The 56,870-nt window shown below is 55.9% G+C and carries 58 protein-coding genes (1 of these 58 running past the window's edge); 23 read left to right on the top strand and 35 right to left on the bottom strand.

Annotated features, from left to right (window positions below; translation table 11 throughout):
• Positions 1-70 precede the first annotated feature (70 nt).
• The 5 genes from AC2FFF_RS03755 to fabD form a co-directional block, all read right to left on the bottom strand.
• Entirely contained in the window at positions 71-814 is a 744-nt protein-coding gene (locus AC2FFF_RS03755; RefSeq protein ID WP_496882852.1) for a 1-(5-phosphoribosyl)-5-[(5-phosphoribosylamino)methylideneamino]imidazole-4-carboxamide isomerase, read from the bottom strand.
• Positions 815-934: 120 nt separating this feature from the next.
• Positions 935-1,435 (bottom strand): GNAT family N-acetyltransferase, encoded by a 501-nt coding sequence (locus tag AC2FFF_RS03750; RefSeq protein ID WP_496691339.1) that lies wholly within the window; start codon positions 1,433-1,435, stop codon positions 935-937.
• Positions 1,436-1,612: 177 nt separating this feature from the next.
• Positions 1,613-1,846, bottom strand: a complete 234-nt coding sequence (locus AC2FFF_RS03745) for an acyl carrier protein (protein WP_005982462.1) — start codon at positions 1,844-1,846, stop codon at positions 1,613-1,615.
• A gap of 209 nt (positions 1,847-2,055) precedes the next feature.
• Positions 2,056-2,793, bottom strand: a complete 738-nt coding sequence (fabG, locus tag AC2FFF_RS03740; RefSeq protein WP_496882851.1) for a 3-oxoacyl-[acyl-carrier-protein] reductase — start codon at positions 2,791-2,793, stop codon at positions 2,056-2,058.
• Between the two features lie 27 nt (positions 2,794-2,820).
• Entirely contained in the window at positions 2,821-3,759 is a 939-nt protein-coding gene (gene fabD, locus AC2FFF_RS03735; protein ID WP_496691049.1) for an ACP S-malonyltransferase, read from the bottom strand.
• A 171-nt stretch (positions 3,760-3,930) separates the two neighbouring features.
• Between fabD and AC2FFF_RS03730 the strand changes: the two genes are divergently transcribed.
• On the top strand, positions 3,931-5,157 hold the full coding sequence (locus AC2FFF_RS03730; protein ID WP_496750412.1) for a cytochrome b/b6 domain-containing protein: 1,227 nt from the start codon (positions 3,931-3,933) through the stop codon (positions 5,155-5,157).
• A gap of 58 nt (positions 5,158-5,215) precedes the next feature.
• Here AC2FFF_RS03730 and AC2FFF_RS03725 read toward each other — a convergent pair whose 3' ends face one another.
• Together AC2FFF_RS03725 and AC2FFF_RS03720 are read right to left on the bottom strand one after the other, a co-directional pair.
• Complete coding sequence (locus tag AC2FFF_RS03725; protein ID WP_281971916.1) at positions 5,216-5,788, bottom strand: YceI family protein; 573 nt, start codon at positions 5,786-5,788, stop codon at positions 5,216-5,218.
• 126 nt (positions 5,789-5,914) lie between these two features.
• A complete protein-coding gene (locus AC2FFF_RS03720) occupies positions 5,915-6,433 on the bottom strand; it encodes a hypothetical protein (RefSeq protein WP_142633144.1) in 519 nt (172 codons plus the stop codon).
• 285 nt (positions 6,434-6,718) lie between these two features.
• Between AC2FFF_RS03720 and rpsF the strand changes: the two genes are divergently transcribed.
• From rpsF to AC2FFF_RS03690, 6 genes are all read left to right on the top strand, one after another.
• The gene (gene rpsF / locus AC2FFF_RS03715; RefSeq protein WP_142633142.1) at positions 6,719-7,072 is read left to right on the top strand and encodes a 30S ribosomal protein S6; all 354 of its coding nucleotides are present in this window, start codon (positions 6,719-6,721) and stop codon (positions 7,070-7,072) included.
• Between the two features lie 28 nt (positions 7,073-7,100).
• Positions 7,101-7,328, top strand: a complete 228-nt coding sequence (rpsR, locus tag AC2FFF_RS03710) for a 30S ribosomal protein S18 (protein WP_005608650.1) — start codon at positions 7,101-7,103, stop codon at positions 7,326-7,328.
• Positions 7,329-7,340: 12 nt separating this feature from the next.
• On the top strand, positions 7,341-7,961 hold the full coding sequence (rplI, locus tag AC2FFF_RS03705; RefSeq protein WP_142633139.1) for a 50S ribosomal protein L9: 621 nt from the start codon (positions 7,341-7,343) through the stop codon (positions 7,959-7,961).
• Positions 7,962-8,113: 152 nt separating this feature from the next.
• Positions 8,114-8,590 carry a transglycosylase SLT domain-containing protein gene (locus AC2FFF_RS03700; RefSeq protein WP_271947649.1) on the top strand — a complete coding sequence of 159 codons (477 nt, stop codon included), beginning with the start codon at positions 8,114-8,116 and terminating at the stop codon, positions 8,588-8,590.
• A gap of 191 nt (positions 8,591-8,781) precedes the next feature.
• Entirely contained in the window at positions 8,782-9,483 is a 702-nt protein-coding gene (locus tag AC2FFF_RS03695; protein WP_185956601.1) for a helix-turn-helix transcriptional regulator, read from the top strand.
• A 97-nt stretch (positions 9,484-9,580) separates the two neighbouring features.
• Positions 9,581-10,438, top strand: coding sequence for an acyl-homoserine-lactone synthase (locus AC2FFF_RS03690; RefSeq protein WP_281971914.1), 858 nt, complete (start codon positions 9,581-9,583; stop codon positions 10,436-10,438).
• Between the two features lie 97 nt (positions 10,439-10,535).
• Here AC2FFF_RS03690 and tig read toward each other — a convergent pair whose 3' ends face one another.
• From tig to AC2FFF_RS03675, 3 genes are all read right to left on the bottom strand, one after another.
• Positions 10,536-11,867, bottom strand: coding sequence for a trigger factor (tig, locus tag AC2FFF_RS03685; protein ID WP_271948081.1), 1,332 nt, complete (start codon positions 11,865-11,867; stop codon positions 10,536-10,538).
• Positions 11,868-12,050: 183 nt separating this feature from the next.
• Positions 12,051-13,175, bottom strand: coding sequence for a porin (locus AC2FFF_RS03680; protein ID WP_281971913.1), 1,125 nt, complete (start codon positions 13,173-13,175; stop codon positions 12,051-12,053).
• A 271-nt stretch (positions 13,176-13,446) separates the two neighbouring features.
• Positions 13,447-15,153, bottom strand: coding sequence for an NAD(P)H-hydrate dehydratase (locus AC2FFF_RS03675; RefSeq protein ID WP_281971912.1), 1,707 nt, complete (start codon positions 15,151-15,153; stop codon positions 13,447-13,449).
• Positions 15,154-15,322: 169 nt separating this feature from the next.
• On the opposite strand from AC2FFF_RS03675, the gene AC2FFF_RS03670 reads away from it, so the two are divergent.
• The 5 genes from AC2FFF_RS03670 to AC2FFF_RS03650 all read left to right on the top strand — a co-directional run bounded on the left by AC2FFF_RS03670 (position 15,323) and on the right by AC2FFF_RS03650 (position 19,819).
• Positions 15,323-15,661 carry a P-II family nitrogen regulator gene (locus AC2FFF_RS03670; RefSeq protein WP_142633129.1) on the top strand — a complete coding sequence of 113 codons (339 nt, stop codon included), beginning with the start codon at positions 15,323-15,325 and terminating at the stop codon, positions 15,659-15,661.
• 35 nt (positions 15,662-15,696) lie between these two features.
• Entirely contained in the window at positions 15,697-17,103 is a 1,407-nt protein-coding gene (gene glnA, locus AC2FFF_RS03665; protein WP_142633127.1) for a type I glutamate--ammonia ligase, read from the top strand.
• A gap of 105 nt (positions 17,104-17,208) precedes the next feature.
• Positions 17,209-17,853: an MSMEG_1061 family FMN-dependent PPOX-type flavoprotein gene (locus AC2FFF_RS03660; RefSeq protein ID WP_281971911.1), complete on the top strand. Its 645-nt coding sequence runs from the start codon at positions 17,209-17,211 to the stop codon at positions 17,851-17,853.
• A 65-nt stretch (positions 17,854-17,918) separates the two neighbouring features.
• Positions 17,919-18,707, top strand: a complete 789-nt coding sequence (locus tag AC2FFF_RS03655; protein WP_271947660.1) for a lytic murein transglycosylase — start codon at positions 17,919-17,921, stop codon at positions 18,705-18,707.
• Between the two features lie 197 nt (positions 18,708-18,904).
• Entirely contained in the window at positions 18,905-19,819 is a 915-nt protein-coding gene (locus AC2FFF_RS03650) for a hypothetical protein (protein WP_246097123.1), read from the top strand.
• 37 nt (positions 19,820-19,856) lie between these two features.
• Here the strand turns inward: AC2FFF_RS03650 and AC2FFF_RS03645 are convergent, their stop codons facing one another.
• Entirely contained in the window at positions 19,857-20,600 is a 744-nt protein-coding gene (locus AC2FFF_RS03645; protein ID WP_271947662.1) for a heme-dependent oxidative N-demethylase family protein, read from the bottom strand.
• A gap of 122 nt (positions 20,601-20,722) precedes the next feature.
• Here AC2FFF_RS03645 and dddP point away from each other — a divergent pair, with 122 nt between their 5' ends.
• On the top strand, positions 20,723-22,066 hold the full coding sequence (gene dddP, locus AC2FFF_RS03640; protein WP_281994448.1) for a dimethylsulfonioproprionate lyase DddP: 1,344 nt from the start codon (positions 20,723-20,725) through the stop codon (positions 22,064-22,066).
• 4 nt (positions 22,067-22,070) lie between these two features.
• Here the strand turns inward: dddP and AC2FFF_RS03635 are convergent, their stop codons facing one another.
• On the bottom strand, positions 22,071-22,253 hold the full coding sequence (locus tag AC2FFF_RS03635; RefSeq protein WP_271947667.1) for a hypothetical protein: 183 nt from the start codon (positions 22,251-22,253) through the stop codon (positions 22,071-22,073).
• A 232-nt stretch (positions 22,254-22,485) separates the two neighbouring features.
• Here AC2FFF_RS03635 and AC2FFF_RS03630 point away from each other — a divergent pair, with 232 nt between their 5' ends.
• Complete coding sequence (locus AC2FFF_RS03630) at positions 22,486-23,700, top strand: bifunctional alpha/beta hydrolase/OsmC family protein (protein ID WP_271947669.1); 1,215 nt, start codon at positions 22,486-22,488, stop codon at positions 23,698-23,700.
• 6 nt (positions 23,701-23,706) lie between these two features.
• Here the strand turns inward: AC2FFF_RS03630 and AC2FFF_RS03625 are convergent, their stop codons facing one another.
• The 5 genes from AC2FFF_RS03625 to AC2FFF_RS03605 form a co-directional block, all read right to left on the bottom strand.
• Positions 23,707-24,045: a hypothetical protein gene (locus tag AC2FFF_RS03625; protein WP_271947672.1), complete on the bottom strand. Its 339-nt coding sequence runs from the start codon at positions 24,043-24,045 to the stop codon at positions 23,707-23,709.
• A gap of 10 nt (positions 24,046-24,055) precedes the next feature.
• Positions 24,056-24,613 carry a hypothetical protein gene (locus AC2FFF_RS03620; protein ID WP_281971907.1) on the bottom strand — a complete coding sequence of 186 codons (558 nt, stop codon included), beginning with the start codon at positions 24,611-24,613 and terminating at the stop codon, positions 24,056-24,058.
• Between the two features lie 136 nt (positions 24,614-24,749).
• Positions 24,750-25,337 (bottom strand): biotin transporter BioY, encoded by a 588-nt coding sequence (locus tag AC2FFF_RS03615; RefSeq protein WP_142633110.1) that lies wholly within the window; start codon positions 25,335-25,337, stop codon positions 24,750-24,752.
• Positions 25,338-25,412: 75 nt separating this feature from the next.
• Entirely contained in the window at positions 25,413-25,835 is a 423-nt protein-coding gene (locus tag AC2FFF_RS03610) for a DUF6314 family protein (protein ID WP_281971906.1), read from the bottom strand.
• Positions 25,832-26,164, bottom strand: a complete 333-nt coding sequence (locus AC2FFF_RS03605; protein WP_281971905.1) for a hypothetical protein — start codon at positions 26,162-26,164, stop codon at positions 25,832-25,834. Before AC2FFF_RS03605 ends, AC2FFF_RS03610 begins: the two co-directional genes overlap by 4 nt.
• A gap of 89 nt (positions 26,165-26,253) precedes the next feature.
• On the opposite strand from AC2FFF_RS03605, the gene purB reads away from it, so the two are divergent.
• From purB to AC2FFF_RS03585, 4 genes are all read left to right on the top strand, one after another.
• The gene (purB, locus tag AC2FFF_RS03600) at positions 26,254-27,558 is read left to right on the top strand and encodes an adenylosuccinate lyase (RefSeq protein ID WP_142633106.1); all 1,305 of its coding nucleotides are present in this window, start codon (positions 26,254-26,256) and stop codon (positions 27,556-27,558) included.
• Between the two features lie 182 nt (positions 27,559-27,740).
• Positions 27,741-28,286 (top strand): tetratricopeptide repeat protein, encoded by a 546-nt coding sequence (locus AC2FFF_RS03595; RefSeq protein ID WP_281971903.1) that lies wholly within the window; start codon positions 27,741-27,743, stop codon positions 28,284-28,286.
• Between the two features lie 69 nt (positions 28,287-28,355).
• Positions 28,356-29,447, top strand: a complete 1,092-nt coding sequence (locus AC2FFF_RS03590) for a flagellar motor switch protein FliG (protein ID WP_282021832.1) — start codon at positions 28,356-28,358, stop codon at positions 29,445-29,447.
• 106 nt (positions 29,448-29,553) lie between these two features.
• The gene (locus AC2FFF_RS03585) at positions 29,554-30,477 is read left to right on the top strand and encodes a lysophospholipid acyltransferase family protein (RefSeq protein WP_282021833.1); all 924 of its coding nucleotides are present in this window, start codon (positions 29,554-29,556) and stop codon (positions 30,475-30,477) included.
• On the opposite strand, the gene AC2FFF_RS03580 is transcribed toward AC2FFF_RS03585, so the two are convergent.
• Entirely contained in the window at positions 30,478-31,179 is a 702-nt protein-coding gene (locus tag AC2FFF_RS03580; protein ID WP_496750407.1) for a DUF1223 domain-containing protein, read from the bottom strand.
• A gap of 227 nt (positions 31,180-31,406) precedes the next feature.
• Here AC2FFF_RS03580 and acnA point away from each other — a divergent pair, with 227 nt between their 5' ends.
• The gene (gene acnA, locus AC2FFF_RS03575; protein ID WP_281971900.1) at positions 31,407-34,097 is read left to right on the top strand and encodes an aconitate hydratase AcnA; all 2,691 of its coding nucleotides are present in this window, start codon (positions 31,407-31,409) and stop codon (positions 34,095-34,097) included.
• Positions 34,098-34,296: 199 nt separating this feature from the next.
• Here the strand turns inward: acnA and AC2FFF_RS03570 are convergent, their stop codons facing one another.
• The 10 genes from AC2FFF_RS03570 to yajC form a co-directional block, all read right to left on the bottom strand.
• Positions 34,297-34,836: a DsbE family thiol:disulfide interchange protein gene (locus AC2FFF_RS03570; RefSeq protein WP_142633094.1), complete on the bottom strand. Its 540-nt coding sequence runs from the start codon at positions 34,834-34,836 to the stop codon at positions 34,297-34,299.
• Positions 34,829-34,987 carry a heme exporter protein CcmD gene (gene ccmD / locus AC2FFF_RS03565; RefSeq protein ID WP_281971899.1) on the bottom strand — a complete coding sequence of 53 codons (159 nt, stop codon included), beginning with the start codon at positions 34,985-34,987 and terminating at the stop codon, positions 34,829-34,831. The genes AC2FFF_RS03570 and ccmD overlap by 8 nt, the downstream gene beginning before the upstream one ends.
• Positions 34,984-35,757 carry a heme ABC transporter permease gene (locus tag AC2FFF_RS03560; protein ID WP_281971898.1) on the bottom strand — a complete coding sequence of 258 codons (774 nt, stop codon included), beginning with the start codon at positions 35,755-35,757 and terminating at the stop codon, positions 34,984-34,986. Before AC2FFF_RS03560 ends, ccmD begins: the two co-directional genes overlap by 4 nt.
• 61 nt (positions 35,758-35,818) lie before the next feature.
• Positions 35,819-36,475 (bottom strand): heme exporter protein CcmB, encoded by a 657-nt coding sequence (gene ccmB, locus AC2FFF_RS03555; RefSeq protein ID WP_142633090.1) that lies wholly within the window; start codon positions 36,473-36,475, stop codon positions 35,819-35,821.
• Positions 36,472-37,086, bottom strand: a complete 615-nt coding sequence (ccmA, locus tag AC2FFF_RS03550) for a heme ABC exporter ATP-binding protein CcmA (RefSeq protein ID WP_142633088.1) — start codon at positions 37,084-37,086, stop codon at positions 36,472-36,474. The genes ccmB and ccmA overlap by 4 nt, the downstream gene beginning before the upstream one ends.
• Before the next feature lie 113 nt (positions 37,087-37,199).
• The gene (locus AC2FFF_RS03545) at positions 37,200-37,553 is read right to left on the bottom strand and encodes an Mth938-like domain-containing protein (RefSeq protein WP_281972390.1); all 354 of its coding nucleotides are present in this window, start codon (positions 37,551-37,553) and stop codon (positions 37,200-37,202) included.
• 9 nt (positions 37,554-37,562) lie between these two features.
• Complete coding sequence (locus AC2FFF_RS03540; protein WP_271947703.1) at positions 37,563-38,309, bottom strand: sulfite exporter TauE/SafE family protein; 747 nt, start codon at positions 38,307-38,309, stop codon at positions 37,563-37,565.
• Positions 38,302-39,276 (bottom strand): protein translocase subunit SecF, encoded by a 975-nt coding sequence (secF, locus tag AC2FFF_RS03535; protein ID WP_142633084.1) that lies wholly within the window; start codon positions 39,274-39,276, stop codon positions 38,302-38,304. Before secF ends, AC2FFF_RS03540 begins: the two co-directional genes overlap by 8 nt.
• Before the next feature lies 1 nt (position 39,277).
• Entirely contained in the window at positions 39,278-40,939 is a 1,662-nt protein-coding gene (gene secD / locus AC2FFF_RS03530; RefSeq protein WP_496700552.1) for a protein translocase subunit SecD, read from the bottom strand.
• A 33-nt stretch (positions 40,940-40,972) separates the two neighbouring features.
• Positions 40,973-41,260, bottom strand: a complete 288-nt coding sequence (gene yajC / locus AC2FFF_RS03525) for a preprotein translocase subunit YajC (protein ID WP_142633080.1) — start codon at positions 41,258-41,260, stop codon at positions 40,973-40,975.
• Positions 41,261-41,462: 202 nt separating this feature from the next.
• Between yajC and AC2FFF_RS03520 the strand changes: the two genes are divergently transcribed.
• Together AC2FFF_RS03520 and serS are read left to right on the top strand one after the other, a co-directional pair.
• Positions 41,463-43,124, top strand: coding sequence for a mechanosensitive ion channel family protein (locus AC2FFF_RS03520; protein ID WP_496882850.1), 1,662 nt, complete (start codon positions 41,463-41,465; stop codon positions 43,122-43,124).
• 72 nt (positions 43,125-43,196) lie between these two features.
• Positions 43,197-44,489, top strand: coding sequence for a serine--tRNA ligase (gene serS / locus AC2FFF_RS03515; protein WP_281971895.1), 1,293 nt, complete (start codon positions 43,197-43,199; stop codon positions 44,487-44,489).
• A 57-nt stretch (positions 44,490-44,546) separates the two neighbouring features.
• Here serS and AC2FFF_RS03510 read toward each other — a convergent pair whose 3' ends face one another.
• From AC2FFF_RS03510 to AC2FFF_RS03490, 5 genes are all read right to left on the bottom strand, one after another.
• Positions 44,547-45,086: a helix-hairpin-helix domain-containing protein gene (locus AC2FFF_RS03510; RefSeq protein ID WP_281971894.1), complete on the bottom strand. Its 540-nt coding sequence runs from the start codon at positions 45,084-45,086 to the stop codon at positions 44,547-44,549.
• Positions 45,087-45,125: 39 nt separating this feature from the next.
• Complete coding sequence (locus AC2FFF_RS03505; protein WP_281971893.1) at positions 45,126-46,112, bottom strand: fatty acid desaturase; 987 nt, start codon at positions 46,110-46,112, stop codon at positions 45,126-45,128.
• Between the two features lie 165 nt (positions 46,113-46,277).
• Positions 46,278-47,741, bottom strand: a complete 1,464-nt coding sequence (gene der, locus AC2FFF_RS03500) for a ribosome biogenesis GTPase Der (protein WP_142633070.1) — start codon at positions 47,739-47,741, stop codon at positions 46,278-46,280.
• Between the two features lie 48 nt (positions 47,742-47,789).
• A complete protein-coding gene (locus tag AC2FFF_RS03495; RefSeq protein WP_271947724.1) occupies positions 47,790-49,112 on the bottom strand; it encodes a PQQ-like beta-propeller repeat protein in 1,323 nt (440 codons plus the stop codon).
• Between the two features lie 38 nt (positions 49,113-49,150).
• A complete protein-coding gene (locus AC2FFF_RS03490; RefSeq protein ID WP_142633066.1) occupies positions 49,151-49,822 on the bottom strand; it encodes a hypothetical protein in 672 nt (223 codons plus the stop codon).
• 225 nt (positions 49,823-50,047) lie between these two features.
• Here AC2FFF_RS03490 and AC2FFF_RS03485 point away from each other — a divergent pair, with 225 nt between their 5' ends.
• Together AC2FFF_RS03485 and AC2FFF_RS03480 are read left to right on the top strand one after the other, a co-directional pair.
• Complete coding sequence (locus AC2FFF_RS03485; protein ID WP_281971892.1) at positions 50,048-51,280, top strand: efflux RND transporter periplasmic adaptor subunit; 1,233 nt, start codon at positions 50,048-50,050, stop codon at positions 51,278-51,280.
• Complete coding sequence (locus AC2FFF_RS03480; RefSeq protein ID WP_281971891.1) at positions 51,277-55,056, top strand: efflux RND transporter permease subunit; 3,780 nt, start codon at positions 51,277-51,279, stop codon at positions 55,054-55,056. The genes AC2FFF_RS03485 and AC2FFF_RS03480 overlap by 4 nt, the downstream gene beginning before the upstream one ends.
• Positions 55,057-55,088: 32 nt before the next feature.
• Here AC2FFF_RS03480 and AC2FFF_RS03475 read toward each other — a convergent pair whose 3' ends face one another.
• Positions 55,089-55,493: a DUF2147 domain-containing protein gene (locus tag AC2FFF_RS03475; RefSeq protein ID WP_142633060.1), complete on the bottom strand. Its 405-nt coding sequence runs from the start codon at positions 55,491-55,493 to the stop codon at positions 55,089-55,091.
• Between the two features lie 51 nt (positions 55,494-55,544).
• Positions 55,545-56,870 carry the 3' portion of an ABCB family ABC transporter ATP-binding protein/permease gene (locus AC2FFF_RS03470; RefSeq protein WP_142633058.1) on the bottom strand. 480 nt of this gene lie beyond the right edge of the window, so the window shows 1,326 of its 1,806 coding nt (coding positions 481-1,806); its start codon lies beyond the right edge, outside the window; its stop codon occupies positions 55,545-55,547.

Below are 56,870 nucleotides of genomic sequence, written 5' to 3'. Positions count from 1 at the left end.
TCCTGGCCAGATGAAAGCCCGCCCTTTCACTGGACATGAAAGGGCGGAACCTGTTGTTTTGGAAGAAATCTTACTGAAACGCCGCAACCGGTTCGTGCGCTGTGCTGGCAACATTCAGCGCATCTGAAAGCTCGAGCGTCTTTCTGAACAGCGCGCGGCCAACCAAGGCGCCCGAAATATTCGGGATATAAGCCAACCGCGAGATATCATCTGTCGTGCGGACCACACCGCTTGCGATGATCGGTGTGCGAGATGTCTCTGCCAGCCCCGAGATCAGGCCCAGCTGTGCCTCAACGTCTTCCATGTCGCTATCGATATCAGTGACCAGAATTGCCGCAAACGGCGTTTCTGAAAACGCTTCGATAAAGGCCTCTGGTGTAAACGCACTTTGACTACGCCAACCGTCGGTCATCACTAAGCCTTGCCAAACGTCTACGGCCAGAACGATTTGGTCCGGATAGAGTTTGGCCAATTCTTTCACAAGATTTGGATCCCACGCAGCCATAGTGCCGATAACAATCCGGCCTGCGCCCTTGTCGATCCAGTGCTCGACTTGCTCGCGCGTTCTCATACCACCTGCCAACTGCACAGGGATTTCGGCAGAACGGATGATCTCTTCAACCAACTCCGAATTGGTATCGCGCCCTTCAATCGCGTCAAAATCGGTCAAGTGCATCCACTCGGCTCCAGCATCGGCCCAACTGCGTGCCGTTTCTGCGGGATTCACGTGCCAAATCATGGCCTCATCCAGACGACCCTTGTCCAGTGTGACACAGCGGCCGTTCTGCAGTTCCATCGTAGGGTAAATCCTCATGAGCTTGCTCCTCCGCTCAATCGCAACGTCAATAGAGGATACCATACCCTCAACCCTATCGGCGAGAATTTCCAGTTTCGGCAAACCAAAGGCAATTTGCGGCACGATCAAGGAGAAAGGTTAAGCCAGTTTGGGCGGCCCGTTTCTTTTCAGCAGGTTCACCTGACTTCCCATATAGTCGCGCTCGGCCATGAGCTCATAACCCAGCTTTGCCGCCAGATTCTGCGACGCGTGGTTTTCAGCATCAATCAGGGAAACCAGTGGTCCAGGCATAATTCTGTCAAACCAATCATGTGCGGCCTGTGCCGCTTCAAAACCAAATCCCTGCCCCTGGGCTTCTGGTGCCAATAGCCATCCGGCCTCGGGAAAGCTGTCGAAGTCGTCGCCTAACCCTCGGTTACGATAGAAAAAGCCAGCTTGACCTATCATCTGACGATTCGACTGTCGAAAGACGGCCCATTGGCCAAAACCGGCCATCTGCCAGTGGCCGGCATTCCTCAGAAAGGATTCCCACGCTTCGCCCCGCGATAGTGGTTCCCGGCCAAGATGGCGCACAACACAAGGGTTCCGCCAAATCTCAGCGTAACGACTAAAGTCGTCGGGACGCATAGCGCAAAGCATCAGACGTGCCGTATTTATCATCGGGGTGGATCGTAGCATGCCCTGCCCGCTCAGAATTTCCTGCCTCGCGTAAATGGTTGCGGGTCAATAGCTATCTGGCAAGCGCGAATTCCGGCTGGACAAAAAAAACGGCGCCTCCGTTGCCCGGAAGCGCCGTTTTAGCGGATAAAGAAGGTCTTAAGACGCTTCAGAGATGAATTTGACGGCGTCGCCAAAAGTTTGGATGGTTTCGGCTGCGTCATCAGGAATCTCGATGCCGAACTCTTCTTCGAAGGCCATAACCAGCTCAACAGTGTCCAGGCTGTCTGCACCCAGATCGTCGATGAAGGACGCGTTTTCGGTCACTTTATCTTCTTCAACACCCAAGTGCTCAACAACGATCTTTTTAACGCGATCTGCGACGTCGCTCATGTCTATTCCTCATTTCATTTCAGGGCATAGTGCCCGGTTCTGCCCTTGCCCGCTCAGGCTGGCCTTGATGTGCCCGTTCTGGGCGGTTTAGGTCCCCGATTACCGGGTAAGTAGAAGGTTGACCATCCGGCCAGCCCCTGCATATGTGCGCCGCCTATAACACAGACAACGCCCGAGGCAAACGCTTTCGCGCCCACCTCGATCCGCGCTCACAACATGGCCATACCGCCGTTCACATGCAAGGTGGTTCCGGTAACATATCCGGCTTCGGCACTTGCAAGATACAGCACAGCCGCAGCAATTTCCGAGGGGTCACCCATGCGACCGGCAGGAACCTGCGTCAAAATCCCAGATTTCTGATCCTCGGTCAGTTTGTCGGTCATCGCAGTCGTAATGAAACCGGGTGCCACCGCATTGGCGGTGATTCCACGGCTGGCAACCTCATAGGCCAACGATTTGGTCATGCCCACCATGCCTGCTTTGGATGCAGCATAGTTGGCCTGACCCGGGTTCCCTGTCGCACCCACCACCGATGAGATATTAATGATCCGGCCCCAGCGCGCTTTCATCATGCCCCTCAAAACACCTTTGCACAGCCGGGCAGTAGATGTCAGGTTGACGTCGATCACGCTCTGCCATTCTTCATCGGACATACGCATGAACAGATTGTCTCGCGTGATCCCGGCATTATTCACCAGGATATCAACCGATCCCATTGCCTCAGCAGCCTGCTTCGGAAGGGCTGTCACCGCCTCGGCATCACTCAGGTTGCAGGGCAGAACATGGGCGCGTTCACCCAATTCGTCGGCCAGAGCCTGTAGCGGCTCAACTCGCGTTCCAGACAAAGCCACAGTTGCACCGGCCGCATGCAAACTTCGCGCAACTTCGCCACCGATCCCGCCCGATGCACCGGTGATCAGTGCATTCTTACCTGTCAAATCAAACATTCGGTTTTCCTCTTGATGCTCGGTGTCTTACGATTCGGCCTGTGTCACATTCTGCACGTCATCAGGCGTACCGACAGCTTTACCAACGATCGCACGGTCAATTTTGCGAATCATACCGGACAGAGCTTTGCCCGCCCCGATTTCCCAAGTTTCACTCACGCCTTGCGCAACCATGTACAATACGCTTTCGCGCCAGCGAACCGAACCTGTGACCTGCTCGATCAGCAACCCACGGATCAGATCGGGATCTGTGACAGCCTCGGCCCGCACATTGGCAATCAATGGCACGGCAGGAGCTTTGATTTCGACATTTGCCAGGGCTTCGGCCATGACATCAGCGGCAGGTTGCATCAATGCACAGTGGAAAGGTGCGCTGACGGGCAACATGACCGCGCGCTTGGCGCCTTTTTCTTTGGCGATTTCGGCGGCGCGTTCCACGGCAGCCTTTGCGCCTGATACCACGACTTGTGTGGGATCATTGTCATTGGCAGCCTGACAAACTTGACCCTGCGCAGCTTGGTCTGCAACAGCGCGCACAGCATCAAGATCCAATCCAAGAATAGCGGCCATTGCGCCCTCTCCAACGGGAACCGCACTCTGCATCGCTTGCCCGCGGGTGCGCAAAAGGCGCGCCGTATCAGCGACCGACAATGCCCCTGCCGCAGCGAGCGCGGAGTATTCCCCCAGCGAATGCCCAGCGACAAAACCAGCATCCGCAATCGAAATCCCATTGGCCTCCAGGGCTCGCATCGCAGCCATCGAGGTCGCCATTAGCGCTGGCTGCGCGTTCTGGGTTAGGGTCAGGTCCGCAATATCACCTTCCCAGATCAGATCGCTCAGCTTTTCCCCGAGCGCCTCGTCCACCTCGTCGAATACAGCCTGTGCAGCCGGATAGGCCTCGGCCAGAGCCTTACCCATACCGATAGTCTGGGCACCTTGCCCCGGGAAAACAAATGCGCGTGTCATTGCAACCTCTTGGATGACGTTAGGTTGCCGCGGGGTGTAAACCGACAGACCGCGCGGCACAAGCTTTGCCTGATCTCTGCACTTTGGCACCGGCTCTGTGCATCCCTTGCTATTGTGTCCTAGGCTTGTAGCGGTAGGTTGTTGCATACGATCCACCTTCCGGAGCCTCAGATGCCTTCGTCAAACACCTTCTCAAGCTATGGAAGCGTAACCAAAACTTTTCACTGGCTGACCGCGTTACTTATCTTCACCGCATTCCCTCTGGGGTGGGTCGCCAACGGATTGGCCCATGCGATTTACGATCCTGCAATAGCCACAACCGAAGATGACATTGCACGCGCCGCCAGCCTTTTTTCTCTCCATAAAACCGTCGGGATCACTGTTTTCTTCGTCGCGCTCGCGCGTATCTTGTGGGCGATAACGCAGACCAAACCCGGCCTATTGAACGCCGAGAACAAGCCCGAGGCCTTTGCAGCTGAAACCGTGCATTGGCTGCTTTACGCATCTTTGGTTCTGGCCCCACTGACCGGTTGGACCCATCACGCTGCCGCCGAAGGTTTCGCTCCGATTTTGTGGCCCTTCGGACAGGACCTACCCCTTATACCAAAATCCGAGTTTCTGGCAGAGCTGACCGGAAGCCTGCATTGGCTGTTCGTCTGGACACTGGCCGGGTCAGTCGCGCTGCACGTCACCGGAGCGCTAAAACACCACATTATCGACAAAGACAGCACGCTGCGTCGAATGATGCCGGGCGCCTCGGATGCACCGGAACCGCCAGAGCAAAGCCATTCAATGACGCCCGCATTGGCCTCTTTGGCCATTTGGGGTGCCGTTCTGGTCGGAGGATGGTCAATCGGCGCGTTTGACCACCAATCTACAGCTAGCACAGAGGTCGCAGAACTGACCCAGGTACAGTCCGACTGGAACGTCCAGGAAGGCAATCTAAGCATTACCATCACCCAGCTGGGCAGCCCGGTAACCGGCAGCTTTTCCGATTGGACCGCTGCAATCGCTTTCGAAGATCCGCCCACGCCGGGCTTAGCCGGATCAGCAGATGTCACAATCGCGATAACGTCGCTCAAGCTCGGGACAGTCACAGATCAGGCAATGGGTGCTGATTTCTTCGACAGTGCGCAATTTCCAACCGCTCAATTCAAAGCTGATCTCTTCAAAACTGAGGACGGGTACGAAGCGCGCGGCGCGTTGACCATTCGCGACAAGAGTGTGGACGTAGTGTTGCCATTTACTCTCGACCTTCAGGATGACAGCGCAGCTATTTCAGGACAGCTTGAACTGAACCGGCTGGATTTCGACATCGGCACTTCGCAGTCGACCGAGGATTCGCTGGGTTTTGCTGTTACAGTATCAGTTGATCTTTCAGCAAAACGTGGCAACTAAGAAAATGGGCCGCCGAAGGGTTATTCCGGCGGCCTCGTTTCAACTCGTTGTAATGGTATTAGTCGGCCTTCTGGGCTTCGACTGAAATCTGAAGTTCAACTTCGTCGCTCACGAATGGCGCAAATTGACCAAGGTCGAACTCACTACGTACCAAGGTGGTGGTTGCGTCGAAACCGGCCCAGGGCTTTCCTGCCATAGGATGTTCACCCACCTGGTTCAGCTTGGCATCCAGAACAACCGATTTGGTCACGCCGTTCATAGTCAGATCGCCAGTGATGTTGGCAGTGTTTTCGCCCGTGACTTCGATACCAGTAGAAGTAAAGGTCACCATTTCTCCTTCGGTCACACCAAAGAAATCCTCGGACATAAAGTGGTCTTCACGTGGCTTCCAACCGGTAATCATCTCAACCACTGGCATGGATACTGTAACACTGGATGCAGCCGGGTTTTCCTGATCGAACATGATCTCGCCTTCAAACCCCGAGAACATGCCATGGGTGGTCGAGAAGCCAAGGTGGTTATAGCTGAAAAGAACCTGGCTGTGGCTTGAGTCCAGAACGTATTTTTCGGCGCCGGCAAATGCCGTTGTGGCCGAAACCGCGAGCGCTGCTGCAAGAAGGGTGGATTTCATGATAATCTCCGCAATTTTGTAGATGCAAACCTCTTGGGTTGCTCGACAACGAAAATGTGCTGCCCTAGGGCAGCACACAAGTAATATTATTTCACAATATCTGTTCTTAATTGAACAGAATAAAACTCAGGCGAAAATTGTTACACTTCCGCTAAGTTGACCTTTGAGCGCTCGGCTGACATCCGCCGATTCAAGCGGCAATTTCATCAACAAGCTGCCGTCCACATCGAACAACTCGATCTGGTCTTCAATGAAACGGGCACCACCCAGGCTGTCATAGCTCCGGCGCAAAACTGTCTGCGGGCGGCCATTTTCATTCTTTTGCAATACCCGGACCTCGCGGCGGATCGGGTCAAAATACGCATCAGGACGCGCGTCCAGAACTTCGATGGTCAGAAGGCTGACACCTACCAGAAGGAACATCAGAGAAGCCGCCAATTTGATCGGCCAGACTTCAGCGGCCATTGCCGTGCTGGGCATCAACCACATGGAAAAGGCAGAAACTATCAGTAGCGCACCAGCCACACGGGCCAGAACCATCCGAGCTTTCCAATTTGGTGCAAAGCTAATGAGCACCGGCACTGACTTTTCAAAACTTACGCCTGTGGCGGATTTCTCGAAGGTATTTGTGTTAATCGCGGTCATTTTCAGTACCCTGTTTCTCAGGTTGCCGTTCCAACTTTTGTCAGTCCGGTTAATTTCCGGTATACAAAACAACTTTGAGCCGAAAAGCGTCAGGAATTGGGCAGCGCAGAGGAAATAGCGCGACTTCACAAAGGCATCTGTGGCAGGCCTTGCCCCCAGCGTACAAACGTGTATATCGGGCCATCCTTCGCAAACGATATGAATCGCGCAGCCTCTCGTGGCAGGGTCGCGAAGGACGAAACGGCCCCGCCTATGAAATGCGCCTTGATAGAAACAGGAGTGCACATGCCACTATATGAGCATGTAATGATCGCGCGTCAGGATTTGTCCAACGCGCAGGCAGAAAGCCTCGTCGAACATTTCGGCACCGTTCTGGCTGACAATGGCGGCAACGTCATCGACAGCGAGTACTGGGGCGTCAAGACGATGGCCTACAAGATCAACAAGAACCGCAAGGGTCACTATTCCTTCCTCAAGACCGACGCTCCCGCTGGCGCCGTTCAGGAAATGGAACGCCTGATGCGCCTGCATGACGACGTTATGCGCGTTCTGACCATCAAGGTCGACGAGCACAACGAGGGCCCTTCGGTCCAGATGCAGAAGCGCGACGAGCGCGAAGGCCGCCGCGAGCGCCGTTGATTAACGCCTGAAGAAAGGACACTAAACCATGGCCGCAAAACCATTTTTCCGCCGCCGCAAGGTCTGCCCGTTCTCGGGTGAGAACGCGCCGAAGATCGACTATAAAGACACTCGTCTGCTGCAGCGTTACATCTCTGAGCGTGGCAAGATTGTACCTTCGCGCATCACCGCCGTTTCGGCGAAAAAGCAGCGTGAACTGGCCCGTGCTATCAAGCGCGCCCGCTTCCTCGCCCTGCTGCCCTACGCCGTTAAGTAAGGAGATACTGACATGCAAGTTATCCTGCTGGAACGCGTTGCGAAACTGGGTCAGATGGGCGACGTCGTTGACGTCAAGTCCGGTTATGCCCGCAACTTCCTGTTGCCTCAGGGCAAAGCGCTGAGCGCATCGGACGCCAACATCGCGTCGTTCGAAGCCCAGAAAGCGCAGCTTGAAGCCCGCAACCTGGAATCCAAGAAAGAATCTGAAGCGCTGGCTGAAAAGCTGGACGGACAGCAATTCATCGTGATTCGCTCGGCCTCGGATGCCGGCGCACTGTACGGATCGGTCACCCCGCGTGACGCCGCAGACGCCGCTACCGAAGCAGGTTTCACTGTCGACAAGAAGCAGATTGCCTTGATCGCACCGATCAAGGACCTGGGTCTGCACACAGTCGCAGTTAAACTGCACCCCGAGGTTGAAGTGAAAATCGAAATGAACGTTGCTCGTTCGCAAGAAGAAGCCGAACTACAGGCATCTGGCAAATCGATTCAGGAACTGGCCGCCGAAGAAGAAGCCGCCGCAGAATTCGAAATCGCCGAGCTGTTCGACGATATCGGGTCCGCCGCTTCCGACGACGACGATCTGGTTGCTCAGGATGCTTCGGCCGAAGAAGACGAAGCTAAAGCCTGATCCTCGGGTTTCGAATTGAACAAGAAAGGCCGCACGATCTGTGCGGCCTTTTTTATGCCTCCGCCCGGCGAAATCCAGCTTGGGCCCCGGCCTTTGCTTGCGGTCATCAATAGGTTTCCTATCATCGCATAATAACTATTCGGAGACGATCAATGACATTTCTTCTGCGCCGCAGTGTATTGGCATTATTGTTAATTGCACCCTTTGCGGCGTGCGGAGGGCCCGATACCCCAACCCAGAACACGTTTGATCCTCCGCTCTATCCCAACGAAACACCGGAACTGCGGGCCTCCATAAACAAATGGGCCGACCACTACGAAGTGCCGCGCGAACTGGTGCACAAGCTAGCAATTCGCGAAAGCACCCACCGACCTTGGGCTGTGAATCGGCCCTATTATGGCTTGCTGCAAATCCTGCCAGCCACAGCTCGTTCAATGGGATATACTGGAAACGCCAAAGGCCTTTTGGATGCAGACACAAATCTCGAATTTGCCGGGAAATATCTGCGGGGCGCTTGGCTATTGTCCGACGGCGACCAGCAACGCGCCGTATTCCTTTACGCAAAAGGGTTCTATCCCGAAGCCAAGGCACGTGGGATGCTGGTCGAAACAGGGCTACGTCCGGAATAACCGGATTTACCCCGAAACGAATCATCTGAGACATGCTGTTTCGGACCATTCTGTTGCCATTACATCGCAATATGACTACACAAGGCGAACAATTTGCTTGCACAATGCCCTGTGGTTGACGCAACGTATACCCCTAAGGACAAGTCTGGCATGTCTTGGGGGAGAGATATGCCGCCACAAGGGTTGGACAGGTGAAACTTATAGATTTGGCCGCGGTCGACCACACAGAGAAGTCGGCCGCTGACGTTATAAACGCCGTCTGCGAAGAGCTTGGCTTCGACTATGCGTCTTATGCCACCTTTAACCCTGTGAAAGGTGATGTGCAGGGCTATGCAAACTATCCTGATGAGTGGAAAATCCACTATGGCAGCCAGGGCTTTCATCACTTCGATCCGACGCTTTATCAATCTGTCCTAAGCATTGCACCCGTTGATTGGGGACGCTTTGATCAGGACGAGAAGTTCAACGCGGTGTTCCGTGACGCCCATGATTTTGGCATTAGTTCCAGAGGGTTAACAGTTCCTGTTCGTGGACCTTATGGTGAATGCGGACTGTTAAACGTTACCCGGGACTGTTCGGATTCCGAATGGGATAAGCTAAAGAAACATGTCATGGGTGATCTGCAACTTGCTGCCGTTCAAGCCCACGATACTGTTATGCAATCCGGCTTGCTGGCCAAAGCTCTTTACCTGCCCACGCTGTCCACACGCGAACAGGAAATCCTCCAATGGGTAGCTGATGGAAAGTCGCAACAAGATATCGGTGATATTTTGTCTATTTCACACCGTACCGTCGAAGTTCATATGCGGTCCGGGCGTGAAAAGTTGGGCGCACTGACCACCTCACAGGCTATTGGTCGTGCGATCGGCCTGGGCCTAATTGCCCCTGGTTAATCAAAAAAAAAGCACTTCTACGGGAAATCCCTAATAGTCTGCGCTTATTTCTTGGTTAACCTAATCCCTACGGTAACCAGACTGTAGGGGGATGGAAATGATCATCGTTATTGATGGTATTAATCAACATAAGTTCAAAGATGTCTTGGATGACATGTTCAAACTGCGCGCTCGTGTTTTCGGCGATCGCCTTGGTTGGGAGGTCAATATTGAGGATGGGCGCGAGCGCGACCACTTCGATGATCTGCATCCAGCACATGTAGTCAGCATCGACGACGAGGGGGACGTTGTCGGGTGCATGAGACTACTGCAAACCAAAGGACCGCATATGCTGTCCGATGTTTTCCATTCGATCTTGGATGGAGAACCTCCAATTCGGAGCGCGCAAGTCTGGGAAGCCACCCGGTTCTGTGTCGATACTAAAAAACTGGGCCGAGGGCGCGGTGAAAATTCTGTATCCTATGTGACCAGCGAAGTTATGATTGGCTCTTTCGAATATGCCAAAGCGGCTGGCGTTCTTGACTCGATCGCGGTGATTGATCCAGTTATGAACCGCGTTCTGCAAAGGTCCGGTAACGCGCCTTATGACTACCTCGGCAGTGCTAAGCCCATGGGTAAAGTCGTAGCCATGGCCGCTTTGATGGACTGCTCAGATGAGAGAATTTCCGGAATTCGGGAATATGCGAACATCGCTCACGATGTATTCCTGACTGACGAGCAGGCAATAGATCAGTATGCCAGAAACAAAACACCGGCAGATACAGGTGTGGCGAATTACGACCACCAACCACTAAGCCAGATGGAAAAATACTTTGTCGAACAGATGAATTCGGCAACCACAAAAGCCGAAACCGAAGCTGTATTGAACCTGATCGAAGCAGTTTCGGATCGGTTCACCCCAGAGCAGAAAACTGCTCTGCTAAGGACCCCCCGTGCTTTTGCTCATGAGGCCTGACCCCCTCACCTCATAGCATAAAGCCACCCACACGGAGCCGTCTTTTTCAGACGGCTCCGTTTTTTGTGCCCATAAGAATTCTATGGGCAGAAGAGGATTACTCCTCTTCCAATGCCTCTACGGCTTTCTGCAGGTCGTCTTTGCTGACTTCTTTATCCGCAACCTGGGCCAGCTCGACGATATAGTCGATGACTTTGTCTTCGAAGATCGGCGCGCGCAGTTGCTGCTGCATCTGAGCGTTCTGCTGCACGAACTCAAAGAACTGGCGTTCCTGACCAGGGTATTGGCGCGCCTGGTTCATGATCGCTTGGGTCATCTCGGCATCGGTGACTTCAACTTCGGCCTTCTGGCCCAGCTCGGCCAGCAACAGGCCAAGACGCACGCGGCGTTCGGCCAACTTGTTGTGCTCGTCAGTCGGCTCGATCTCATCGTGGTCGTGGCCTTCCACTTCCGGGTTTTCTTCGTGCCACAGCTGGTGTGCGATCTGCTTGGCCTCGGCATCTACCAGCGACGGTGGCAGATCAAACGAAACCTTCACGTCCAATGCGTCCAGCAGAGCACGCTTCATCACTGCCCGCGAAGCACCGCTATATTCCGCTTCCAGACGTTCTGAAATCTGGCCTTTCAGCGCTTCCAAGTCTTCTGCACCAAATTTGGTGGCCAGCTCATCGTTGATCTCGGCGGCGACGGGTTCTTTCACATCCTTGACGGTGCAAGTAAACACAGCGTCTTTGCCGGCCAGATGCTCGGCACCGTACTCTTCGGGGAAGGTGACGTTTACGTCTTTTTCTTCCTCGGCCTTTACGCCAACCAGCTGCTCTTCGAAACCGGGGATGAAGCTGTTGGAACCCAGAACCAACGGATAGTCTTCAGCGGATCCGCCCTCGAACTCTTCGCCATCAACCTTGCCGACAAAATCGAACACAATCTGGTCGCCGTCCTTGGCTTTCGAGCCTTTGCGGCGGGATTTGAAATCCTGCGCGGTTTCAGCCAGGTTGCCCAGCGCTTCTTCAACGGCCGCGTCATCGGCTTTGACAACCAGCTTTTCCAATTCAACCGATTTCAAGTCGACCTCAGGGATGGCAGGCAGGGCCTCATAAGACATCTCGACATGTACGTCGTCGCCTTCTTTCCAATCCTCATTGGTCATCTTCACCTGAGGCTGAAGTGCCGGACGCTCACCGCTGTCTTCGAAATGCTGGTTCATTGCACCGTCGATGCTTTCTTGCATCGCCTCGCCAAGCAGACGCTGACCAAACTGCTTTTTCAACAGTGCCATCGGTACCTTGCCTTTGCGGAAGCCCTTCATCTCGACTTCAGGCTGTGCTTCGACCAGTTTCTCGTTAACTTTGTCGTCCAGCTCAGCTGCGGATACGACAATGTTATAGCCGCGTTTCAGACCTTCGTTCAGCGTCTCGGTAACCTGCATTATGGTAGTCCCCATAGGATTCGGGGCGCGCAAAACGGCGCGCCGGGCAAATTTGAGGCCTTCTATTTGCCCAGCCGCCCGCGTGCAAGGGGCAAAGCCCGGATCAGCCTTGTTTTGCCGCCGATTTGACCAAAAAAACGCCCCGGACCTGGCCGGAGCGTTCTTGAGGAATTGTTCGCGGGATCAGAACTTCCAGCGCGCACCCAGCACCCAAGCCTCGTTGTCATCGAAACTCGTGGTGTCATCAAAATCATGGTTACGGTATTTCAAGTAGGCATCGGTATTAATACTGTCGATGCGCTGTACCACAGCGATACCCCAGGCCTTAGTACTCGAGCCGTCGATCGAGAAATCAGATCCGTCGAAATAGTCGATGCCGATACCAGTCTTACCCCATGACACCCAATCGTCTTCATACGCAAGCTTCGCATACCAATAATTCGGGTCACTGGCACCGCTGGAAGTGTCATCTCTTGTACCCAAAGCTGCGGTTACGCTGAAACCACTGGGCAGCAGAACCGAGGCGGACCCGATTGTGTCTTTTCTCTCCCCGGATCTGCTATCGTAATCGCGCACGGCGTAGGCGAGGGATGCAGCAATCTCCACCCCGTTGGATAAGGTATTTCCATAGGACACCGACACATCGTAGTAATCATCGTCATCGCTGCTGGACAGGATGTTTTGACCATAGGCTATGGCTGCTGAAAACCCATTGAAATCCGGCGTGTCATAGCGAATGCGCCCGCGCCGTGATCCATCGAAGTTATCAGAGGTGTCACCAACGGTAATGCCGCTGAGCATACCATCAGCCTCACGGAAGAAAAATGCGCCATTCTCATCGTTGGTAAAGGAATAGAGCGCGGTACCAACATAGGACAGATCGGATTCTGCCGCCCCGTCCGAGGCCATGCTGCCCTGCCCGGCAGAGAACTTACCAAAGCCCCCCTTCAGCGCAAAATCGACGTGCCGAATATCTTCACGGTTCCAACCATCGGCATTTGTCCCATCCTGGTTGGCGCTCCCCGTGCTCGGCAGGCCCAGACCGGATTCGAACCGGAAGGTAAACTCATTGCTACCGTAGGGTTGCATCAAAAACAGCCCTACACGGCTGTTGGACAGATCATTGTCCAGCAAACGGGTTTCCGTCTCATCCCCGTCGTCAACCGAGACAATTACGGGGTTAAACTGGCCATACAGCTCAACATAACCGCCGCTGTTGTTGTTATATCTAAGCTCTGCCGCTGCTGGGATGGCCGATGCAGCGGTCAGACAAGTCGCAATCGTGCTTATCGATACTTTCTGGGTCATAGTCATTCACCATAATGGATCCATTTACGGGCACTGCTCGCTTGTGCGCGATTTCTCTATGATCCCCTGTCTCGGGCCCATTCAGCTCGCGCATCTTGTGCGAATATAACCGCAGCTGAAGGGTGTTAATTTGATCTACTTCAAAACGATAGAATATATGTCATCCAAGTCACCCAGACCGCTTGCCGCAATACTGACGCCTGACCTGAATTTCATCATACGCTCATTTTGGGACATCGAATACTGCAGCGGCGGATTTTCGCCGAGGCGATTAAGAACCCACTTCCCGCAAAACCCGTGGCAACTGTTCGGGCAAATCTTCAGCGATCAACCCCGGCCCGAAAGATCGCGCACATTCCACATGCAGCCATGCCGCAGTTTCCGCCGCCTGCAAAGGCGAGAACCGCCGCGCCAGCAACCCGGTGATAAACCCCGCCAACACGTCGCCGGCCCCGGCTGTCGCCAACCAGGGCGCCGCACGTTCATAGACGGCCGAATTCACTGAGCATCGCCCGTTCGAATCCGCAATCACGGTATCGGGCCCCTTGAACAGAACCACGCACCCTGCCCGCCTGGCAGCCTCTCGGGTGGCGTCCACTTTGGAATAGGCCGGACCCTTGATGGGAACCGCTTTCAGTTTTTCCGCAATGTCCGGGAACAACCGTGCAAACTCGCCGCCATGCGGAGTGAGAACACAGTTTTCATGCAGCATCCCAAACAGGGCTGCAGGATCATCCGCAAAAGCCGTCAGTGCGTCAGCATCCAGAACCGTCGCCCGCTCCGCAGCCAACGCAACCGGCACCAGATCGCGCGCACGGTCCAGCCCCAATCCGGGGCCGAGACACAAAGCGTTCAGCCGCTCATCCTCTAGGATTTTCGACAGACCATCCGCGCTCTCGACCCGCTGCAACATGACCGCCGTCACTTGCGCCGAAACCTCCATCTGAGCCGCAGGAGGCACGCCCAGATTCACCAGCCCCGCCCCAATCCGCAGCGCCCCCCGCGCTGCCAGCCGCGCAGCACCGGTTTTGCCGGGGCCTCCGGTCATGATCAAGGCGTGGCCGTGCGAGTATTTGTGCTCAAACGAAGCCTTGCTGAGATTCTGTGGCAATCCACTTTCATCTACCAATCGAGACAGCACTCTCCCCAAACGTCGCTCGCTATGCAGATCAGCCAAAGACATGCGCGAGATCGAACCGAGATCGCTTGGTGAAGACAGCCCAATGTCAACTATGACGGTCTTTCCACAGAACTGGGCCCCTACGTCCAGAAGATGTCCACGCTTTTTGCTATGAAACGTCACTGTTAGGTGGGCGCCAACAATTACACCTTCGTCCCCCAGAATCCTACCGCTATCAGCGCAAAGACCAGACGGAATGTCGACCGAAACGACGCGCGGCCACCACGGATCGGCATCCGCCTCTGAACCTATCTGAAGCTTGGCAAGAGCAGGTTTCAATCCACCAATCGGACGTATTAGCCCTGTTCCAAACAAAGCATCCAATATCAAATCAGGGCCTTGCGAACTTGACGGTCGGGCTGCGTGTTTCTCCAACTTGGAAACTTCACGTTTGGTCGGTGTCGGCAGGGTAAGCTTAGAAACTTCACCCAGCTCCAGCCACCGCTCATAATTCACCCGCGCATCCGGCGGCAGCTTCTCTAGGTCGCCATACAGAAACACCGCGACTTCCCACCCTTGCTCCCGCAAAAGCCTGGCCACGACGAACCCGTCCCCACCGTTGTTTCCTGGCCCACACAAGACAACTGCCCGCAACGGATCCTCTTCATCTGGCCGCGGATACGTCAGGGAACGCGAGGGGCTGGCCCCTCGCTTGTCCAACTCTGGCCACTCCTCGAAAATCGCCTCGACAACACCCTGCCCAGCCCGTTCCATCAGCTCAAGACCGGTCACCTCACCGGACTCAATGGCCGCTTGTTCGATCGCCCGCATCTGTGCTGCAGTCAGTAAGTCTGTCATGCTGAACCCTCGTGCGATTCAATTTTGACTATTTTTTGTGCAAACTGTTCAAAATTTCACCGGCCATCCAATTTCCATGCAACCCGGCATCGCCATTTTCTCATTCACATTGCCGCCCGATCTTAGACGTGGTCAGTGCCATCCTGACAAGAGTTAAAGGGAGCCCGGTATGAAGAAGATCGAAGCGATCATCAAGCCGTTCAAACTGGACGAAGTGAAAGAGGCGCTGCAGGACGTCGGAGTCCAGGGCCTCAGCGTGATCGAGGTCAAGGGGTTTGGCCGTCAGAAAGGTCACACTGAACTTTACCGCGGCGCGGAATATGTGGTCGACTTTCTGCCCAAGGTGAAGGTCGAGGTTGTGCTGGACGACGATCTGGTCGATGCCGCCATCGAAGCCATCGTTTCCGCCGCCAAAACCGACAAGATCGGCGATGGCAAGATCTTTGTCTCACCCGTCGAACAAGCAATTCGCATCCGTACCGGCGAAACCGGTTCGGACGCACTGTAACAAGACCAAATCTTCAATTCAGAGGAATCAAGAGAATGAGCAAGGACGCAGTTCTTCAGCTAATCAAGGACGAAGGCGCCGAATATGTCGACGTCCGCTTCACTGACCCGCGCGGCAAACTGCAGCACGTCACCCTGGTAGCCGATCAGGTAGATGAAGACTTCCTTGAAGAAGGCTTCATGTTCGATGGCTCTTCCATCGCTGGCTGGAAGTCCATCGAAGCCTCGGACATGAAACTGATGGTCGATACCAACAGCGCCTATGTCGATCCGTTTTACGCAGAGAAAACCATCTGCGTGCATTGCTCAGTTGTTGAGCCCGACACCGGCGAAGCTTATGAGCGTGACCCGCGCGGCACCGCCCAGAAAGCCGAAGCCTACTTGAAAGCAACCGGTATCGGCGACGTGGCCTATATGGGTCCTGAAGCCGAGTTCTTCCTGTTCGACGACGTTCGTTTTTCCAACAGCATCAACAAAGTATCTTACGAAGTTGATGCAACTGATGCATCCTGGAACACCGACACCGAATACGAGATGGGCAACATGGGCCACCGCCCGGGGGTTAAGGGCGGTTACTTCCCGGTCAACCCGATCGACGAAGCCCAGGATCTGCGTTCGGAAATGCTGTCGACCATGAAGCGTCTGGGCATGAAGGTCGACAAGCATCACCACGAGGTTGCGTCATGCCAGCACGAGCTGGGCCTGATCTTTGACAGCCTGACCAAACAGGCAGATGAGCTGCAGAAGTTCAAATACATCATCCATAACGTGGCGCATGCCTACGGCAAATCGGCGACCTTCATGCCGAAGCCAATCGCAGGCGACAACGGTACCGGCATGCATGTGAACATGTCGATCTGGAAGGACGGCAAGCCTCTGTTTGCTGGCGACAAGTATGCTGATCTATCGGACGAGGCACTGTTCTTTATCGGTGGTATCCTGAAGCACGCCAAGACACTGAATGCCTTCACCAACCCGGCGACCAACAGCTACAAGCGTCTGATCCCCGGATTTGAAGCCCCCGTCCTGCGTGCTTACTCGGCTCGTAACCGTTCGGGTTGTGTCCGTATTCCATGGACTGAAAGCCCGAAAGCCAAGCGCGTCGAAGCCCGCTTCCCTGATCCGGCCGCAAACCCCTACCTGGCGTTTGCCGCGCTGCTGATGGCTGGTCTGGACGGCATCAAGAACAAGATCGATCCGGGCGAAGCCATGGACAAGAACCTGTACGATCTGCCGGCCGAAGAGCTGGCCGACATCCCGACGGTTTGCGGTTCACTGCGTGAAGCTCTGGAAGCCCTGGCATCGGATCACGACTTCCTGCTGCAGGGCGACGTGTTCACTAAAGACCAGATCGACGGCTACATCGCACTGAAGATGGACGAAGTCGAAACCTACGAACACACGCCGCATCCGGTTGAATACGGCATGTATTACAGCTGCTAATCCAGCATTTTCGACGAAAATTCTATAGGGGCGTCCATCGGGCGCCCCTTGTTTCGTTTGGCCCGATCTTTCACACTTGCCATTACCCCGGTTAGGAGAGATCGCATGTCAGCCGAAACCGCATTCGCCCCGTTCTCGGATTTCGTCACTTCGAAAGAGGAACTGGAACGCATCACCGGCGCGCCCCTTCCCCAGATCATCGCCAAGGAACAAGCCGCGCTGGACGGCATGTGCCGCGACTTTATTGCCAAGTCGACCTTCTGCCTGATCGCCTCTGCCAACCCCGGCGGCTATCTGGATATCTCTCCTCGGGGGGATCCCGAAGGGTTTGTCCGGGTGGTCTCGGATAATCTGATCGCCATTCCCGACCGACCCGGAAACAAGCGGACCGATACGTTTCACAATATTCTCCTGGACCCGCGCGTCAGCGTGATCTTCTTTGTGCCCGGCAAGATGGAGACTCTGCGCATCCGGGGAACCGCACGCATATGTACTGACCCCGATCTGCTGAACAGTCTGGCGGTGAAGGATCACGCCCCTAAGCTGGCCCTTCTGATTCATGTCGAGACCGCTTTCGCACATTGCCCCAAATGCGTCATACGCTCGGATCTGTGGAACCCTGAAAACTGGCCGGATTCGTCTGATCTCCCCAATATGAATGCTATGATGGTCAAGCATGCTAAAATCGACAAAACGCCGGATGAGTGGTTCGAAAGCTTGAAGGGCACCGGGGAACTCGACTTGTATTAACCCCTTTTCGGGCGCGGCTTACCTGCCTAGGCTGCTTATGTCATTTCATTGGATCGGATTACACGATGTTTCGGTTTGCTCTTATTCTGGCATTTTCTCTCCCGGGTTTTGCGGCGGCGGCCCCCTGCGGCAACACCGGGAACGGATTTGAGGCTTGGAAACAGGATTTCGCCAAACAGGCCCGGCGCGCTGGTGTGAAAAAGAAAGGTCTGCAAGCGCTGAGCCAAAGCCAATACGCCACCAGAACCATTGCCGCGGACCGAAACCAAAAGAGCTTTAGGTATTCGCTGGATAAATTCATGCAGATCCGCGGCGCGGATACCATCGTTGCACAAGGCCGCAAACGCAAAGCCAGAAACCCCCAGTTCTATGCGACGCTTGAGCGTCAGTATGGGGTACCAGCAGGCATCCTGATCGCTATCCACGGAATGGAAACAGGATTTGGGAATTTCATGGGCGACAGTCAGGTTGTGTCAGCAATAACTACTTTGGCTTACGATTGTCGCCGATCCGAGTTCTTTGTCCCTCACGCCATTGGAGCACTGAAACTGGTTGATCAAGGCAGCATTACGACCAACACCGTTGGTGCCAAACACGGTGAACTGGGACATACACAGTTTCTGCCAGGCAATGCCTTGGAATACGGTGTTGATGCCACTGGTGACGGTCAGGTCGATTTCTACAACATGACCGATGCGCTGGCCTCGACCGCTAATTTCCTGCGTAAAAAGGGCTGGAAGCCCGGACGCGGATATCAACCGGGCCAACCGAATTTTGCGGTCATTCAACAGTGGAATGCCGCGACGGTGTACCAAGAATCCATCGCAATCATGGCTGCTCGAATCGACGGATGATTGTGTCGGTCTGTCATGTAGGGCGACCGCAATTCAGACACATTGTCGCCACAGACGCTAAATAGCCCTTAAAATGCCTAGGTTTCCAATGCGTAATCAATCTTGCCGATTTCTCATTTTTTTCCATTTCCGCCCAATTCTTTCCCTTATCTGTTGATAATTTGAGTCATCTGACGGAATGCACAAAGGAATGCGCAGTGACTCCGAAGCACAGCTATCACGGCGGCCTGCAGTTCACAGGCAAGACCAATGGCGCGATCGAGCGGTTTGGTGCCATCGTGGCGGCAACCCTGGAAGATTACGGCCATCTTGTTGAGCGCAAAACGATCTTGAACACGACCGAGGCGAGCATCGTCTCAAGTCAGTACCTCGTGCGCCTTACGCTGGATACCCAACTGGCTGAAACAGAAGACCGGTTTGAACGGCGGGACCGTGCGGCCGGTTTGAGAACCGTCTCGAAACCCCGGGTGACCCTGCCCGAAAACCGGTTGACGGTCACAATTACCCCTGTTTCCGCCTTGCTGGACGACAGCGAGATCTCGGAGCTTATGCTTGTTGTGATCCTGTATCGCATGGTTGATATCTGTGCGACTCAGCGCGTGGAATGGCTGTCTCCGAATACAGTCCTGACCATGGAACAATTCATGAGTGCTTTTGACACTCTGGCGCCCGTTAAACAGCGGGACAGAAAACAAATTTTCGAATCCGTTTCCGGGCCGTTTGCAGGTCTTGAATTAACGGAGACAGAAGATCTGGATGAGCCAAGAAACAAAACGCAGACCTCACATGCGCGGCCAATCCAGCTGTCAGACGAGCAGTTGCTTAGCATTGCTTTTCGGACAGAACCGATCGAGCAGAAACCGGATGATCGGACCGACACTCCCCCCCTCGACCACGAGAAACCCAATGATATCCTGCGACTTACCAGTTGGGGACTTACGGGTGCCGTGGCCAGCGTGTCGGTCCCGATCGCGGCCTCGATGGCTGCCGTCAACCTGATCCGAGGTGAAGATTTCCGCCTGAATACTCAGGTACTTGCCTATTCGGTTGCAATATCAGCGCTCAGCACCAGCGGTGCCTTTGCGGGTGTGGCTACTGCTTTAGGCATGTAGACCAATTCCAATAAGACCCTCCTAGGAAGCCCCGCCGTCAGGTGGGGTTTTCTTTTTGGCGCAGGCTTCCAGCCTCAAGAACATAGGTGTGGATCGAAAAAACTACAGCCCGCGTTTTCGGCAGCCGCAACAATGTTTGCCTCTCGCTGCGTAAATAGCGTGCGGCTCCGGGTGAACTGACCTGGCGCGGTTCTGTAGCGCTTCGAGGCTGATGCAGATCGGCATCCTCATACCACAGCGCATTAAACCGCCAGAGCGGCTTATCGGGCTGAATTCCATCAAACAACCGCTGGACACGGCGCGCGATGCTTTCGTCGTAGCTGTTGACCGGTACATGGATGTCGATCAGGGGACGCATGAATTTTTCTGACAGTCGCCAACTGGCTGGAAAACACAAAACCGCGCCAGTCAAAACATGTTCGTCCCCTTGTTTTTGCAAGATACAGATATCCTCCTGCACCAGTCTGCAAAGGGTTTCCATTGGGGCCTGCCGATCAATCTGGACCTTCTGCCCATCGGCTCTCGTGACGAGGTCTGAGCATCCGGGATACGCATATTGCAACACCAGGTCCAAGACTTCTTGTGCGGCTGGTTCGGCTTCGGGCGCCAGCGCAAGAACATCGGCGCGACGCTCTTTCAGCAACGCTTCCCGATACTGCATCTGGGCCGCGAATGCTTCGTCCTGATGCAACCAAGTTTCCATACTGGCGGGCTGAATACCCGGCAGCGGGCGGGGTTTCAAAGGATCATAGGGTGTAGAGGTCTGCAAAATGGTCGTCATGAACCCGACCTAACATCGGCACTTCGACTTGTCGGTCAAAAAGCGACGGATGGCGGTCGCAAATTATCAAGACGCTGAAAGAATGCTTCTTCACGCTCGATAAACAGGCAGGGAGGGCTACTATGAACCGTCACCATAGAGATATCCGCAAGATCGACCCCACCAAAGGCACAGCGCTTGGGGACGGCACGCCCAATGATTTGGACCGGATCGAGATCGGCCCCACACAGCTGGCCTTCGCCGAATGGGAAGCCGCCGGGCTGTCCTTGCCGAACCTTGAGAGGATGCGTGAGTTTAGGTGGAAACGTCTGACCAAGGCCATCGTTGATCGTGGCTATGGTGGCTTGTTGATGTTTGATCCTCTGAACATTCGATACGCCACAGACAGCACCAACATGCAGCTCTGGAACACGCATAACCCCTTCCGCGCGGTGCTGTTATGTGCCGACGGGTATATGGTGATCTGGGATTATAAAAACTCACCTTTTCTAAGCAAATTCAACCCGTTAGTGAAGGAACAACGTTCGGGCGCCGACCTGTTCTATTTCGATCGCGGCGACAAGGTCGATGTTGCGGCGGATGTGCTCTCGAACGAAGTGCGGGCGCTGATTGATGCGCATGGCGGCGGTAACAAGCGGCTGGCTGTGGACAAGATCATGCTGCACGGTTTGCGCGCCCTTGAGGCCCAGGGGTTCGAGATCATGGAAGGCGAGGAAGTCACTGAAAAGTCCCGCGCCGTGAAAGGCCCGGACGAAATTCTGGCGATGCGTTGTGCCAATCACGCCTGCGAGACCGCGGTGGCCGAGATGGAGGCATTTGCCCGCGCCAATGTCGGAGACGGAAGAACCTCGGAAGACGACATTTGGGCCATTCTGCATGCCGAAAACATCCGGCGAGGGGGTGAGTGGATCGAAACCCGCCTGCTGGCGTCAGGCCCGCGCACCAACCCTTGGTTTCAGGAATGTGGTCCCCGGATCACGCAAAAGAATGAAATCATCGCCTTCGATACCGATCTGATCGGGTCTTACGGCATCTGCATCGATATCTCGCGCACCTGGTGGATCGGGGACGAAAAACCCCGCCCGGATATGGTCTATGCCATGCAGCACGCGCATGAGCATATCATGACCAATATGGAGATGCTGAGACCCGGTGTTACGATCCCCGAACTGACCGCCAACAGTCACAGGCTGGATGACAAGTTTCAGGATCAGAAATACGGTTGCCTGATGCACGGCGTTGGCCTGTGTGACGAGTGGCCTCTGGTCGCCTATCCGGACAAGGCCGTTGCAGGTGCCTACGATTACCAACTGGAACCGGGCATGGTTCTGTGCGTCGAAGCCGCGGTTGGCGAGATAGGTGCAGATTTCTCAATCAAACTCGAAGATCAGGTTCTGATCACTGAGGATGGGTATGAAAACCTTTCCACCTATCCCTTTGACCCACAGCTTATGGGGCTGGCCTGACCCCTCAGTTCGGCCAGTTTGACCGTTTGACGTTCCCATGCCAGTCCTCGATTTCCGCGCTGGCAAAAGATGTCGGCTGTGTCCAGTTCTGACCCGCGGCAAAACTGACGACCGCAGTTACGGCGATAGCGATCAGTAAATCTACTCGAAGATTTGTGCCATGTGGCTGAGAAGTGAGATGTACCATTGTTGCCTCCGTGGCTGGTTATGTTCGACAGGCTCAAGATGAAGGTGGCGTTCGCTTTATTAAAGTGAATGTTTGATTGGGAACGCATCACAAAAGTTGATTCAACCTATCGCGCCAGAACTCCGCCGGCACCTGACCCAGTCTCACCTTCCCGTGACGCTTCTTACATTGGGGTTGAGACCCCTCGCTGGCGGCCACAATATTGAGGCACCTCATGACGTAAGGAACTGCCATGCCCACCGAACGCATCACCTTTGCCGGTCACGACGGCCACCAACTGGCTGCACGCCTCGACCTGCCGGACGGGCCTGTCCTTGCTACGGCATTGTTTGCCCATTGCTTTACCTGTTCAAAAGATATCCCGGCCGCGCGCAGGATCGCAGCCCGTCTGGCAGCGATGGGTATCGCGGTATTGCGGTTTGATTTCACAGGCTTGGGTCATTCAGACGGCGAATTTGCAAACACCACTTTCACCTCGAATGTTGAGGATCTGATCGCCGCCTCACGGTATCTGGCTGGACGGAACATGTCCCCGTCTCTGCTGATCGGGCATTCTCTCGGAGGGGCAGCGGTTCTGCGCGCCCGAGCTGGTATTTCGAGTGTTAAGGCCGTTGTTACGCTGGGCGCGCCTGCCGATCCAGGGCATGTCTCGCACCATTTCGACGCCGCACTGTCGGAAATCCAACAAAAGGGATCGGCCGAGGTCACTTTGGGTGGTCGCCCGTTCCGTATTGGCAAAGCGTTCGTCGAAGATATCGCCCAATCCGCGCTAACCCCTGCGATTGCGGATCTGAAGGCCGCGCTGCTGATACTTCATGCGCCACGCGACGAAACGGTTAGTATTGACAATGCAAGCGCGATCTTTCTGGCAGCCAAACATCCCAAAAGCTTTGTGACGCTGGACGACGCTGATCACCTGATTACACGCGCGGCGGATGCGGAATATGCGGCAGATGTAATAGCGGCTTGGGTTACGCGCTATGTGGTGCTGCGCCCGCCTGCCCCACCACCGGGTGCGCCCGAAGGCGTGGTGCGGGTGACTGAGGCCGATCCCAACGGATTCCAGCAAGACATTCAGTCCGGCCCCAAGCATCATGCTGTAGCAGACGAACCGGCCTCATATGGAGGCACCGACCGCGGTATGTCGCCCTATGGCTTTGTGTCATCGGGTCTGGGAGCCTGTACTTCGATGACAATCCGGATGTATGCGCGGCGCAAGGGCTGGCCACTAACAGGCATCACTGTCGATGTTTGCCATAACAAGGTCCACGCACAGGATGCGGGTCTTATTACTGACAACAAGGTCGATTTGTTCCGCCGCAAAATCCGGCTCGAGGGCCCCTTGGATCAGGATCAGCGCGCACGTCTGCTTGAAATCGCCGACAAGTGCCCTGTTCACAGGACACTTGAAGGAACAGCGAAAATCACGACGGAATTGCTGTCCTGATCCGCATCAGCGCCGCCGCGGTGACGGGCGGTGAATAGGCGGCCGGGCAACTGGTGGCCGGGCAACCGGTGGACGTGCGGGGGGCTTGGCGACAGGGGGGCGTGGGCGCGCCGGGGGCTTGGTGACCGGAGGTTTGGGTTTGACCGGAGGCTTACCCTGCGGTGGACGATTTACATCAATGTCCACATCAACGTCGTGATAGTAGTCGTTCCAAAGCATCGAGTCATAGAACGGATCATATCCGTATCCCACACCAACCGTCACGCCGTCGCAGGCAGACAAGGTGATACTGGTCAAACCGAATACCAGCGCGGCGATCGACCGTTTCATCAGCTTACGAGTCATCCAAACCTCCTCACTGAAGCGACCGGAATGACGCGAATACGGCATTCAGCTCGTCCACATAGCCAGGGTCGGCGCCGTCTCTTAATACGGCCACTGCTACAGCCACGCGATCACGCGGCAAATCAATCACTGTGGCCGTGAAATTTATCCCCCGCCGATCACGGGTGCCGGTACCGCGGATAACCCGCGCTGGCAGACCTCCGATCCGGGTTGCGACTGTTTCCGAAACGATCGGATCTTTGACTAGAAACTTGTCGATATCCTGAAGGTATCGCAGGCCACCGTCGATGGATGACACTCCAGATGGCGAGACAAATCCAATCCATACGTTGTCATCCGTTACCGGTTTGATCCCCATGACTCGGGCAACCGCGCGGGGATCGTTCAGCTCGGTGTCATCGACCTCACGCGGGCCGCCAGTACGAACCGACCAAAAATCTGGTACCGCAAAGCTGAACAAGGCGCGCCCTTCATCAGTATAGGTGATCGGTGTTTCGGCTTTTGCACTCCCTGCCCCGGCGCAAACAACCGCGCAGGAAAGGGTTACAGCCCTCAATAGATTAGGCATATCTGAATAACCTGTTGTTTCTATTGCTACAGCTTGAACTGTGTCGACCGGTTTTGTCCAGCCTCTTGTTGGCGCAACAAAAAACCGCGCCGGGATCGCTCCGGGCGCGGTTCATGTCAACCAGGTTGACTGTGGTTTAGGTGCGGGCGTCGCCCACCAGCTTCCACAGGCCGGGGATCAGCAGCGCGGCCAGCGCGAGCTTGATCGCATCACCCACCAGGAATGGTGTCAGGCCCCATGCCAGGATCGGCTGGTCCCAGCCATAGAGCTGACCCAGCCACAGCAGGCCGGGAACATAGATCAGAACGTTGGCCAGTACCAGCGCCAGCGCCATTTTCACGACCGAACGGTCCCAGCCGCGCGCGGCCAGCGTACCCAGCATCAGGGTTGCCAGCACATATCCGACCAGGTAGCCGCCTGTGCCACCCATCATGTAAGTAAGGCCGAATTTTTCAGCTGAAGAGCCCGCGAACACGTCAAAGCCCAGCGCGCCGATCAGCAGATAGCCCATCATGGTTACCAGACCCAGCCGTGCGCCATAGGCGGTGCCGATGGTCAGAACCGCAAATGTACCCATGGTGATTGGAACCGGCCACATCGGCACTTTGATCTTGGCGGCGACGGCCAAGGCAACGATGCCCAAAGCAACCAAAACCACCTGTTTGACGCGCAGCGCCGTCCCTTCACGTGGGCCAAATGCATTGGCCAATACGTTCGCATTCATGTTGTTTCTCCCTAAACGGATCGAGATTCTGCAACAGGAATGCCCTGTCAGCGCCGCATCTGCAAGATGATTACGCTACCGCAGCATGTATTCCGTATTCATTTCGTATGATTTCCGGGGGCCGGACACGGTCCAACGGACCCTCCAGCAGGGCCAGCCTGAGAAATCATAGACTGCGTCATAGCTGTCTGGCGAGCAATTATGATGGTCCGCAGCCTGCGTCACACCCAGCCTGAGCGTGTGAAAATAGCGCCCGTCATCAAAATGCACCGCAACGCTTTCGCCCTTGTCGTGCCACAGGTAGCGGCGCGTTCCCATCATTTCGGGCTGGCCCGGAATGCGCAGAGTTACCGTCTCGTCATAGATCAGACCGTCTTTGGACCTGGTGAATCGCGCAGAGCCATCGGCCAAAACCACCTGCCCGGCCCGCGCATCCCGAATGGTGCGTGACAGGCTCCAGCCTCCTTCGAAGTCGGTCAGTTCGTTTGGAAAGGTCATTCGGGATAATACCCGTCTGTGATCTCGCCTGCGTCGTCAATAAATCGAATGATGACACCGCTTTGCAGAACATCATAACACGCCCAGATATCCGAAGGCGGCCAAACCGAGCAATACTGATCGCCCTGCACGGCCCACTTTCCGGTGCTGGGACGACCCGAAAAATAATGGGTCACCCCGCTTTGGTCGAATGTTTGCCAGATGCCGTCGCCATAAGTTAGTTTTTTGCCCGACAAGGCTTCGGCAATTTCATCACCCGTCAGCGGCCAGAACTCTGTCGCTGCCGCAACACCAGGCCAAAGGGATAAAATCAGGGCAAACCGTCTCATCACCGCACTCGCGCCTTGTTCCGTAGGGCGGCTGGGTTTAAACCGCGCCGCAACGACCTCTGCCAAATCATAAAAAGGTGCCGCTGCCAATGATTCCACGTTATTCCCGCCCCGACATGGTCGCCATCTGGTCGCCCGAGACGAAGTTCCGCATCTGGTACGAGATCGAGGCCCATGCCTGTGACGCCATGGCCGATCTGGGCGTGATACCGCGTGAAAACGCCGATGCCGTGTGGAAGGCAAAGGATGTGGAATTCGATGTGGCCCGCATTGATGAGATTGAGGCCGTCACCAAACACGATGTCATCGCTTTTCTGACCCATTTGGCCGAGCATGTCGGCAGTGATGAAGCGCGTTTCGTGCATCAGGGCATGACCAGCTCGGACGTGCTGGATACCTGTTTCAACGTTCAGCTGACCCGCGCTGCCGACATCCTGATCGCCGACCTCGAAGGTTTGCTGGCCGCTCTGAAACGCCGCGCGATCGAACATAAGGACACTGTCCGCATCGGCCGCAGCCACGGCATCCACGCCGAGCCCACCACAATGGGCCTGACATTCGCGCGCTTCTATGCCGAGATGGATCGCAACCTATCCCGCATGCGCGACGCACGGGCCGAGATTGCAACAGGTGCGATCAGCGGCGCGGTCGGCACCTTTGCCAATATCGACCCTCAGGTCGAAGAGCATGTCTGCGACAAGCTGGGACTGGTGCCCGAACCGATCAGCACGCAGGTCATCCCCCGCGACCGCCATGCCGCATTCTTTGCCACGTTGGGCGTGATCGCCAGCAGCATCGAAAACGTTGCCATTGAAATCCGTCACATGCAGCGGACCGAGGTTCTTGAGGGGGCCGAGTTCTTCTCGATGGGGCAGAAAGGGTCGTCGGCGATGCCGCACAAGAAGAACCCTGTACTGACCGAGAACCTGACCGGGCTGGCGCGCATGGTGCGCGCGGCGGTGATCCCGGCGATGGAGAATGTGGCGCTCTGGCACGAACGCGACATCTCACACTCCTCGGTGGAACGCATGATTGGGCCGGACGCCACGATCACACTGGATTTTGCTCTGGCTCGACTGACGGGCGTGATCGACAAAATGCTGATCTTCCCCGAGAACATGATGGAGAACATGAACAAGTTCCCCGGTCTAGTGATGAGCCAGCGGGTTCTGCTGGCGCTGACGCAGGCAGGGGTCAGCCGGGAAGAGGCTTATGCTATGGTTCAACGCAACGCGTTGAAGGTCTGGGAACACCGCACAGACTTCAAAGAAGAACTTCTGGCGGATACTGACGTGACCGCCGCGTTGAGCAAGGAGGAGATCGAAGAGAAATTCGATCTCGGCTATCACACCAAACATGTCGATACGATCTTTGCCCGGGTGTTTGGCGAGTAAAATTTCGTAAAGACTCTGCAATACTGACCCGCACAAAATTTTTGTGCGGGTTTTTCTTTGCTTGATCACGGCAGGATCATTCCCGCTTTCTAACTTGTGAATAAATTCGCGCGATCAGTTGTTAGCTTTTGTATAGAACGCGCTATGCTTATTCTGAGCAGCCCTACGAACGGAGACCAATTATGCGCCTCATCCTAGCTTCGGTTATTGCAATTCAGGCCCTTACATTTGCCCCCATGGTTCATGCCGCAGGTGGCGGCGGGGGATCGACGCCGCCAAAAACAACAAACACCACCAAGAAATGTCTGTTCGGACGGGTCTATGATGAGGCCGCGGGCAAATGCGTAAAGCCCAGCAACACCAATTTCACTCAGGATCAGCTGTACCACGCCGTGCGTGAACTGGCCTATGACGGGCAGTTCAAAAACGCCCAAGGCGTGCTGCGCGTGATGGACCAGAATGACGATCGCGTCTTGACCTATTGGGGATTTACCTATCGGAAGATGGGCAAGCTGGAACTGGCCAACCTGTTCTATGAAGGTGCAATTAACGCTAATCCCGACAATATCCTGGCACGTTCCTATATGGCGCAAGGCTTTGTCGCCGAGGGCAAAACTGATCTGGCGATTGCGCAGTGGCGTGAAATCAAAGCACGTGGCGGCGAAGGAACCTGGGCAGAGGTTTCCCTGCGCGAGGCGATCCGCACCGGACTGACCTACAACTACTAAGCTTCAGCCTTTCTTTACCCGACTCTCTGTAATCTGCCTGTGGAACAGGAACTTTGGCACCGCAGGCAGATGCAGAACACAAACACATTGGTACAGGTGGCGCCGGGGGCCTTTGCCCCGCTGGCCAAAGATAACGATGACAACCTTCGCTTGGTGGCCCGCAGCCTCAGCAGCCGACAAAAGGCGGCGGTGGTTGTGCGTCTCTTGCTGAATGATGGGGCGGACATTCCGCTGGAAGAGCTCCCCGACGATTTACAGGAAAAGCTAACCCACCAACTGGGCAAAATGGGCCTTGTCGACCGGGTTACCTTGTACGCAGTTGCCGGTGAATTTGCAGATGCGCTGGACAGTGTTGGCCTGTCCTTTCCACATGGTCTGGCGGGCGCTTTGGATGTGGTGAACGGCAAAATCGCCCCGGCCACTGCGGCGCGTTTGCGTAAAGTGGCCGGCATACGCCAGATCGGCGATCCTTGGCAGCGATTGCGAGAGATCCCTACAGAAGATCTGGCCGAAATGGCGCAGGCCGAAAGCACCGAGATTGCGGCCGTGATGCTATCGAAACTTGAAACCGCCAAAGCTGCGCAACTGCTAGGGCACCTTCCCGGCCCAGTTGCTCGGCGTATTACCTATGCGGTTTCGAAAACTGCAAATGTCAGCCCAGAGTCCGTCGAGCGGATCGGGTGGTCGCTGGCGGCTCAGATGGATCAGCGCCCGGCCACAGCGTTTGCCGACGGACCGGGTGCCCGCGTTGGCGCGATACTGAATCAGTCCGCTGCCTCGACCCGGGACGGCCTGCTGAGCGCATTAGAAGATGAAGACGCCGATTTTGCCACCATAGTTCGCCAATCCATTTTCACCTTCGCCCATATCCCGTCCCGCATTCTGCCCCGTGATGTACCGGCCATTCTACGCGGTGTGGAACAACCCGTCCTGGTTACAGCGCTCGCCGGTGCAGAAACGGAAGGAGACAGGGCATCGGTTGACTACCTGTTGTCCAACATGTCGTCGCGTATGGCCGAAAACCTGCGCGAAGAAATGGATGAGGTCGGAAAAATCAAACAACCCGCTGCAGAGGAGGCGATGACCCAGATCATTGGCGCCATCCGGACACTTGTCGATGAGGGAACCATCACGCTCCGGGATGATGACGGCGACGAATAAAGAGAGAAAGCGCGCCAAAATTTCTGGCCGAGCAGAAAGCTTGTGGTTACCGCGATCGGCTTGTATGTCTGACCCGGCAATTCACAACAGACGCCGAGACCTTCTGATGCCCGTTGAAAAGTCTGAACTAAACAGGTCCGAGCTTGGCAAATACTATGTATCCGGCATGTTCCTGAAAGGCGTTATCAAAGCGTTACGGTTGCTGCCCTATGAGACACGCATTGCCACAATGGGCGCCATAGCGAGAAACCTTGCACCGTTGGTCGGGTTCTCGAAAAGAGTACGCAGCAATCTGAAACTCACCTGCCCGGACCTGACTGAATCCGAAGTGAAACGCATCTGCAAGGCCGTTCCTGACAACGCCGGGCGCGCGATCATGGAGCACTTCTCGCCCGAGGATTTCACAGAACGCCAACGCTTTGCCAAAGTCACGGGTACGGGCCTTGCTGCCTTTGATTCCGCCTTGGCAGAGGGGCGACCTGTGATGATGATCACTGCGCATTTCGGCCATTACCTGGCCGCGCGTATAGCCCTTCAAGAACGCAGCGGTCAGCCTATTGGCTGCCTCTACCGTCGAATGGCGAACCCCTACTTCAACGACATGTATGTCGATGCGTTCTACAAAACCGGCGCCCCGATGTTCGAACAAGGCCGTCGCGGGATGGTCGAAATGGTGCGGACACTCAAAAAAGGCGGGATCATCGCTATTGTGTCAGACCTGCACGCACATGGCGGGGAAGAGCTGACTTTTTTCGGCAAACCGGCCGTGACGTCGGTTTTGAATGCTGAACTGGCAATGAAATACAAAGCCGTCCTGATTCCGTGCTATGCGGTGCGTCAGCCCAATGGGGTTGATTTCGAAATCATCCTGCACGAACCGGTCCCACATACGGATCCAAAGACGATGACCCAGTTCACCAATGATGACCTCGAGGCGGTTGTCCGACAGCATATGGGTCAGTGGTTCTGGATTCATCGTCGCTGGAAAACCTGGAACGGGCTAGGCGTCCAAGCCAAAGACATGCCCTGATCAGCGAACGCGTGCTGCCGCAATAATCGGCCCATGGCCAACCCCTTGCACCAACACAACGGCCGGTAAACCTGACGTCAAAGATACCTTATAGGTCTTAGGCGCTGTCCCGTCCCATTGCCCGGCTACTGTCCAGGCCTCGACCACATTGGCATAATCCAGTTCTTGTCCAGCCAACTCTCCGCGCCGGATCGAGGCATGGCGCATCGGCGTGTATTGCACCACCCGGATGTCATAGACCTGATCCGGAGGCAAACTGATCGAGGAAACGTCGACAGTTACGTTATCTCCTGTACGCGAGGCCGAAACCGACGCCAGCGGAGCGGCCTTGGAATGGTCGCCGATCAGGTAATCCAGCTTTGCCGTATCTGCCCCTACAATATCCTGCTGACCATTCACTACCATCTGAGGCGTATAGATCACTGTACGCCCGGAATTTCCGGCATAGCTGCGCTGACGCTCAGTATGGGTGGGGTCGGCATATTCATCCTCCCATCCGATATAGTCCCAATAATCCACATGCAGCGCCAACCCGATGACGTCATCCCGATTGGCCAGATCCTGCATGATCCGGTCAGCCGGGGGGCAGGACGAACATCCCTGCGAGGTGAACAGCTCCACCACTACGGGTCCGCTTTCTGCAATGGCCGAAGTAGCCAGAAACAGGGACGCCAACGCGGTTGCGGTTGCAGATTTGAACATGTTTGCTCTCGGGTTTCATGGGGTGCATTACTGGTTTAGACGGAATGCTGATCAAGCACCAATCAAGGTTTCTTGAGACCGGTGACACAAGGTTTTCGCAAAAATGTGTGCAATGGTATACAAAAATTGCCGCACCTGGTCTGTTGGACCTTGAACCGCGCGCTTGGGTGATGCAGATAGCCCTCAGCGAATCCCATATTCCACGTCATTTGAGAGGGAGGCCACAGATGCCCATCAAAGTCGGACAGGATACCGCCAAGACACGCCGCAGCCTGAGCGTGAATGGCAAGTCCATCTCGTATTACTCGATCCCCGCCGCGCAAGAGGCCGGCCTGGGTGATTTCTCGAAACTGCCCGCCGCCCTGAAGGTGGTGTTGGAAAACATGTTGCGGTTCGAAGATGACGGGTTCTCCGTCTCGGTCGACGACATCAAGGCGTTTGCCGAATGGGGCGCCAAAGGTGGCAAGAACCCCCGCGAGATCGCCTATCGCCCTGCCCGCGTGTTGATGCAGGATTTCACCGGCGTTCCGGCGGTGGTCGATCTGGCCGCCATGCGCGATGGTATCAAGGCTCTGGGCGGTGACGCTCAGAAGATCAACCCGCTGAACCCGGTTGATCTGGTCATCGACCACTCGGTCATGATTGACGAATTCGGCAACCCGCGCGCGTTCCAGATGAATGTTGACCGCGAATACGAACGCAACATGGAGCGGTACCAGTTCCTGAAATGGGGTCAGGGCGCCTTTAACAACTTCCGCGTTGTGCCTCCCGGAACCGGCATCTGCCACCAGGTGAACCTGGAATATCTGGCGCAGACAGTCTGGACCGACACGGATCAGGATGGCAACGAGGTTGCCTATCCCGACACGCTGGTCGGCACTGACAGCCACACCACCATGGTCAACGGTATGGCCGTTCTGGGCTGGGGCGTCGGCGGGATCGAGGCCGAAGCCGCTATGCTGGGTCAGCCGATCTCGATGCTGATCCCCGAAGTCGTGGGCTTTGAGCTGACCGGTGATCTGGTCGAAGGCACCACCGGCACCGATCTGGTTCTGAAGGTCGTCGAAATGCTGCGCGCAAAGGGTGTTGTGGGCAAATTCGTCGAATTCTTCGGCGAAGGTTTGGACCGTCTGCCGCTGGCCGACCGGGCAACCATCGCCAACATGGCCCCGGAATACGGCGCGACATGTGGTTTCTTCCCGATTGACGGTGAAACGCTGCGCTATCTGCGTAACACCGGCCGTGACGAAGATCGCATTGCGCTGGTCGAAGCCTATGCCAAGGAAAACGGCTTCTGGCGCGACGCAGATTACGCACCGATCTACACCGACACCCTGTCGCTGGACATGCGCACCATCGTTCCCGCGATCTCGGGCCCAAAGCGCCCCCAGGATTATGTTGCTCTGACCGGTGCCAAGGCGGCGTTCACCAGGGAAATGGCCGAGACGTTCAAGCGACCCATGGGTAAGGAAGTCGCCGTCAAAGGCGAAGACTATACCCTGGAATCGGGCAAGGTTGTGATCGCCTCGATCACCTCCTGCACCAACACCTCGAACCCGTATGTCATGATCGGCGCTGGTCTTGTGGCCCGCAAAGCCGCAGCCTTGGGTCTGAACCGTCAGCCTTGGGTCAAAACTTCGCTCGCACCGGGATCGCAGGTTGTTTCTGCTTATCTTGAGGCCGCTGGCCTGCAGGAAGATCTGGACAAGATCGGCTTCAACCTTGTCGGCTACGGCTGCACCACCTGTATCGGCAACTCGGGTCCAATCCAGAAAGAGCTCTCTGAGGCGATTGCCGAGGGCGATTTGGTAGCCACGTCGGTCTTGTCGGGCAACCGCAACTTCGAAGGCCGTATCAGTCCGGATGTTCGCGCCAACTATCTGGCCTCACCGCCGCTGGTCGTGGTCTATGCGCTGGCCGGTACGATGGATATCGACCTGACCTCAGAACCGATCGGTCAGGACAAGGACGGCAATGATGTCTTCATGAAAGACATCTGGCCAACCCAGCAAGAAGTGGCGGAATTGGTCGAACAGACGGTCACCCGTGAGGCGTTCCTGTCGAAATATGCAGACGTCTTCAAAGGCGACGAGAAATGGCAAGCGGTCGATACCACCGATGCCGAAACCTATGACTGGCCACCGACCTCGACCTATATCCAGAACCCGCCCTACTTCCAGGGCATGGGGACCGAGCCGGGCACAATTTCGAACATCGAAGACGCCAAGGTTCTGGCCATTCTGGGCGATATGGTCACCACTGACCACATCTCGCCTGCAGGCTCGTTTGCCACGACAACACCGGCTGGCAAGTATCTGACCGACCGTCAGGTGCAACCGCGCGAGTTCAACTCTTACGGGTCGCGCCGTGGCAACCACGAGGTCATGATGCGCGGCACCTTTGCCAATATCCGCATCAAGAACGAGATGCTGGACAGCGTCGAAGGTGGTTACACCAAAGGCCCCGATGGCGAGCAGACTTCAATCTATGACGCGTCGATGGCCTATCAGGAACAGGGCACGCCGCTGGTTGTATTCGGTGGCGAGCAATACGGCGCCGGATCGTCGCGCGACTGGGCGGCCAAAGGCACGGCTCTGCTGGGTGTCAAAGCGGTGATCGCCGAAAGCTTTGAGCGTATCCACCGCTCGAACCTGGTTGGCATGGGCGTTGTACCGTTCGAATTCACCGGTGGCGACTCGCGCAAGACGCTGGGCTTGAAGGGTGATGAAACCGTCTCGATCCACGGTCTGGATACGATCCAGCCGCTGCAAGAGGTGCCCTGCACCATCACCTACGGTGACGGTTCTGAGAAAACCATAACCCTTAAGTGCCGCATCGATACCGCGCCCGAAATCGAATATATCGAAAACGGTGGCGTGCTGCATTACGTGCTGCGGAACCTGGCCAAGGCCGACTAAGATCTCTGAGCAATCTAAAAAGGGCGCCCGGTCGGGCGCCCTTTTTACGTTCCATTTGCGCCAGGATACTGTGCCTGGCTTTTTCACCGACCTCCCACTTGGTTCTGCCCAACCAGAGGGGCGACGGTGACAGCACCAAGATGGATGATTGTGACCAGATCATTCAGAAGACTGGTGTTTCTTCCCTCACCCTGCCGCGTTAATCGGCCTTAGCCTTTTCCAAAGCGGGCCGAATAGTTCCTTCGATGACGCGCTGGGTAATCGGCCCAGCAAAGCGCAGGATAATGGTTCCGTCGCCGTCGACCACATAGGTTTCCGGTACGCCGTAAACGCCCCAGTCCAGCGCCATGCGTCCCTGTTCATCCCGGCCGATACCCGTATAGGGATCACCAAGTTCGTTCAGGAATGCCTCGGCATTTTCCAGCTTGTCCTTATAATTGATACCGTAGACAGGAATGCCTTCATCCGACAGGGCCTGCAGGTTTGGGTGTTCTACCCGGCAAGGCGCGCACCAACTGGCCCAGTAATTCACCAGCTTGATCTGTCCATCGCGCAACGTTGCGTCGTCAAATTGTGGCTTGCCTGCAAAATCTGTTAATACAACCGGTGGCGCGGTTTGGCCCTCACGGGCCGAGGGCAAAGCGTTTGGGTCATCGCGGAACATGCCAATACCGGCAAGGACCGCAAAGGCGCCAAAGATCAGCGGGGGCGCAATCATCAGGGGCGAGATCTTAGCCATTGCGCTTTATCCTTTGTTCAACTTTTTCCAGCTCAGCCTGCGCCCTGCGGCCCCTCATCACGCTGACCAGAACCAGCGCCAGCAAAAGCCCGATGGAAACCACATAGGACCAGAGCACCGTATCGGCATATTTTCCAAGATCAGGGATCATCCATTTGCCCTTTCCCGCGCCAGCAGAGTCTTGGTCCGACGCGTGCGAATTTCAGTACCCGTGCGGTAAAGTACCAAGGCGATGAACAACAACACGAACCCGACAATGCAGAGCAGCAGAGGATAGAAATAGATATTGCTGACCTTCTCTTCGGTATCCGCTCCAGTCACGGCACCAGCCCGCAGGACAGAAGCGCCCTGATGCAGCCCCTGATTCCAGAAATTCACCGCATAACGGCTGAGGATAGCAAAGACCGACCCCACCAGACACAGGATCGAGGTCAGATCGGCAGCCGTATCAGGGTCTTCGATCGCCTCCCACAAGGCGACATAGCCCAAATAGAAGAGGAACAGGATCAGGAATGAGGTCAGACGTGGATCCCAGGCCCACCAGGTGCCCCACATGGGCTGCCCCCAAATCGCCCCGGTTGCCAACGCAATCAATGTCATCACGATGCCCACAGGTGCGGCCGCGCGCGCAGCCAGCGCACTGACATGATGACGGCGAATCAGCCAAACCAGAGAGGTCGCCAGCATCATAAGCCAGCAGTTAATCGCCATCAGTGCGGCGGGCACATGCAGGTAAATGATCTTGACGGTCGATCCCTGCTTGTAATCATCGGGTGTGAAGAAAAATCCCCACACCAGACCAATGACGATGCAAACCAAAGCCGCGCCCCAGAAGAACGGCATCACCCGTTCACTGGTGGCAAGAAACTTGCGCGGATTGGCATATTCCCAGAGGGTGTTGGCTTTGGCTGCGATAGACATGGGCCTTATCTAGTCCGAGTCGGGTTCATTCTCAATTGACATCCGTCAAAGTTACACTGTGTCATCGTAGGTTAATGCGCAACACGGCGGCGCTGGCAAAAGGTAACAGGGCAATCGTCGCCGCAGTGATCCCAGCCAGCATCAACAAGGGTGTCTGCGTTTCCATTCCGGTTGCGCCGCGGCGCGCGACTTCGGCCCCGAAGATCAATGTCGGTACATAAAGAGGCAGCACAAGAAGCGACAGCAGCAATCCGCCGCGTTTCAAGCCGACCGTAAGAGCGGCACCAAAGGTTCCGATGACGCTCATCGCGGGCGTGCCAATCAAAAGTGAGACGACAAGCCAGAAAAAGCCGGGCAAAGGCAAATTAAGCAGAACGCCCAGGAAGGGCGCAGCCAGAACCAGTGGCAAGCCCGTGGTCAGCCAATGCGCCAAAGACTTAATCGTTATGACCGCTTCTAACGGCAGGGGCGCGGTCGCCAATAGGTCGAGCGAGCCGTCCTCCCAATCCAGCGCAAGCAGCCGGTCAAGTGACAGAAGGCAGGCCAAAAGTGCCCCCAGCCATAGCACGCCAGGTGCAATCGTGGACAACAACGCGGATTGCGGGCCAACTGAAAAAGGCACCAGCACGGTGACGATAAGAAAAAACGCCAGGCCAAGGCCAAACCCTCCGCCCGCACGGAAGGCCAGTTTCAAATCACGTAAAAGCAGGGCGATCACAGGAAACCTCCGTCGAGATCATCGACAGGTTTCGGTTTAGCCTTGTAGGGCCCCACATCCAGGACCTCTCCGTCCAGACCAAGGTCGATATGGGTGGCAATCAAGGCAGACCCACCCTGCCCCAGATGCGCGCGCACCGCGTCAGCAAACATCTGCACTGCATTCTTATCCAGCGACACAGTGGGCTCATCCAACATCCAGATGGGTCGTTCGGTGACCAACATCCGCGCCAACCCCAATCGACGTTTCTGGCCTGCCGACAGATTGCCGGCATGGCGATCCGACAGCTCAGTCAAAGCAAACGCGTCCAAGGCCGGTTGAATGCTGTGACTGCCGAAGACCTGCGCCCAGAACGACAGGTTTTCCACCACGGTCAGAGTCGGCTTGAGTCCGTCGGAATGTGAGGCATAGGCGATCCGGTCCTCAGCCCCGTCGATCTGCCCCTCAAGCGGAGGCTGCAGGCCTGCCAGCGTTCGCAGCAGCGTTGTTTTACCGATCCCGTTCGGCCCGCGTAGGATAAGCGCCTTTCCGGGCTCCAGCGAAAAGCTGAGATTTTCCAGCACAGGAACGCCCCCTCGGGCGATCGACAGGTCGGTCACGGTCAATGTCATGAATCCCGCTTATCCTATTGCCGTCAGAGGCAAAAGGCGGGATTTGCCGCAGCATACCGACAGCAACGTATTTGGGTGGCATCTAAGCGCAAGGACAGAGGAAAAGAATCCGATCAGACCGGTAGCAGCGCCAGCGCAATACGGCGCCCTTCGGATAACAGGATATTGTATGTGCGGCACGCGGACGGAGAGTTCATGATCTCAACCCCGATCCCCGAATCTTCCAAGGCGGCGCGCAGATCAGAAGGAATATGGGCCAGCTCAGCGCCGGTTCCAATAAACAGCACATCGACCTGACCCGCCAATTTCAACAGACCATCCCTGTCGTCGTACCCGCCCCATTTCGCTGATCCTGACGGGCCGGTCAGTACCGACCCGTCATAGACCTGACCACCGATGCGGAAAAACCCAGGACCATATCCGTCAACAGGGGCCGCATTGTCATAAGAGATTTCATTCATACGCATAGGAGGCATCTAGCCCCAAAGCGGTAAGCCCGACAAGGCTGCAAGCGCTATCGCCAGATACGCAGCGGCACGATACAGCTTTTCCCGCTCGGGCCGGAACATCCAACCACCCAGCCAATTACCAGCCAGGTTGGGGACCGCCAGAACCAGACCCAATATCACAGCAGGCAGCGTGATACGGTCCATGCCAGTCAGGTACCCGAGCAGCAGAAAATCAAAGGCGAACAGGTATAACAGGATCGTCGCACGGATCACGGCCACGGGCAGAGGTCGAGACATATAGAACAAGATAACGGCCGGTCCGGGCAGGCCCGCGACACCGCCCAAAAACCCACCAGCGCCTCCTATTCCCAAAACCATTTTGCGACTGACATGACCGTGATAGCGCAGACCGAACACCAGAATAGCCAGCATAAGAAACGCCAACAGGCTAACGGTATAGCGAAATACATGTGGATCGACCGTGGTCAGCAACCACAGCCCCAATGGCAGAGCGAGTGCGCACCCTCCCACCAGACGGACCAGATCACCCCTGTCGACCTCGCGCCAGGCCCGGCGAAGGTTGGGCAGCGGGCCCAGTATATCCATGATTGTCAGGCAGGTCAGCGCCTTGAAAGGATCAAGGAATGGGGTTGCGATTGGCAGGAATATCAGGGCGGTCCCAAATCCGGAAAAGCCGCGCACTACACCGCCAAGAAAGGCAGCAAAAACTATGATGGCCAGCCCTGTGGGGGACTGGCCAAAATACTCAGGCATCGATGTTGGCAAACTGGTTGCCAGAAGTGTTTGATGGCTTGGACCAGTCGCGCTTGACGCCCAGCCACAACAGGATGGTTGAGGCCACAAAGACGGACGAATAGGTACCTACGATCACACCCCAAATCATAGCAAAGACAAACCCGCGGATCACATCCCCGCCCAGAACATAGAGCGAAATCAACGCCAGCAAGGTGGTGACAGAGGTCATGACTGTCCGGCTGAGCGTTTCGTTGATCGAAATGTTCAGAACCTCCTTTAGGTCCTTTTTCTTGTATTTCCGCAAGTTCTCGCGCACCCGGTCGAACACGACCACCGTATCATTCAACGAATAGCCCACGATGGTCAGCAGCGCAGCGATGATCGCCAGATCAAAGCGGATCTGCAGTTCGGAAAAGATGCCGATAGTCAGGATGACGTCATGCACCAGCGCAGCGACAGCCCCCAGCGCAAACTGCCATTCAAACCGCAGCCAGATGTAGACAAGCACCGCCCCAATGGCGAGCACCACCGCGATTACGGCGGTCTGGATAAGCTCTCCCGAGACTTTGGGTCCTACAGATTCGACGCTTTCGAAGGGCAGCTTCAACCCGGGGTCCGCTGCGGCAAGAGCTTCGCCAATTTGTTCAATCGTGGCCGCATTGACAGCCTCAGCATCATCCTGCGCCTGAATGCGGATCATCGCGACGTGTTGATCTGGCCCGAAGCTCGGATCGAAAATCTCGGTGATCGTCACGTCGCCAAGTCCAAGCGGCGCAATAGCGTCACGATATGTGCCGACATCGATTTCCTGCGCGCTTTGGGTCCGAATGGTGGTCCCTCCACGGAAATCAATGCCGAAGTTCAGGCCCTGCAGCATGAAGGACGTAAACGCGACAATCATCATCAAGGCCGAGATACCCAGCCAGATCTTCCAGCGACTGAAGAAATCGAACGAGGTATTCTGGGGTACGAGTTTCAGTCTCATGTCAAACCTCGATCGTTTTCGGACGGCGGCGTTCGAACCAAATCACGATCATCAGGCGCGTCACGAAGATCGCGGTGAAGACCGAGGTCAGAATACCCAGACCCAAAGTGATTGCGAACCCGCGCACTGGCCCGCTGCCCATAGCAAACAGGATTACAGCGGTAATGAAGGTGGTCACGTTGGCGTCCAGAATGGCCGACAGCGCTTTTTCATAACCCAGCTCAATCGCGCGGGCAGGACCTTTGGCAGATTTCAGTTCCTCTCGGATACGCTCGAAGATCAGTACGTTGGCATCCACCGCCATACCTACCGTCAGAACAATCCCCGCGATCCCAGGCAGGGTCAACGTCGCCCCAATCAGGGAAAGCAGACCGAACAACAGGCCAACGTTGATGATCAGCGCAATATTGGCGAAGATACCAAACAGGCCATAGCTGAGCGCCATGAATGTCAGCACCGCGACAAAGGCCACGACGGTTGCCACCTTACCCGCGTCGATACTGTCCTGGCCCAGCTCGGGGCCGATGGTTCTTTCTTCCAGAAACTCCAGCCCGGCGGGCAGTGCCCCTGCGCGCAACAGGACAGCCAGATTTGTACTTTCCTCAACGGTGAAATTACCGGTGATGATACCAGACCCGCCGGGGATATGACTTTGGATCACCGGGGCTGAGATCACTTCGTCATCCAGAACAATGGCAAAGGGTGCCCCGATGTTTTCCAGCGTGTAATCACCAAATTTGCGCGCGCCAGAGGTGTTAAAGCGGAAACTCACCGCCGGGCGGCCATTCTGGTCAAACGCGGGCTGCGCATCGACCAGTTCCTCGCCCGTTACAACAGGCGCGGCATCCAACGTGTAATAGACGCCATTTTCGTCAATCGACGGCACCACCTCTTCGCCAACGCCCGCTATCGCATCGGGGTCGGTTCCGCGCCCAACGACGGGGTTAAAGGTTAGTTGCGCAGTCGTGCCGATGATCTCTTTCAACTCTCCTGCGCTGCCGATACCTGGCACCTGGATCAGGATACGGTCGGTGCCTTGCCTTTGGATGGTCGGCTCGCGGGTGCCCACCTCGTCAATCCGGCGGCGAATGATTTCCAGCGACTGACGCACGGTGCGGTCGTCTGAGGCCAGCTTCTCGGCCTCAGAAAGTTGTACAATGATCGTATCACCTTCGGCGCGGGCCTCGATATCCGTGGCCCCTACACCGCTGAGGGTCTGCACCTGACGGGCCAGACCTCGGACAACCTCCAGCGCGCGGGACATGCCCTCGGGCTGACTGATGCGAAGGCGAATCTCATCAGGCGCCGAGTCCTGGCGACGGATGGTGCCCACGGTGGCACGTTCGTCCCGCAGCGCATCCCGAATTTCGGGCCACATGGCGTCCATACGGGATTCGTAGACGTCACCCACCCGAACTTCGGCCAAAAGATGCGCGCCACCACGCAGATCCAGCCCTAGATTGACCAGCGACGACGGCAGCCAGTTCGGCCATTGCGCCGCCTCGGCCTGCATTTCAGGAGTGTCGACGCCAAGCTCAATCGCCGTCTTGGCGTCATTGGATTGTTCAACGCGCGTATAAAACGCATTCGGCAGGGCCATCAGCAAGCCAGTCACGCAGACCAGCCAGATCAGAACCCGCTTCCAGGTATCAATTTGCAGCATTACCCTGCCTTTTCAAGGGATTGTATCGCGAAGTTACTTCGCCGGCTCAGTCTTGTTCAGAACCTGCGAAATGGTCGATTTAACCACGCGGACTTTGACTCCCTCGGCGATTTCAACTTCGATCTCGTTGTCGCCTTCTTTGACCTTGGCCACTTTACCAATCAGCCCACCCTGGGTAACAACCTGATCGCCCCGGCGCACGGCCTCGACCATGGCTTGATGTTCCTTCATTTTCTTCTGCTGCGGACGGATCAGCAGGAAATACATGATCGCAAAAATCAGGATCAGCGGGAGAAACTGGGCGATTGCGCCACCTTCCATGGGATATTCCTTTTGGTTTGATACTGCGAAAATGCTCCGCAAATTTTGCGAGAACCTATTCTCTGAACCACCTGTTTGCAAGGAATGGCAGCACAGGTTTTTACAATGATTGGCTCATAATGATCAAAGAAATACACCAGGGTCGCAGATCGGTCCTTTGATCCGGGCTCGGCTGGGATATAGTTGGCCGGCAGGAGGACCGATGATTCAATTAATCCAAACGTTTGGCACGCTTTCACGCATCTGGTTCACGCTTGTCTGGATTATGTTCAGCACAGCGATGGCGCTAGCACAGGATGCGCCAATCGAAACGCCTGAAACCTCTGAACAATCAGAGAATTTCAAAGCGCCGGTCATCATCGACGGCGAAAGCCTGTTTTTCCTGCGCGGATCCAGCGCCCTGCCCGCGCCCGAACGGGCCGAGACCGTTCAGAACAACATTATTCAAGTGGCCCTGTCCTCGGAAAATCCCGAAGTTACTATCACTTATGAGGATACGGAACTGGGCACGCGTATTCTGGTTGATGGCGTGCCGGTATCGACGGTCACCGTCGCCGATGCCGAAATGGACCAGATGGAGCTGGACGTCATCACTTATCTCCATGGCTCGGCCATCCATGATGCGATTGTCGCTTACCGCGCAAACCGAACCGAACAGGCGCGTGTATCCGGCGCGCTTGAGGCTTTGGGCTGGACGCTGGGGTTTGCCGTATTCATCGCCTTTATTCTGTGGCTGCACCGGCGCATCAGACGGCGTACGCTGAAATTCGTATCGCGCCATCTGAAGGACGTGGAAACGGCAACAGCCAAAAGCGTTCAAGCCGAAGCCATTGCAGCCCTCGTCAGTTACGGTCTGAACTTCATATTGCTGGTCGTCTTCTTTCTGGGCTTTTACTACTACCTGTCTTTTGTTCTGCTTTCCTTTGCCGAAACCCGGTATTTCGCTCAGCTGTTGCTGACCTATCTGACCGAACCGGTTCTGCTGATCTTCAAAGGAGTGGTCAGCTATATCCCCAACCTTATCATGCTGGCGCTGATCGCCTGGTTGGCGATGTATATCATCAAAGGGATGCGCGTGTTCTTTGACGCGGTCGAGGCCGGCACATTCGAACTGGGCGATTTTGAAAGCCATTGGGTAAACCCGACATTCAACATTGCCCGCGTTTTGGTCATCCTGATCGCATTGGTGTTTGCAGTACCCTATATCCCAGGCTCGGATTCCGCAGCGTTTCAGGGGCTGACTATTCTGGTGGGTGCGATGCTATCGCTTGGCGCGAATTCGGTGGTCTCCAACATGCTGGCTGGGCTGTTTGTGATCTACCGCCGCTCAACCTCGATCGGCGATCGCATCCAGATTGGCGACCACATCGGCGACGTTGTACGGATCAAGCTGATGGAGACCCACCTGAAGTCTATCAAGAACGAGTTGATCTCGATCCCAAATGCGCAGTTGATGAATTCGGATGTGATCAATTTTTCAAAGAAAACAGATGGTAGCGGGCTGTTGCTGCATACGACTGTTGGTATCGGCTATGAGGAGCCCACGGAGAAGGTCGAAGCGATGCTGATCGAAGCCGCGCGCCGAACAAAGGCAATCAAGGCAAAGCCAGAACCATTCGTTTTGTGGACCGCTCTGGCCGACTATGCGATCAATTATCAGATCAACGGCTATACTACGCGGGGCAGCATCATCCCGAAAATTCGGTCAGACCTGCATCGCAATATTGTGGCTGTGTTCAATGAGAACAATGTGCAGATTATGACCCCGTCTTACATCGCCGATCCACCCGAGCCGAAAATCCCCACTGAAGGCTGGGATGGCCATCTGGCACATGAAGCACACGAGGGAACGGATAAGTCGTAACCGGTGCTACACCCTGCCTTTCATATGGTGCATAAGCAGGTTCAGTGATTCACGCATTTAAGGACCTGAACCATGCACGACATCCGCGCCATACGCGAAAACCCAGCCGCTTTCGACGCCGCCCTAGCGCGCCGTGGGGACGCGCCGGTGTCGTCGGACCTGTTGCGCCTGGACGAAAGCCGCCGTGCCAAGATTCTGGCCGCCGAAACCGCTCAGGCGGAGCAAAACAAGGCGTCCAAAGAGGTTGGTGCGGCCAAGGGTCGTGGCGATGAGGTCGAGTTCGAGCGCCTGCGCGCGCTGGTCGCCGAGAAAAAGGCCGAGATCGCCCAGATGCAGACCGAGGCCAAGGATCTGGACGCCCTTCTGACCGATCAACTGATCCGCATCGCCAACCTGCCCGCCGAAGATGTGCCCGAAGGCGTGGATGAAAACGACAATGTCGAAGTCAACCGCTGGGGCACTCCGCCCACACTGGATTTTGCGCCCAAAGAGCATTTTGAGATCGAAGCCGTCCAGACCGGTATGGATTTTGAGACCGCCGCGAAACTGTCCGGCTCGCGTTTTGTGCTGCTGTCCGGTGGCGTAGCCCGCATTCACCGCGCATTGGCGCAGTTCATGCTGGACACACATATCAACGAAAACGAACTAACCGAGGTCAACGGCCCGGTTCTGGTTCTGTCCGAAATGATGCAGGGCACCGGGCAACTGCCGAAGTTTGGCGAGGACAGCTATCAGACCCGTGAAGGCTGGTGGCTGATCCCGACCTCCGAAGTGTCGCTGACCAATATCGTCAATGAAACGCTGATCGACGAAAGCTATCTGCCTCGCCGCTATACCGCGCACTCCCTGTGCTTCCGGTCCGAGGCTGGCAGCGCTGGCAGAGACACCCGTGGGATGCTGCGACAGCACCAGTTCGAAAAGGTCGAGATGGTCTCAATCACCCATCCGGATAAATCGGATAAGGAACAAAAGCGCATGTTACGCTGCGCCGAAGGTATTCTGGAAAAACTGGGCATCCCCTATCGCACCGTGATCCTGTGTACGGGCGACATGGGCTTTGGCGCGCGCCGTACCTATGACATCGAGGCATGGTTGCCCGGACAGGATACCTATCGCGAGATCAGCTCGGTCTCGACTTGTGGTGATTTTCAGGCCCGCCGCATGAACGCGCGGTTCCGCCCCGAAGCGGGTGGCAAACCGGAATATGTCCATACACTGAACGGCTCCGGCCTGGCTGTCGGTCGTTGCTTGATCGCCGTGCTGGAAAATGGTCAGAACGCCGATGGTACTGTGACCTTGCCCAAGGTTCTGGCCCCCTATCTTGGCGGTAAACTGACCTTGCAGCGGGACGGCACGCTGGCATAAGAAAACCGGCGCTAACCAACTGCGCCGGTCCTGAGAAAATCAAAAGGTGGAGGAGGTCTACTTCTTCGCCTTTTTCTTATCTTTTTTCTTACTCTTCTTCTTGCCCACTTTCTCTTTGGCGTCCTGTTTTTTTTGATCTTTTTTCTTGTCGTCCTTTTTGGACTTTTTATCCTTTTTGGCTTTGGCTTTCACCTTGTCCTTTGCCTTTGAGAATGCGGCCTCCATTTCCAGCAGCTTTTTAGCAGCTTTCTCAGCCTTGGCTTTTGCCTTGGCCTTTTTTCGCGCTTTGGCTTCAGCAGCGGCTTTCTCTTCAGCAGCCTTCTGGGCGGTTTCCTCAGCCCGCTTCCGGGAGGCAGCAGTAACGCCCTTCCGAGCAGCTGGGCGCTTGGTTGCTGCGCGCGCAGTCGTGGTTTTGGCTGAAACGGCTGCTTTCGCCGCCGCAATAAGAACCGGTGCCCGTGCCACACCAATGCGGGGAACTTTGACGAGCTCTGCGGGTTTCGCGCTCGCAAGGTCTTCTGCGGTCTTGAAGCCATTGGCAATCAACGCTTGCCCAAGCGCCTCGCCTACACCCTTTACATCGGTCACTGCGGTCATCAGAGTTCCTTTCCTTCTCACATCGGGCCGGAATACCGGCTAGCTGCTACGGGCCAGCCCCCGGGATTGATCCTTAGGAGGGAAAGGTACAAGCCGTTTGGTGTCCTCATCCCAAAGTTTCAGATTCAAAGCCGCTACCGCCTCGGGGAATTTGATCCGGCGCGGCGAATACTCGGACGGGAGGTTATAGTGGCATTCCCGCAGCCGGTAAGAGGGGATGCGCGCGTTGAAGTGGTGTATATCGTGCAATGTGATGCAGGCCACCGCATTATCAAACCACCAGCCGAAATCCAGCGCCGACGACCCCTGCAGCGCAGCCAATTTCGGATCCAGATCTGGGCGACGGTCCCAGTATGTGTCTTCGAAATTATGCTGAAGATAGACTAGGAAAACTCCCAGCATCCCGCCAAGGAAGGAAAAGGCCACCCAAACCAATATACCGGTCGCACCGGCGATCAGATACAGCAGGCCCAGGAAAATCAGGATCGACAGGTTGTGCAGCAGCACGCCTTTGACGCCGAACCGCACCGTATTCTTGGGCCAGCGGTAGCGAATGAAATAAGTAAACAGTGCTCCGACCGGTACTAGGACAAACGGGTTGCGGTATAGGCGATAATACAGCCGCGACCACCAGTTCGCCGCATTCCATTCCCTCACGGTCATGGTATGAATTTCGCCGGTCTCACGATGTTCCAGATTGCCGATGCCGGAGTGATGCAGGTTGTGATTTTGCTTCATCACTTCGAATGGAGCGAAAGTGAACGGGGACAGCCCATGCCCTGCCCATTCATTCTGTGCACGCGTTTCAAATAGCGAATGATGGCCGCAATCGTGCTGCAGCACGTAAAGGCGAACAGAGGAAAACGCGAAAACCACCCCGGCAGGCATCATGACATACCAGCGGTCCACATAGATGATGGCTAATGCCAACGATGAGAAATAAACCGCGAAAGTCCCAAAGTAGCTGATCGCGGCCAATCCATTGTCCTGAACCGCGTATTGACGTGTGTATTCTCTCAAATCCATTCCGTCGGCTCCCCACAATGGCCCGTTGCAATGTGATTCTAAAAACGAGTGCGGTCTTCCCGCAAACAAGCGACACGCTTGGAAACAAAAGCGCGCCAGCGAATGCTAGCGCGCCATCAAAGGGCTGTCACGCCCCGAGATGAAAAATGCAACAGATTGGCGCAGTTACGCGCGTCCCTTCAAATGTTTGGCCAAGGCACCTGCGTTTTTCTTACGCCGTCCCTTGTAAGGGTTCTTGTCTCCCTGTCCGCGCAAGGTCAGTCGGATGGGGGTCCCGGGCATATCGAAACTCTCACGCAGGCCGTTGACCAGATAACGGTTATAGCTTTCAGGCATCTTGTCGGGGTGCGAACACATAACCACGAATCCAGGGGGGCGGGTTTTGGCCTGTGTCATATACCGCAGCTTGATCCGGCGACCCTGCGGCGCTGGCGGCGGGTGCTGTTCCAGCATTGCGATCAACCAACGGTTCAAAGCAGCAGTCGGCACACGCCGGTTCCAGATATCATGGGCGCGTAGGATAGCAGCACGCAGGCGCTCAAGCCCCCGCCCTGTTTTGGCGGAAACCGTGACCAGTGGAGCGCCGCGCAACTGCGGCAGAAGACGTTCGAACGATTCTTTCAGATCGCGCAGTTTTTCCTGCTTGTCCTCTTCGATATCCCATTTGTTAATGGCGACAACGACGGCTCGGCCCTCGCGTTCGGCCAGATCCGCGATGCGCAGATCCTGCTGTTCAAACGGAATCGCCGCATCCAGCAACACCACCACAACCTCGGCAAATTTTACTGCACGCAAACCATCCGATACAGAAAGCTTCTCAAGTTTTTCCTGTACCTTGGCTTTTTTGCGCATCCCCGCCGTATCGAAGATCCGCATCGGCGTGCTTTCACCCTCGGGGTCGGCCCAGTCGATCCGCAGGCTGATTGCATCGCGTGTGATCCCGGCCTCGGGTCCGGTCAACAAGCGATCTTCGCCAACGATCTTGTTGATCAGGGTGGATTTTCCGGCATTCGGGCGACCAACAACGGCAACTTGCAACGGCTTGGCGTCGGTGATCAACGGGGTTACGGCTTCGCCGTCTTCATCAAGCTCGATATCAGTTACGGGCGCTTCTTCGATCGCTTTTTCCGCAGCAGCATCCGCCAGAGGCATCAGATGTGCGTAAAGATCGGTCATCCCCTCGCCATGTTCACCCGACAGGCGGACCGGCTCGCCCAGACCCAGATTATAAGCTTCGAGCACACCGGCATCAGCCGCCGAGCCTTCAGCTTTGTTGGCAGCAAGGATCACGTGTTTCGATCGTTTGCGCAGAATCTCGGCAAACATCTCATCTGTGGGCGTCAACCCCACACGCGCGTCGATCATGAACAGGCACACATCAGCCATGTCCACGGCGCGCTCGGTCAGGCGTCGCATCCGGCCTTCAAGGCTGTCGTCTGTCGCATCCTCAAGACCCGCCGTATCAATAACGGTAAAGCGCAGATCGCCCAGACGCGCTTCGCCTTCGCGCAAATCGCGCGTAACACCTGGCTGGTCGTCGACCAATGCCAGTCGTTTGCCGACGAGGCGGTTGAACAAAGTGGATTTGCCCACATTGGGGCGCCCCACGATAGCGAGGGTCAGGGACATGTTACTCAACTTTCAAGACTCAGACGCGCCCTTTAGCGCATCTTGTCGTCAACGGAAAGCGTGCAGTTCACCTTTGGTCGAAACGACGTACAAGGTTTGCCCGGCAACAACTGGCGCCGTAGTGGCACCGCCGGGAACCTCGACGCGGTGAACCAGCGTGCCGTCGAGCGGGTTATAGAACCTTAGATAACCATCGTTCGATGCAACAACGATACGCCCACCAGCCATGATCGGCCCGTAATGCGCATAGATTGCGCCACGCCGACCGGGCTTGTCCTTGACGAATCCAGGCAAGTCCTGCGCCCACACAATCGAGCCATCCGAGGCATCCAGACGCACCAACTGACTGCGATCACTAATCAGGAAGATGCTGTTTCCAGCCGGCCAAACCGTATCAACGGCGCCTTCATCCGCGGTCCACCTCCGCTCACCCGAAGTGGAATCGAATGCCACGGTGCGGCCTGAATGGTTGCCGATATAGATGGTATCGCCGACCACCATCGGGCCGCCTGTTACGTCAACGATCTGCGCTGCGGCGCGCCCTCGACGCCCACCAGCAACCGACGCGTTCCAGCGGCGAATACCACCTCTGCGGAACGTTGCAGCTATATCGCCCGAGCCAAATGCAAACACCGAGAAATCCGAGGCAATCACCGGCGCAGGCGCGCCCAATACATTGCCAACGCTTGGGGTGCCCTGAACCTGCCAGAGGATGCGCCCATCTTTTGTATCAATCGTCCATCCGATTTCATCTCCGGCGACAAGATACAGCAGGCCATCATTGATCAGAGGTGAGCCGCTGCCCGTAGCATTCAGGCGCTTTTGCCAACGAATGGCACCGGATTTGCCATCCAGAGCGGTCAGGCGACCAAAACCAGAAGACACATAAAGAACGCCATTAGCATAGGCCAATCCACCGCCGGTTGCATCTGAATCTCCGTCGGTGCCAGGGATTAGATCTGTACTCCAGGCAACCTGCCCCTGCGGTGAGACCGCTGAAACGGTCGCTCCGGAATCCAGCGTGTAGACCAAACCACCTGCAACGACCGGCTCGGCCGTGATGCGCTGCTTGCGCGAATCTCCATCACCGATCGACGTTGACCACAGTTTCTGTGGAGTATTACGCAAAGAGGCATTTGTCGTCCGATACGCAGCGGTTCCCGGGCTTTGTGACCAGTTGGCATTGGCCGTCTGGGCAGGAAGGCTGATCGGCTTGGCTCCCTGGGTCTCAACCGTTTCATTGTCGGATGTTGGTCGGATGTCCTCACGAGCTCCGGGCAGGATGACCTCGGGCTCCTGACAAGCCGCCAGCAATGTCAGGGAAACAACCGCGACCGGCAACCCAATACGGGGGAAGAGACTAATCACCATGATACTCCGAACTTGCCTGTCATTTATTTTCTACCGGTTCAGCTTTGCCGTGCGACCAGCGGTTCCGGTTCACCACCCAGCGCAACAATCAACTGTGTTGCGCGTTGCTGCAGATCTACGCCGATTTCAGCGTCCTGCCGCATTGCCTGCAAACGGGAAATGGCGGCATCGACTTGACCTTCGGACACTTCGATCAGTGCCAGTTGCTCCTCTGCCAGCAACCGCAATGGGGCTCCCGGCACGGCCAGCGCTTCGAATTGCTGACGCCGGTCTGCTACCGGCATTGTCTCGCTTTGCAGCAGCAAAGCCTTGAAGGTCGCGATGGCCCGGTAAATTTCAGGCAGATCACCCTGAACCGCAATGGCGTTCAGACTCTCAACAGCGCCCTGCCCGGACTCGATTTCGGTCTGCGAGGCAGAAAGCAGCATCTTAACAATCGCATCTCCACCGGGTGTTGGTGCAGGTACCAAGGCAAGATCATCGGCACGATCGGCGGACTCATTCTGTGCCATAGCGGCCAGAATCGCATCTCCCAGATCCTGTGCCTGACTGGTTGCGCGCGCCTTGCGCAGTTCGTTGAACGCGGCACCACCAACGATCAGAACAACCGCCACTACGCCAACCCAACCCCAACGGCGCAAAAGCAAGAACAGACGGTCGCGGCGCACCTCTTCGGTCACCTCATCAATGAAACTGTCGACGTCGCTCATCCCTGCTCCCCGGGCTTGTGTTCTGTGATATTGGGCAATGTCATACCCCGCTGCCATTGCCAAGCCAAGGGTCCGATTTCATACAATTCCCCCACCTGCGGATACCCTTGCAGAAAAAAGTGAACCGAACTATTCAGTTTAGTGTGGAAAAGATGAGGCCCCGCCCCCATTTCTAAGCATGCGCGCCGAGGGACAGTCGGCAAAGAATTCTGGGAGAGACCCTGTATGCGTTTGATTTCATTCGTAAACGCCTTTTTGGTGATTGTTGCCTTATTCTATTTGGTATTCGAAAGGGATGCATTATTAGCATTCGCCGGCCGCGAAGATTCAAACCCGGGCACTACGTCCGAGGCAGAATCTTCTGAAATTCCCGCAGAGGATCGGCACGTAATCCGTGTAGTTGCACAGCGCTCTGTCGCCCGCGAAGTAGACAGTGCAGTGACTCTGCGTGGACAAACCAGAGCAAACCGCGAGGTCGAAGTTCTGGCCGAAACGACGTCAACTGTCGTATCAGAACCCAAGCGCAAGGGCAGTTTTGTCGAAGCCGGTGATTTGTTATGTGAGCTGGATCCAGGCACCCGTCCGGCAAGCCTGGCCGAAGCAACAGCCGCCAAGCTTGAAGCCAAAAGCCGGGTGCCCGAAGCCGAAGCGCGTCTGCTGGAGGCACATGCGCGCGTAGCCGAAGCCGAAATCAACTTGAAAGCCGCACGAAAGCTATCAGAGACCGGTTTTGGGTCGGAAACCCGCAGGATTTCCAGCGAGGCAGAAATGAGTACAGCCCAGGCTGGTATCAAAAGCGCCGAAGCCGGGCTGGAAGCAACACGCGCCGGTATTGAAGCGGCATCAGCCGAAGTCGAGGCCGCCGAACGTGAAATCGAACGCCAGACGATCGAAGCCCCATTCAAGGGTCTGTTAGAAAGTGACACAGCTGAGCTTGGAAGCCTTATGCAACCAGGGTCGCTGTGTGCGACTGTGATCCAGTTGGACCCAATCAAGTTGGTCGGGTTTGTTCCCGAGGCAGATGTGAACCGGATCATCGTAGGGTCCGAGGCTTCGGCCCAGCTGATCTCGGGGCTTCAGGTCTCTGGGCGGGTCACCTTCCTTAGCCGGTCGGCCGATGAGACCACCCGGACCTTTGAGGTCGAGATTACCGTTCCTAACCCCGACCTGACAATTCGGGACGGTCAGACTGCGGACATCCGAATCTCGGCTGAAGGGACCAAGGCACATCTGCTGCCTCAGTCCGCACTGACGCTGAATAACGATGGCAAAGTTGGTGTACGGACCGTTGGAAATGGGAACATTGTGGATTTCCTGCCGGTCACTTTGTTGCGCGACACCTCCGAAGGTGTCTGGGTTGACGGGTTGCCGGAAACGGCGGACATCATCATTGTCGGGCAAGAATTCGTGACTCGCGGCGTGATGGTTGAGCCAACTTATCGGGATGCAGTGCAATGACCGGAATAGTAAGCTGGGCCGCTGGCCGAGCCCGAATGGTTCTGGCATTTATCGCGATTTCCTTGATCGTAGGTGGATACGCCTATGTTGGCCTGCCGAAAGAAGGTGAGCCGGATATCGAAATCCCTGCGCTTTTCGTCTCGGTTCAGTTCCCCGGCATTTCCGCTGAAGACTCTGAAAACCTGCTGGTCAAGCCGATGGAAACCGAGCTGGCTGATCTGGACGGTCTCAAAGAAATGACGTCGACGGCTGCCGAAGGCTATGCCGGTGTCGCGCTGGAATTCGATTTTGGATGGGACAAGACGGCGATCATGGCCGATGTCCGCGACGCCATGAACAGCGCCCAGGCCGATTTTCCTGAAGGGGCTGAGCAATATACCCTGACCGAGATCAACTTTTCTGAATTCCCGATTGTGATTGTCAATCTGACCGGGGCTGTTCCTGAAAGAACAATGGCCCGTGTCGCCAAAGATTTGCAGGATGATCTGGAAGCATTGGATTCCGTGCTTGAGGCAGGGATAGCCGGCAATCGAGACGAATTGCTAGAAGTGATCATCGACCCGCTCCGGCTGGAAGCGTATAACGTTACCGCCGCCGAGCTGATCAATGTTGTTCAGAACAACAACCAGCTGATCGCCGCTGGTGAGGTAGAAACCGATCAAGGCACCTTCTCGGTCAAGATCCCTTCGTCTTTCAAGACCGCCCAGGACGTGTATGACCTACCCGTCAAGGTCAATGGCGACCGCGTCGTGACCATGGGCGAGCTGGCGCAAATCAACTATACTTTCGAAGATCGCGAAGGCACCGCCCGCTTCAACGGCGAGGCCACCGTGGCACTGCAGGTCGTCAAACGCAAAGGCTATAACCTGATCGACACGGTCGACGAGGTCAAAGCCTCTATCGCAGCGGCCCAATCCAAATGGCCAGCCGAGATGCAGGCGGCGATCAAACTGGGCACCTCGAACGACCAGAGCCGGATCGTAGGGTCGATGGTCAGCCAGCTTGAGGGTTCGGTTCTAACCGCTATTGCGCTGGTTATGATTGTCATTCTGGCCTCGCTTGGGACCCGTGCCGCCCTGCTGGTGGGTTTTGCGATTCCAACCTCATTCCTGCTGTGCTTTGCATTCCTTGCGGTGATGGGGGTCAGCATTTCGAACATCGTCATGTTCGGTTTGATTCTTGCGGTCGGAATGCTGGTCGACGGGGCCATCGTGGTGGTTGAATATGCCGACAAGCGGATCAACGAGGGCGTGGGTCCCATGCATGCCTATGTCGAAGCTGCACAACGGATGTTCTGGCCGATCGTATCCTCGACAGCTACGACATTATGCGCCTTCTTGCCTATGCTCTTTTGGCCCGGTGTTCCGGGCGAATTCATGGGGATGCTGCCAGTTACGCTGATATTCGTTTTGTCGGCGTCGTTAATCGTTGCACTGATCTACCTGCCCGTGATGGGCGGCGTTTCCGGCCGCCTGAGCCGCGTGTTTGACCGGTCGTCGAACTGGCTGAGGGCGCGAACAGCCTGGTGGGTTCGGGCAGCGATGGTTCCCCCGTCGTTATACCTGATCTTCCTGGGGGCGATGCAGACACTGAACCCGGACTACCTGGTCGATTCAGGTAGTTCGGTTCTTGGAATGATCCTGTTCATGCTAGGTGCGTTTGCCGGGTCGGTCACCCTGAGCGCGGCAAAAATCGAACGCGCCCCGGTTGAGCATGTGCAGACCAGCCGCGAACACACACGCTTTGGGCATGTGGTGAAATTCCTTGTGGGCAACCCGATCATGCCGATTGTATCAATTGTGGTGATTGGCCTTGCTGTAGCTTCAGTTATGACCGTATTTGGGAAAAACAACCGCGGTGTTGAATTCTTCGTTGAAAGCGAACCAGAGCAGGCCACGGCCTATGTCCGTGCGCGCGGCAATATCTCTTTGGCCGAAAAGGACCAGATGGTACTCGCCGCAGAAGAGATTATCAGTGCGCACCCGGCTGTTATCAACGTCTTTGCATTCGCTGGTGAAGGTGGTTTGGACACCGGTGGACCCGGTGGCCAATCCCCGGCTGATACCGTTGGTCAGGTTCAGTTCGAAATCATCCCTTGGGAAGACAGACCGAACGTCTCGGAACCGATTTTCGGAGGATTGTTGGACCGGCACACAGTGGCGCCAGACTATGACGGCGACTATGTTCTGGAAGAGTTGAACAGGGAGCTTGCGCAGCTACCGGGGATCATCGTTGAGACCTTGCCGCTTGAGCAAGGGCCAGGCTCTTCCAAACCTGTCCATCTGCGGATCAAGGCCGATGGCTGGCAAGAGCTGACATCAGCCACTTTGGCCGCACGTGAAGCATTCGACGCCACCCCGGGCCTTATTAAGATCGAGGACACGCTGCCCCTGCCCGGTATCGATTGGCAGATTGACGTTGATGTCGCCAAAGCAGGCCGGTTTGGCGCAGACGTTGCCACCGTCGGTGCGATGGTACAGCTTGTTACGCGTGGCCTTTTGCTGGGCGAAATGCGCCCGGACAATGTGGATGATGAAATCGAAATCCGTGTTCGCCTGCCTGATCAGGATCGTGTCTTGTCAACGCTTGACACGCTCAAGGTCCGCACGGTCGATGGTTTGGTGCCACTGTCCAACTTTGTCTCGCGCAAACCAGTCGCCAAACTGGCCGAAATCAACCGTGTCGATCAAGAACGTTATTTTGACGTGAAAGCGGATGTTGAGCCCGGCCTGAGCAATGTTGTGGTCACAGGACCGGATGGGGCCGATCAAAGATTGGCAGTGGTGCGTGAACTCGCAGAGGATGAAAGCCCCACAGCTACCGCATTGGCATTTCCCGATGGGACTCAGTTCGAACTGATAATGCTGACCGAGGCAGAAAGCACCGATGATTTGCGCACGCTGATCGAATCCGGTGACGCGCGCACCAGTCTGATTAACCCGAACGAACGGATTGTTGTGTTGACTGAATGGCTGGAAACCGATCCTTTTGGCAGTTCCGTCAGCTGGACATGGACAGGTGATCAGGAGGATCAGGCCGAATCCGGGGCGTTTCTTGTGAATGCCTTTATGGGCGCGTTGGGGCTAATGTTCGTTATTCTGCTCGCGCAGTTCAACTCGTTCTACAATTCGATCCTGGTTCTGCTGGCCGTGGTACTGTCCACAACAGGTGTTCTGATCGGTATGATGGTGATGCAACAGCCCTTCTCGATCATCATGACAGGAACGGGTATTGTGGCTCTGGCGGGGATCGTGGTGAACAACAACATTGTTCTGATCGACACCTATCAGGAATATAGCCAGTACATGCCAAGGATCGAGGCGATCATACGCACCGCCGAGGCACGCATTCGTCCGGTTCTGTTGACCACACTCACCACGATGGCTGGCCTTACCCCGATGATGTTCGGGCTGTCGCTGGACTTTATCAACGGCGGGTATTCGATCAACAGCCCCACAGCGCTGTGGTGGAAACAGCTGGCAACCGCAGTTGTCTTTGGCCTTGGTATCGCGACGGTACTGACGCTGATCGTGACGCCTTCGCTTTTGGCTATGCGGGTCTGGGTGACAACCTATGCCATCTGGTTGGGTAAGATTTTGGCTCGTGCTACAGCGGGAAAATCCAGCCAGGTGGCGCTGGATATGGCCATCGGTAAAGCCGCGATGAATGCTCAGGCAACCGAAATGGTCTGGGATGATGAGCTGCGTACCGACGATCCGAGCGCTGACAGTTCTGGGAAAGAACCGACCGGTTCACCGCTGAAAGCAGCCGAATAAAGAGCAACAGGGTTGGGCAATCCAGCCCTGTTTTACTCGCGCGTCCAAGTTTGATGCGCACAAATGTGATGTTCACACCCTTTGACCATCAGAGTGTCACCCTTCAGCGTCATCTGCGGAACTGCATCAACATCCACTAACGGTACCCAGAATTCACCCCCGCCATATTTGCCACCGCCTTGGCTGCCGACATCCCAGAACAGTTTCTTTCCGATATTCGGCGTCTGTACTGCTTTTCCGCTGGCGTCATATGCAGATAAAATCTGACCACAGAACTTGTCACCGCAGGCTGTAATTTTGATGTCAGAGACGAGGTTCTTCCGGTCCGGCTCGGTCTTCCAAATTCCGATGATGGGGTCTCCAAGCGCATAGACCGGTGTAAGTGTGGCAATTGCCGCTATGGCTGGCACAATGAACTTGCGGAAATATTTATGCATAACAATACCTCAGATGCGTGATCTGTAGTGTAACATAGTTTGGGCCGCCTATCAGGCCGCCTGCATATCCGATTGCTGGCGATTCCAAAGCTGGGCATAACGCCCCTCACGTTTCAGCAATTCATCATGCGTGCCTTGCTCCAGGATTTTGCCACGCTCTAGCACTACAATACTGTCTGCCTCGGCGATTGTGCTCAGGCGATGGGCAATCGTCAGAACCGTACGCCCCTCGCCCGCATGGGCCAAAGCATCCTTGATGTCTTGTTCGGTATCTGTGTCCAGCGCCGATGTCGCCTCGTCCAGCAAAAGGATTGGCGGGTTTTTCAGCAGCGTTCTGGCAATACCGACCCGCTGCTTTTCCCCACCCGACAGCTTTAGCCCGCGCTCACCGACTGTGGTGTCATAGCCTTCGGGCAACGTGACTATGAAATCGTGGATCTGGGCAGCCCGGGCGGCGGCTTCGACATCTTCCTGCGTGGCCCCGTCGCGTCCATAGGCAATGTTATAGCGAATGGTATCGTTAAACAGCACGGTATCCTGCGGCACCACTCCGATTGCCGCGTGCAGGCTGGTCTGCGTGACGTCGCGCACATCCTGCCCATCAATTTTCAGCGCACCCCCGGTGACATCGTAGAACCGGAACAGCAACCGACCGATGGTGGATTTACCCGACCCCGTCGCACCCACAATCGCTACGGTTTGGCCCGCAGGAATGGTTAGGGAAACACCTTTGAGAATTTCCCGCTCAGCATCATATCCGAATTGTACATCATGCAAGGTAACCTCACCCCCTGTTACATCCAGATCCGGTGCATCGGTCTTGTCGACCACTTCGGCGGGTTGTTCCAACAGGTCAAACATCTGGCCCATATCGACCAGAGATTGGCGGATTTCCCGATACACCGTACCCAAAAAATTCAGCGGTACGGTAATCTGGATCATATAGGCGTTGACCATAACGAAATCGCCCACGGTCAGCGTCCCGGCCTGCACCCCAATGGCTGCCAAGACCATTACACCGATCAATCCGCAGGTGATCAGAAAGGACTGCCCGAAATTTAGAAACGCCAGAGAATACGCCGTCTTGAGAGCCGCCCCCGCATAGGCTTTCATTGACACATCATACCGTTCAGCTTCACGCGTTTCGGCATTGAAATACTTGACGGTTTCAAAATTCAGCAGGCTGTCGATGGCGCGCTGGTTCGCCTCGGTATCCTGATCATTCATCTCGCGGCGCAGTTTCACGCGCCACTCGGTCACCGCAAATGTGAACCAGATATACAGCGCGATCGTTGCCGCGACGACCACCAGATACCAGACATCAAACAGCCACATCAGAATGATCGCAACAAGCAGCAGTTCAAGGATCAAAGGCCC

This window comes from Ruegeria sp. YTSA226, assembly GCF_059609905.1.
This window is presented reverse-complemented; position numbering and strand designations above follow the sequence as displayed.

Bases quoted from the DNA above. Each gene is read 5' to 3' on its own strand.
- AC2FFF_RS03755 (WP_496882852.1), bottom strand. From the start codon at position 814: ATGAGGATTTACCCTACGATGGAACTGCAGAACGGCCGCTGTGTCACA.
- AC2FFF_RS03750 (WP_496691339.1), bottom strand. From the start codon at position 1,435: ATGCTTTGCGCTATGCGTCCCGACGACTTTAGTCGTTACGCTGAGATT.
- AC2FFF_RS03745 (WP_005982462.1), bottom strand. From the start codon at position 1,846: ATGAGCGACGTCGCAGATCGCGTTAAAAAGATCGTTGTTGAGCACTTG.
- fabG (WP_496882851.1), bottom strand. From the start codon at position 2,793: ATGTTTGATTTGACAGGTAAGAATGCACTGATCACCGGTGCATCGGGC.
- fabD (WP_496691049.1), bottom strand. From the start codon at position 3,759: ATGACACGCGCATTTGTTTTCCCGGGGCAAGGTGCCCAGACTATCGGT.
- AC2FFF_RS03730 (WP_496750412.1), top strand. From the start codon at position 3,931: ATGCCTTCGTCAAACACCTTCTCAAGCTATGGAAGCGTAACCAAAACT.
- AC2FFF_RS03725 (WP_281971916.1), bottom strand. From the start codon at position 5,788: ATGAAATCCACCCTTCTTGCAGCAGCGCTCGCGGTTTCGGCCACAACG.
- AC2FFF_RS03720 (WP_142633144.1), bottom strand. From the start codon at position 6,433: ATGACCGCGATTAACACAAATACCTTCGAGAAATCCGCCACAGGCGTA.
- rpsF (WP_142633142.1), top strand. From the start codon at position 6,719: ATGCCACTATATGAGCATGTAATGATCGCGCGTCAGGATTTGTCCAAC.
- rpsR (WP_005608650.1), top strand. From the start codon at position 7,101: ATGGCCGCAAAACCATTTTTCCGCCGCCGCAAGGTCTGCCCGTTCTCG.
- rplI (WP_142633139.1), top strand. From the start codon at position 7,341: ATGCAAGTTATCCTGCTGGAACGCGTTGCGAAACTGGGTCAGATGGGC.
- AC2FFF_RS03700 (WP_271947649.1), top strand. From the start codon at position 8,114: ATGACATTTCTTCTGCGCCGCAGTGTATTGGCATTATTGTTAATTGCA.
- AC2FFF_RS03690 (WP_281971914.1), top strand. From the start codon at position 9,581: ATGATCATCGTTATTGATGGTATTAATCAACATAAGTTCAAAGATGTC.
- tig (WP_271948081.1), bottom strand. From the start codon at position 11,867: ATGCAGGTTACCGAGACGCTGAACGAAGGTCTGAAACGCGGCTATAAC.
- AC2FFF_RS03680 (WP_281971913.1), bottom strand. From the start codon at position 13,175: ATGACCCAGAAAGTATCGATAAGCACGATTGCGACTTGTCTGACCGCT.
- AC2FFF_RS03675 (WP_281971912.1), bottom strand. From the start codon at position 15,153: ATGACAGACTTACTGACTGCAGCACAGATGCGGGCGATCGAACAAGCG.
- AC2FFF_RS03670 (WP_142633129.1), top strand. From the start codon at position 15,323: ATGAAGAAGATCGAAGCGATCATCAAGCCGTTCAAACTGGACGAAGTG.
- glnA (WP_142633127.1), top strand. From the start codon at position 15,697: ATGAGCAAGGACGCAGTTCTTCAGCTAATCAAGGACGAAGGCGCCGAA.
- AC2FFF_RS03660 (WP_281971911.1), top strand. From the start codon at position 17,209: ATGTCAGCCGAAACCGCATTCGCCCCGTTCTCGGATTTCGTCACTTCG.
- AC2FFF_RS03655 (WP_271947660.1), top strand. From the start codon at position 17,919: ATGTTTCGGTTTGCTCTTATTCTGGCATTTTCTCTCCCGGGTTTTGCG.
- AC2FFF_RS03645 (WP_271947662.1), bottom strand. From the start codon at position 20,600: ATGACGACCATTTTGCAGACCTCTACACCCTATGATCCTTTGAAACCC.
- dddP (WP_281994448.1), top strand. From the start codon at position 20,723: ATGAACCGTCACCATAGAGATATCCGCAAGATCGACCCCACCAAAGGC.
- AC2FFF_RS03635 (WP_271947667.1), bottom strand. From the start codon at position 22,253: ATGGTACATCTCACTTCTCAGCCACATGGCACAAATCTTCGAGTAGAT.
- AC2FFF_RS03630 (WP_271947669.1), top strand. From the start codon at position 22,486: ATGCCCACCGAACGCATCACCTTTGCCGGTCACGACGGCCACCAACTG.
- AC2FFF_RS03625 (WP_271947672.1), bottom strand. From the start codon at position 24,045: ATGACTCGTAAGCTGATGAAACGGTCGATCGCCGCGCTGGTATTCGGT.
- AC2FFF_RS03620 (WP_281971907.1), bottom strand. From the start codon at position 24,613: ATGCCTAATCTATTGAGGGCTGTAACCCTTTCCTGCGCGGTTGTTTGC.
- AC2FFF_RS03615 (WP_142633110.1), bottom strand. From the start codon at position 25,337: ATGAATGCGAACGTATTGGCCAATGCATTTGGCCCACGTGAAGGGACG.
- AC2FFF_RS03610 (WP_281971906.1), bottom strand. From the start codon at position 25,835: ATGACCTTTCCAAACGAACTGACCGACTTCGAAGGAGGCTGGAGCCTG.
- AC2FFF_RS03605 (WP_281971905.1), bottom strand. From the start codon at position 26,164: ATGAGACGGTTTGCCCTGATTTTATCCCTTTGGCCTGGTGTTGCGGCA.
- purB (WP_142633106.1), top strand. From the start codon at position 26,254: ATGATTCCACGTTATTCCCGCCCCGACATGGTCGCCATCTGGTCGCCC.
- AC2FFF_RS03595 (WP_281971903.1), top strand. From the start codon at position 27,741: ATGCGCCTCATCCTAGCTTCGGTTATTGCAATTCAGGCCCTTACATTT.
- AC2FFF_RS03590 (WP_282021832.1), top strand. From the start codon at position 28,356: ATGCAGAACACAAACACATTGGTACAGGTGGCGCCGGGGGCCTTTGCC.
- AC2FFF_RS03585 (WP_282021833.1), top strand. From the start codon at position 29,554: ATGCCCGTTGAAAAGTCTGAACTAAACAGGTCCGAGCTTGGCAAATAC.
- AC2FFF_RS03580 (WP_496750407.1), bottom strand. From the start codon at position 31,179: ATGTTCAAATCTGCAACCGCAACCGCGTTGGCGTCCCTGTTTCTGGCT.
- acnA (WP_281971900.1), top strand. From the start codon at position 31,407: ATGCCCATCAAAGTCGGACAGGATACCGCCAAGACACGCCGCAGCCTG.
- AC2FFF_RS03570 (WP_142633094.1), bottom strand. From the start codon at position 34,836: ATGGCTAAGATCTCGCCCCTGATGATTGCGCCCCCGCTGATCTTTGGC.
- ccmD (WP_281971899.1), bottom strand. From the start codon at position 34,987: ATGATCCCTGATCTTGGAAAATATGCCGATACGGTGCTCTGGTCCTAT.
- AC2FFF_RS03560 (WP_281971898.1), bottom strand. From the start codon at position 35,757: ATGTCTATCGCAGCCAAAGCCAACACCCTCTGGGAATATGCCAATCCG.
- ccmA (WP_142633088.1), bottom strand. From the start codon at position 37,086: ATGACATTGACCGTGACCGACCTGTCGATCGCCCGAGGGGGCGTTCCT.
- AC2FFF_RS03545 (WP_281972390.1), bottom strand. From the start codon at position 37,553: ATGCGTATGAATGAAATCTCTTATGACAATGCGGCCCCTGTTGACGGA.
- AC2FFF_RS03540 (WP_271947703.1), bottom strand. From the start codon at position 38,309: ATGCCTGAGTATTTTGGCCAGTCCCCCACAGGGCTGGCCATCATAGTT.
- secF (WP_142633084.1), bottom strand. From the start codon at position 39,276: ATGAGACTGAAACTCGTACCCCAGAATACCTCGTTCGATTTCTTCAGT.
- secD (WP_496700552.1), bottom strand. From the start codon at position 40,939: ATGCTGCAAATTGATACCTGGAAGCGGGTTCTGATCTGGCTGGTCTGC.
- yajC (WP_142633080.1), bottom strand. From the start codon at position 41,260: ATGGAAGGTGGCGCAATCGCCCAGTTTCTCCCGCTGATCCTGATTTTT.
- AC2FFF_RS03520 (WP_496882850.1), top strand. From the start codon at position 41,463: ATGATTCAATTAATCCAAACGTTTGGCACGCTTTCACGCATCTGGTTC.
- serS (WP_281971895.1), top strand. From the start codon at position 43,197: ATGCACGACATCCGCGCCATACGCGAAAACCCAGCCGCTTTCGACGCC.
- AC2FFF_RS03510 (WP_281971894.1), bottom strand. From the start codon at position 45,086: ATGACCGCAGTGACCGATGTAAAGGGTGTAGGCGAGGCGCTTGGGCAA.
- AC2FFF_RS03505 (WP_281971893.1), bottom strand. From the start codon at position 46,112: ATGGATTTGAGAGAATACACACGTCAATACGCGGTTCAGGACAATGGA.
- der (WP_142633070.1), bottom strand. From the start codon at position 47,741: ATGTCCCTGACCCTCGCTATCGTGGGGCGCCCCAATGTGGGCAAATCC.
- AC2FFF_RS03495 (WP_271947724.1), bottom strand. From the start codon at position 49,112: ATGGTGATTAGTCTCTTCCCCCGTATTGGGTTGCCGGTCGCGGTTGTT.
- AC2FFF_RS03490 (WP_142633066.1), bottom strand. From the start codon at position 49,822: ATGAGCGACGTCGACAGTTTCATTGATGAGGTGACCGAAGAGGTGCGC.
- AC2FFF_RS03485 (WP_281971892.1), top strand. From the start codon at position 50,048: ATGCGTTTGATTTCATTCGTAAACGCCTTTTTGGTGATTGTTGCCTTA.
- AC2FFF_RS03480 (WP_281971891.1), top strand. From the start codon at position 51,277: ATGACCGGAATAGTAAGCTGGGCCGCTGGCCGAGCCCGAATGGTTCTG.
- AC2FFF_RS03475 (WP_142633060.1), bottom strand. From the start codon at position 55,493: ATGCATAAATATTTCCGCAAGTTCATTGTGCCAGCCATAGCGGCAATT.